General features: G+C 66.5%; 49 protein-coding genes and 1 pseudogene (1 of these 50 cut by a window edge). 20 read left to right on the top strand and 30 right to left on the bottom strand.

Annotated elements, in window-relative coordinates; genetic code table 11:
* Window positions 1-155: pseudogene (locus H3H55_RS17125) on the bottom strand (DNA-binding protein); the annotation flags it as partial.
* Between the two features lie 1,775 nt (window positions 156-1,930).
* On the opposite strand from H3H55_RS17125, the gene H3H55_RS17130 reads away from it, so the two are divergent.
* Window positions 1,931-3,298, top strand: coding sequence for a replication initiation protein (locus tag H3H55_RS17130; RefSeq protein WP_048250666.1), 1,368 nt, complete (start codon window positions 1,931-1,933; stop codon window positions 3,296-3,298).
* Between the two features lie 90 nt (window positions 3,299-3,388).
* Here the strand turns inward: H3H55_RS17130 and H3H55_RS17135 are convergent, their stop codons facing one another.
* Window positions 3,389-4,450, bottom strand: coding sequence for a ParB/RepB/Spo0J family partition protein (locus tag H3H55_RS17135; RefSeq protein ID WP_193102038.1), 1,062 nt, complete (start codon window positions 4,448-4,450; stop codon window positions 3,389-3,391).
* Between the two features lie 23 nt (window positions 4,451-4,473).
* Window positions 4,474-5,136: a ParA family partition ATPase gene (gene parA, locus H3H55_RS17140; RefSeq protein ID WP_193099510.1), complete on the bottom strand. Its 663-nt coding sequence runs from the start codon at window positions 5,134-5,136 to the stop codon at window positions 4,474-4,476.
* Window positions 5,137-6,104: 968 nt separating this feature from the next.
* Between parA and arsC the strand changes: the two genes are divergently transcribed.
* Window positions 6,105-6,464 carry an arsenate reductase (glutaredoxin) gene (arsC, locus tag H3H55_RS17145; RefSeq protein ID WP_193099511.1) on the top strand — a complete coding sequence of 120 codons (360 nt, stop codon included), beginning with the start codon at window positions 6,105-6,107 and terminating at the stop codon, window positions 6,462-6,464.
* A gap of 118 nt (window positions 6,465-6,582) precedes the next feature.
* Here the strand turns inward: arsC and H3H55_RS17150 are convergent, their stop codons facing one another.
* Both H3H55_RS17150 and H3H55_RS17155 read right to left on the bottom strand, forming a co-directional pair.
* A complete protein-coding gene (locus H3H55_RS17150; protein ID WP_193099512.1) occupies window positions 6,583-6,798 on the bottom strand; it encodes a zf-HC2 domain-containing protein in 216 nt (71 codons plus the stop codon).
* A complete protein-coding gene (locus H3H55_RS17155; protein WP_048250671.1) occupies window positions 6,776-7,375 on the bottom strand; it encodes an RNA polymerase factor sigma-70 in 600 nt (199 codons plus the stop codon). Before H3H55_RS17155 ends, H3H55_RS17150 begins: the two co-directional genes overlap by 23 nt.
* A 367-nt stretch (window positions 7,376-7,742) precedes the next feature.
* Between H3H55_RS17155 and H3H55_RS17160 the strand changes: the two genes are divergently transcribed.
* The gene (locus tag H3H55_RS17160; protein ID WP_048250672.1) at window positions 7,743-8,297 is read left to right on the top strand and encodes an NADPH-dependent FMN reductase; all 555 of its coding nucleotides are present in this window, start codon (window positions 7,743-7,745) and stop codon (window positions 8,295-8,297) included.
* A gap of 60 nt (window positions 8,298-8,357) precedes the next feature.
* Here the strand turns inward: H3H55_RS17160 and H3H55_RS17165 are convergent, their stop codons facing one another.
* Window positions 8,358-10,604, bottom strand: coding sequence for a hybrid sensor histidine kinase/response regulator (locus H3H55_RS17165; RefSeq protein ID WP_193099513.1), 2,247 nt, complete (start codon window positions 10,602-10,604; stop codon window positions 8,358-8,360).
* A 469-nt stretch (window positions 10,605-11,073) separates the two neighbouring features.
* On the opposite strand from H3H55_RS17165, the gene H3H55_RS17170 reads away from it, so the two are divergent.
* Genes H3H55_RS17170 through H3H55_RS17180 form a run of 3 tightly spaced genes read left to right on the top strand, consistent with a single transcriptional unit; the run spans window position 11,074 to window position 12,996 of the window.
* Window positions 11,074-11,442 (top strand): response regulator, encoded by a 369-nt coding sequence (locus H3H55_RS17170; protein ID WP_048250675.1) that lies wholly within the window; start codon window positions 11,074-11,076, stop codon window positions 11,440-11,442.
* Window positions 11,435-12,061: a chemotaxis protein CheC gene (locus H3H55_RS17175; RefSeq protein ID WP_048250676.1), complete on the top strand. Its 627-nt coding sequence runs from the start codon at window positions 11,435-11,437 to the stop codon at window positions 12,059-12,061. The genes H3H55_RS17170 and H3H55_RS17175 overlap by 8 nt, the downstream gene beginning before the upstream one ends.
* Window positions 12,058-12,996, top strand: a complete 939-nt coding sequence (locus H3H55_RS17180; RefSeq protein ID WP_048250677.1) for a GGDEF domain-containing protein — start codon at window positions 12,058-12,060, stop codon at window positions 12,994-12,996. Before H3H55_RS17175 ends, H3H55_RS17180 begins: the two co-directional genes overlap by 4 nt.
* Window positions 12,997-13,046: 50 nt before the next feature.
* Here H3H55_RS17180 and H3H55_RS17185 read toward each other — a convergent pair whose 3' ends face one another.
* The gene (locus H3H55_RS17185; RefSeq protein WP_193099514.1) at window positions 13,047-13,931 is read right to left on the bottom strand and encodes an alpha/beta fold hydrolase; all 885 of its coding nucleotides are present in this window, start codon (window positions 13,929-13,931) and stop codon (window positions 13,047-13,049) included.
* Between the two features lie 190 nt (window positions 13,932-14,121).
* Between H3H55_RS17185 and H3H55_RS17190 the strand changes: the two genes are divergently transcribed.
* From H3H55_RS17190 to H3H55_RS17210, 5 genes are all read left to right on the top strand, one after another.
* A complete protein-coding gene (locus tag H3H55_RS17190) occupies window positions 14,122-14,454 on the top strand; it encodes a hypothetical protein (protein ID WP_048250680.1) in 333 nt (110 codons plus the stop codon).
* Between the two features lie 269 nt (window positions 14,455-14,723).
* On the top strand, window positions 14,724-15,572 hold the full coding sequence (hpnD, locus tag H3H55_RS17195; RefSeq protein WP_048250681.1) for a presqualene diphosphate synthase HpnD: 849 nt from the start codon (window positions 14,724-14,726) through the stop codon (window positions 15,570-15,572).
* A 13-nt stretch (window positions 15,573-15,585) separates the two neighbouring features.
* The gene (hpnE, locus tag H3H55_RS17200) at window positions 15,586-16,839 is read left to right on the top strand and encodes a hydroxysqualene dehydroxylase HpnE (protein ID WP_193099515.1); all 1,254 of its coding nucleotides are present in this window, start codon (window positions 15,586-15,588) and stop codon (window positions 16,837-16,839) included.
* 11 nt (window positions 16,840-16,850) lie between these two features.
* Window positions 16,851-18,824, top strand: coding sequence for a squalene--hopene cyclase (gene shc, locus H3H55_RS17205; protein ID WP_193099516.1), 1,974 nt, complete (start codon window positions 16,851-16,853; stop codon window positions 18,822-18,824).
* Window positions 18,825-18,878: 54 nt separating this feature from the next.
* Entirely contained in the window at window positions 18,879-19,535 is a 657-nt protein-coding gene (locus H3H55_RS17210) for a phosphorylase (protein ID WP_264299681.1), read from the top strand.
* 158 nt (window positions 19,536-19,693) lie between these two features.
* Here H3H55_RS17210 and H3H55_RS17215 read toward each other — a convergent pair whose 3' ends face one another.
* The 3 genes from H3H55_RS17215 to H3H55_RS17225 all read right to left on the bottom strand — a co-directional run bounded on the left by H3H55_RS17215 (window position 19,694) and on the right by H3H55_RS17225 (window position 23,796).
* Window positions 19,694-19,933: a hypothetical protein gene (locus tag H3H55_RS17215; RefSeq protein ID WP_193099518.1), complete on the bottom strand. Its 240-nt coding sequence runs from the start codon at window positions 19,931-19,933 to the stop codon at window positions 19,694-19,696.
* Between the two features lie 247 nt (window positions 19,934-20,180).
* Complete coding sequence (locus H3H55_RS17220; RefSeq protein WP_193099519.1) at window positions 20,181-21,170, bottom strand: VacJ family lipoprotein; 990 nt, start codon at window positions 21,168-21,170, stop codon at window positions 20,181-20,183.
* Window positions 21,163-23,796: an MMPL family transporter gene (locus H3H55_RS17225; protein ID WP_193099520.1), complete on the bottom strand. Its 2,634-nt coding sequence runs from the start codon at window positions 23,794-23,796 to the stop codon at window positions 21,163-21,165. Before H3H55_RS17225 ends, H3H55_RS17220 begins: the two co-directional genes overlap by 8 nt.
* A 327-nt stretch (window positions 23,797-24,123) precedes the next feature.
* Between H3H55_RS17225 and H3H55_RS17230 the strand changes: the two genes are divergently transcribed.
* Entirely contained in the window at window positions 24,124-24,720 is a 597-nt protein-coding gene (locus H3H55_RS17230) for a phospholipid-binding protein MlaC (RefSeq protein ID WP_193099521.1), read from the top strand.
* 170 nt (window positions 24,721-24,890) lie between these two features.
* Here H3H55_RS17230 and H3H55_RS17235 read toward each other — a convergent pair whose 3' ends face one another.
* From H3H55_RS17235 to glcD, 12 genes are all read right to left on the bottom strand, one after another.
* Window positions 24,891-26,075 carry a fimbrial protein gene (locus tag H3H55_RS17235; RefSeq protein WP_193099522.1) on the bottom strand — a complete coding sequence of 395 codons (1,185 nt, stop codon included), beginning with the start codon at window positions 26,073-26,075 and terminating at the stop codon, window positions 24,891-24,893.
* Window positions 26,063-28,609 (bottom strand): fimbria/pilus outer membrane usher protein, encoded by a 2,547-nt coding sequence (locus H3H55_RS17240; RefSeq protein ID WP_193102040.1) that lies wholly within the window; start codon window positions 28,607-28,609, stop codon window positions 26,063-26,065. The genes H3H55_RS17235 and H3H55_RS17240 overlap by 13 nt, the downstream gene beginning before the upstream one ends.
* Before the next feature lie 153 nt (window positions 28,610-28,762).
* A complete protein-coding gene (locus tag H3H55_RS17245) occupies window positions 28,763-29,536 on the bottom strand; it encodes a fimbria/pilus periplasmic chaperone (RefSeq protein WP_193099523.1) in 774 nt (257 codons plus the stop codon).
* Window positions 29,537-29,624: 88 nt separating this feature from the next.
* Window positions 29,625-30,167, bottom strand: coding sequence for a fimbrial protein (locus H3H55_RS17250; protein ID WP_048246205.1), 543 nt, complete (start codon window positions 30,165-30,167; stop codon window positions 29,625-29,627).
* A 443-nt stretch (window positions 30,168-30,610) separates the two neighbouring features.
* The gene (locus tag H3H55_RS17255) at window positions 30,611-31,255 is read right to left on the bottom strand and encodes a response regulator (protein ID WP_129516094.1); all 645 of its coding nucleotides are present in this window, start codon (window positions 31,253-31,255) and stop codon (window positions 30,611-30,613) included.
* Between the two features lie 32 nt (window positions 31,256-31,287).
* The gene (locus tag H3H55_RS17260) at window positions 31,288-32,670 is read right to left on the bottom strand and encodes a cache domain-containing protein (RefSeq protein ID WP_193099524.1); all 1,383 of its coding nucleotides are present in this window, start codon (window positions 32,668-32,670) and stop codon (window positions 31,288-31,290) included.
* Window positions 32,671-32,808: 138 nt separating this feature from the next.
* Window positions 32,809-34,371, bottom strand: coding sequence for a sensor domain-containing diguanylate cyclase (locus H3H55_RS17265; RefSeq protein ID WP_193099525.1), 1,563 nt, complete (start codon window positions 34,369-34,371; stop codon window positions 32,809-32,811).
* Between the two features lie 550 nt (window positions 34,372-34,921).
* The gene (locus H3H55_RS17270; protein ID WP_193099526.1) at window positions 34,922-37,096 is read right to left on the bottom strand and encodes a malate synthase G; all 2,175 of its coding nucleotides are present in this window, start codon (window positions 37,094-37,096) and stop codon (window positions 34,922-34,924) included.
* A 44-nt stretch (window positions 37,097-37,140) separates the two neighbouring features.
* A complete protein-coding gene (locus tag H3H55_RS17275) occupies window positions 37,141-37,545 on the bottom strand; it encodes a GlcG/HbpS family heme-binding protein (RefSeq protein ID WP_048246199.1) in 405 nt (134 codons plus the stop codon).
* A 20-nt stretch (window positions 37,546-37,565) separates the two neighbouring features.
* The gene (glcF, locus tag H3H55_RS17280) at window positions 37,566-38,786 is read right to left on the bottom strand and encodes a glycolate oxidase subunit GlcF (protein WP_193099527.1); all 1,221 of its coding nucleotides are present in this window, start codon (window positions 38,784-38,786) and stop codon (window positions 37,566-37,568) included.
* Window positions 38,787-38,805: 19 nt separating this feature from the next.
* Entirely contained in the window at window positions 38,806-39,882 is a 1,077-nt protein-coding gene (gene glcE, locus H3H55_RS17285; protein ID WP_193099528.1) for a glycolate oxidase subunit GlcE, read from the bottom strand.
* Entirely contained in the window at window positions 39,882-41,381 is a 1,500-nt protein-coding gene (glcD, locus tag H3H55_RS17290) for a glycolate oxidase subunit GlcD (protein ID WP_193099529.1), read from the bottom strand. Before glcD ends, glcE begins: the two co-directional genes overlap by 1 nt.
* Before the next feature lie 218 nt (window positions 41,382-41,599).
* Here glcD and glcC point away from each other — a divergent pair, with 218 nt between their 5' ends.
* The gene (gene glcC, locus H3H55_RS17295; protein ID WP_193099530.1) at window positions 41,600-42,370 is read left to right on the top strand and encodes a transcriptional regulator GlcC; all 771 of its coding nucleotides are present in this window, start codon (window positions 41,600-41,602) and stop codon (window positions 42,368-42,370) included.
* Between the two features lie 483 nt (window positions 42,371-42,853).
* The gene (locus H3H55_RS17300; RefSeq protein WP_193099531.1) at window positions 42,854-44,257 is read left to right on the top strand and encodes a GGDEF domain-containing protein; all 1,404 of its coding nucleotides are present in this window, start codon (window positions 42,854-42,856) and stop codon (window positions 44,255-44,257) included.
* An 11-nt stretch (window positions 44,258-44,268) separates the two neighbouring features.
* On the opposite strand, the gene H3H55_RS17305 is transcribed toward H3H55_RS17300, so the two are convergent.
* The gene (locus tag H3H55_RS17305) at window positions 44,269-45,399 is read right to left on the bottom strand and encodes an MFS transporter (protein WP_264299674.1); all 1,131 of its coding nucleotides are present in this window, start codon (window positions 45,397-45,399) and stop codon (window positions 44,269-44,271) included.
* Between H3H55_RS17305 and H3H55_RS17310 the strand changes: the two genes are divergently transcribed.
* The 3 genes from H3H55_RS17310 (at window position 45,398) to H3H55_RS17320 (ending at window position 47,014) form a co-directional block, all read left to right on the top strand.
* Window positions 45,398-45,949, top strand: a complete 552-nt coding sequence (locus H3H55_RS17310) for an ArsR/SmtB family transcription factor (RefSeq protein ID WP_226800270.1) — start codon at window positions 45,398-45,400, stop codon at window positions 45,947-45,949. The genes H3H55_RS17305 and H3H55_RS17310 overlap by 2 nt on opposite strands.
* Before the next feature lie 236 nt (window positions 45,950-46,185).
* The gene (locus tag H3H55_RS17315; protein ID WP_193099533.1) at window positions 46,186-46,752 is read left to right on the top strand and encodes a DUF7021 domain-containing protein; all 567 of its coding nucleotides are present in this window, start codon (window positions 46,186-46,188) and stop codon (window positions 46,750-46,752) included.
* Entirely contained in the window at window positions 46,664-47,014 is a 351-nt protein-coding gene (locus H3H55_RS17320; protein WP_226800271.1) for a DUF2262 domain-containing protein, read from the top strand. Before H3H55_RS17315 ends, H3H55_RS17320 begins: the two co-directional genes overlap by 89 nt.
* Window positions 47,015-47,231: 217 nt before the next feature.
* Here the strand turns inward: H3H55_RS17320 and H3H55_RS17325 are convergent, their stop codons facing one another.
* The 5 genes from H3H55_RS17325 to H3H55_RS17345 form a co-directional block, all read right to left on the bottom strand.
* Complete coding sequence (locus H3H55_RS17325) at window positions 47,232-48,083, bottom strand: carbohydrate ABC transporter permease (RefSeq protein WP_193099535.1); 852 nt, start codon at window positions 48,081-48,083, stop codon at window positions 47,232-47,234.
* 17 nt (window positions 48,084-48,100) lie between these two features.
* Window positions 48,101-49,045, bottom strand: a complete 945-nt coding sequence (locus H3H55_RS17330; protein WP_129516084.1) for a carbohydrate ABC transporter permease — start codon at window positions 49,043-49,045, stop codon at window positions 48,101-48,103.
* 54 nt (window positions 49,046-49,099) lie between these two features.
* A complete protein-coding gene (locus H3H55_RS17335; protein ID WP_048246188.1) occupies window positions 49,100-50,359 on the bottom strand; it encodes an ABC transporter substrate-binding protein in 1,260 nt (419 codons plus the stop codon).
* A 67-nt stretch (window positions 50,360-50,426) separates the two neighbouring features.
* Window positions 50,427-52,412 carry a beta-galactosidase gene (locus tag H3H55_RS17340; protein ID WP_193099536.1) on the bottom strand — a complete coding sequence of 662 codons (1,986 nt, stop codon included), beginning with the start codon at window positions 52,410-52,412 and terminating at the stop codon, window positions 50,427-50,429.
* A gap of 9 nt (window positions 52,413-52,421) precedes the next feature.
* On the bottom strand, window positions 52,422-53,570 hold the full coding sequence (locus tag H3H55_RS17345) for an ABC transporter ATP-binding protein (protein WP_048246186.1): 1,149 nt from the start codon (window positions 53,568-53,570) through the stop codon (window positions 52,422-52,424).
* 189 nt (window positions 53,571-53,759) lie between these two features.
* Between H3H55_RS17345 and H3H55_RS17350 the strand changes: the two genes are divergently transcribed.
* Window positions 53,760-54,800, top strand: a complete 1,041-nt coding sequence (locus H3H55_RS17350) for a LacI family DNA-binding transcriptional regulator (protein WP_193099537.1) — start codon at window positions 53,760-53,762, stop codon at window positions 54,798-54,800.
* A 99-nt stretch (window positions 54,801-54,899) separates the two neighbouring features.
* Here the strand turns inward: H3H55_RS17350 and H3H55_RS17355 are convergent, their stop codons facing one another.
* Window positions 54,900-55,541, bottom strand: coding sequence for a GntR family transcriptional regulator (locus H3H55_RS17355; RefSeq protein ID WP_193099538.1), 642 nt, complete (start codon window positions 55,539-55,541; stop codon window positions 54,900-54,902).
* Between the two features lie 130 nt (window positions 55,542-55,671).
* On the opposite strand from H3H55_RS17355, the gene H3H55_RS17360 reads away from it, so the two are divergent.
* The gene (locus H3H55_RS17360) at window positions 55,672-56,148 is read left to right on the top strand and encodes an OsmC family protein (RefSeq protein WP_129516080.1); all 477 of its coding nucleotides are present in this window, start codon (window positions 55,672-55,674) and stop codon (window positions 56,146-56,148) included.
* Window positions 56,149-56,169: 21 nt separating this feature from the next.
* Window positions 56,170-56,814: a glutathione S-transferase family protein gene (locus H3H55_RS17365; protein WP_193099539.1), complete on the top strand. Its 645-nt coding sequence runs from the start codon at window positions 56,170-56,172 to the stop codon at window positions 56,812-56,814.
* A gap of 79 nt (window positions 56,815-56,893) precedes the next feature.
* Here the strand turns inward: H3H55_RS17365 and H3H55_RS17370 are convergent, their stop codons facing one another.
* A protein-coding gene (locus H3H55_RS17370; protein WP_048246179.1) for a LysR substrate-binding domain-containing protein crosses the window boundary here: on the bottom strand, window positions 56,894-57,004 show its final stretch. The gene runs 840 nt beyond the window's last position; 111 of the gene's 951 nt are visible here — the last part of the coding sequence; its start codon lies off the right edge, out of view — the gene reads right to left on this strand; its stop codon occupies window positions 56,894-56,896.

Genomic DNA, 57,004 nt, shown 5'->3' on the forward strand with positions numbered 1-57,004 from the left:
GTGAGATCGCGAACGTTGGCGGCCGACGGCCGGATGCCGAGATCGAAGAACAGACGCTTGCATGCGTGCAGCGACAATTCCTGGCGCCGCGCACCGCTTGCACGCAGCGATTCCAGTTCGTCCCGAATGACTTGGCGCATTTCGTCCAGGGTCATGGCAGAGCTCACAGACATTGAAGTGTGGCAATCATAACGAAATACGTATTCTTTGATACCTGTTTCGGGTCAACGTTGTGAATTTACGTCGCTGTGCACAGAAATCGGAGCTGTGAGCCAATCCGGATGAACGTGGTCCGGAATTCCGTGAAACAAAGCGAAGAAAGTCAGCCAAGTCCTTGTAGCACAAGCATTTTCCAGCAGACCCCGAAATCCGGCATTTGTTTCACATGACAGCGGAACCGATTGCCTGTGGGTGTTCAGGGTTTGGGGTATCTGTGGAAAACTCGTCGGCCCATGTCTTGAGAGTATTAGAAGTAAACACCCTTGAACCCTTAGTTAAAAACGTTAACGCCACGGCACAGCCTTACGTAGCAAGGGTTTCCGGCCGGCAAGGTGAAGTTTTACGGGAGCCAAGGTGATCTTCTGCGGGAGCTGAAGTGATTGGGTTCGGGGAGCTGCGTGAGCCGTTGCAGGAAAGGTCGTGAGCGGATTCGGGATCACAGTGAAACACGAGATTTCCCAAAGGTGAGGGTTTTCGGGGCCGCACAGCCACAGAACCCGCGCTGTGCCGGGCTGCACAGTTTTCTGCCTGTGCAGACATAGGTGAGAATTTGCGGGACCCTCTTTGTGCCCCGATTCTGCCCATCTTTTGGGCAGTTTTTACGAAAGGTGAGATTTCACGGGACTCCACGGGAATTTGGTGTGAGGATTTCCGGGAACCGAGCGCCATTTTGCACAGCAAAAGTGCTCTCAGGGGCCTGTGATGCACTAAAGGTGAGACTTTTCGGGAGGAAAATCCGGGTTTTCCTGCCCCCATCCCGTTGAGGTGAGCTTTTTCGGGAACGGTATTTGCTCAGAAAATGGTCAAAGGTGAGGCTTTTCGGGACCTGTGAACGGCCGGATTCGCCGAAAAGCCCGCCAGGACTGGAAGAATCCTCGTTTTTGCTGTGCCACTTTTTGGCACAGGTGAGATTTTTCGGGGGGCGACACACGGTTGTCGTATGAAGGATTTCCGTCGAAAGGTGAGGCTTTTCGGGGGACCTCTGCGATGCACAGCCAAATGCCTTCTGTGCATAAGTATCGGAAGGCATTGGGGTTTTTGATACCGCGACGGTTACGGTGAGGTTTTTCGGGAGCCGTTCTCGTGGCCGTTGCTGTGCCGCATTTTTTCAATAAGGTGAGGCTTTTCGGGAGGCTTTGGTAGCGAATCCCACGCGTGTCGGGCGTTTGTTGCCATCCGAACGAAACAACAAGCTGTGCTCAAGGTGAGCATTTTCGGGATCCGATACGATTGGCGCGCTGTACAATGCGCGCCCGGGCCGGCAAAGCATGCTTGGGAGACCGGCACAGGCCCGTTTCGAAGGCATCTTTCCGGATGCCGGAGCGGATGACAATCTCCCGGCAAGCCGTGCCTGTACATGCATACAGCCCGATGCGGGGCGATCGGGGACGTGCGGTGAGGTGCAATCGCAACCCTGTGCCGAACTCACGGCTGGGCAGTCGCAAAATTACGACAAATAGAAAGGTGAGCCGATACGGGAGCGTATTCCGCACGTGTCGCGCACAGGTGAAATTCTGTGAATCGGCGCATCCCGCAGCACGTCTGGACGAGTCCGGAACGCTGCAATTCCGGACCGGTGAGCGTTTTCGGGAGCGCTTGGGGTGAGTGCCGTTTTGCACGCGCGCTTCACCGGCTATGGTGAGCATGTCGTTCTGGACGCACATCACCACAGGCGCTATCCTTCCGGAAAACTTCCTCTCCGACCCGACGCATGGCCACGACGAAGCGCGCCAAGAAAACTGATGTGGATGTGGTGAGTGCCAGCTCAGCCGAATTGCGCAAGGCCGTCGAGGCGATCGCAATTCAGCCGAAGAGCGGCAAGATCACGCTCCTGACCCGCAAGCTGTTCAACGTCCTGCTGGCTGTCGCGCAGCAGGCCGACGACTCGGGCGATACGTATCGCGCGCTGCTGTCGGATATCGTCGCCAACTCCGCCTTCGATTCGAATGACACCGCGTTGGTGAAGGAACACCTGCGCCGCATGGTGTCGGTGCAGGTCGAATGGAGCACGGGCACGTCGAGCCAGAAGCCGGGCCGCAAGTGGGGGATCTCGACGCTGATCGCCGACGCGGAAATCCTCGAGGATCCGACGACCCGCCGCGTGTGGGTCGAATTCTCGTTCGCGCCGAAGATCAAGAAGAAGCTGCTCGACCCGGTCCAGTACGCGCGCCTGAGCCTGCAGTTCCAGAGCCAGCTGCGCAGCAGCGCCGGCCTCGCGCTGTACGAAATCTGCGTGCGTTATCTGACGAACCCGAGCCACCTGACGATGCGCGAGCAGTGGGAATGGTGGCGGCCGATCCTGTCGGGCACGCCCGATACGGAAGCCGGCGACGAGGCGAAGCGCGAGTACAAGTACTTCAAGCGCGACTATCTGCGTCCCGCGATCGCGGAAGTCAACGCAGTCACCAATATCTTCGTCGAGCTGATCGAGCACCGTGAAGGGCGCCGGGTCGCGGAGATCCAGTTCCGCGTGACCGAGCGCAAGCAGCCGATGCTCGCGCTCGACGAACACCCGAACGTGTTCGACAGCACGCTGGTCGACCGGATGGTGAAGCTCGGGATCCCGCTGAAGGAAGCGCAGACGCTTTATGCGGACAGCGAGGAAAACCGCATTCGTGCCGCGCTGCAGATGACCGAGCAGCGGATGCGCAGCACGACGCTGCCGCCGGTGCGCAGCGCGCCGGCGTTGTTCAAGGATGCGTTGAAGAAGGGTTATGCGCCGCCGGTCGAGTCCGTCGACGCGCTGCCTGCCGGCACACCGTCCGCGAAGGTCGCGGCGGCCCAGCCGGACGATCTGAAGGCACGCCTGCTGAGCGAATTCGCGGCGTTCCGCCGCAAGGAAGCGAAGGTGCTGTACGAGGAGCAGGGCGATGCTGAGCGCGATGTGGCGCGCGAGTCGTTCGAATCGGAGGCGCTGCCGACGATGGGCACGCATCTGCGCGACGACTGGCGCAAGCGCGGCCTCGATTCCAAGCTGGCCGAGACGGCCTTTTTCGACTGGCTGGCCCAGAAGACCTGGGGCGAGCCGACGGACGGCGACCTGCTGTCGTTCACGCTGAACCAGTCGCGGGCCGCCTGACGCCCGCTCAGGCCCGCTGACGGGCCGCCGCCGGCCGCCCGTTTGATCGGGCGGGCCCGGCGTCTCACCAGGCCCTGCCGGCCGCCTCCATCACTCCGACAACAGCATCCGCTCGAGCTGCTCGAGGATCGCGTCGCGCTTGTCCTTCGGGAGGCCGCGCAGGCGCAATTCGATGCGATCTTCCCCATACGACTTCAGGTCGCCGACCGACTTGCCGCCAAGCTTGATCTCGAGACGCTGCGCGTAGCGCTGACGGCCCGCAACCTTCGGCGTTTCCTGCGCCGCGACGCGTCCCTTGACGATGTCCGACACCTGGCGCGTGCTGAGATCGTCCGATACGATCTTGTTGATCAGCCGCAGCGTGGCCTCGGTGCCGCGCGCATTGTGATAGCGGCCGACCTGATACGCCATGTTCGAGCCGAAGCGATCGGGACGCGAAACCATTTCCTGCATGATCGCTTCCGGCAACTTGCCGATCGACAGCGCGACCGCCACCGTCGACTCGTCGAGGCCGAGATGCTCGGAGAGCTCCTTCTGGCTCTGGAAATGCTTGTCGTCGAGGAAGCGGCGCCACACGACGGCATTGTCGAACACCGTCTGCGAATCGCGCTGGACGTTGAGGTCGTAGCCGAGCTTGTAGCTCTGAATACCGATCGGCACGTCGATCACGATAGCCTTGACCGATTCCTTGTTCGCCTCTTTCAGCGCCCGCACACGGCGGCCGCCATCGCTGACGAAATACGTGCCCGGGTTGTCGTAATCCGGGATCACGTGGATCGCCTGCTGTTGCCCTTGCTTCGCGAGGTTGACCGCGAGTTCGGCAATCGACGACTTCAGATAGAAGTGCCGCGGGTTGAACGGGCTATGTTTGATCGCCTTCAGCGCCAGCTCGATGACCTGCCCCGGCGCATAGCGGTTCTCGAGGCGCCACGCGCGATATTGCGGCGATTCGTCGATCGACGGATCGAACGTGAGTTCCGGAGCGGGCGGCGGCGCGATGTCTTTCTTTGTGGACTTGGTCGGAGCCGGAGTGGGCGTCTCGGATTTGACGATGCCGTCAATCGCATTGAGCCGATCGAGCGCCGTGCGCTTCTCGCTCGTCGTGATATCCGGGCGCGCTTGGAATCCTTTTGCAAATTGGGAAGGTTTCATGTGACTCCTTTGTGCGCATAAAGTCAGGGCAGCATGGCGACGATTTCGTCGGCACATGCGCGAATTTCGATGGCGGCCAGCTTGCCGCCGCGATCGTTCATCTGCAGGACGGTCTGACCGAGCGCCATCGCCTGCTTGTACGCTTCCCGGGTCGGGATCTGCGTTTTCAGCAGCGGGAAGCCGAGCTCCTCGAGCGCGCGCTTGAGCTCGCGGGTCAGCATGCGCTTCTCTTCGGTCTTGTTCAGCAGGAAGACGGCTCGGAGGTCTTCGTTCATGACCTGCGCTTGCTGGATCAGCTTGACCAGCCCGACGCTCGACCAGTAATCGGCCGGCGACGACGAAGTCGGGATCACGGCAATCGATGCGGCGAGCAGGACGACGCCGGATACCTTCTCGGTGATCGACGGCGGGCAGTCCACGACGATGATGTCGTAGTCGTTGATGAACTTCTTGATCTCGCGATGGATCTGGCCGTCGGCTTCGGCAAGGTTGACGACCGGAAACGGGATGCCGTTTTCGCTGTCACCGGATGCGCTCGACCAGTGAACCAGCGTGTTTTGACGGTCTGCGTCGATGACGAGGACGCGCTTCCCTTTTTCATGGAACGCGGCACCGAGGTGCATGGCAATCGTGCTTTTGCCGACGCCACCTTTTTGTTGAGTGACTGCAATGATTTCCGCGGCCAATTTTCACTCCTATTTTGGTCGTTGGAATTCTACAGGACGATATTTATATTTCAATGAAATTGTCGTTCGGCAACTACGCGTTAGCCATTCGGGCTATCGGTTTATGCGCATAAACGAACCGGCGGTGGTCGGTGGCGCGATCGAATCGCGTTGCTGATGCCGGGAGAGGTCGACGCGCGACTCGATCGTTGGGTCATCACGAGGTGCATCGTCGGCACGCGCGGCGGGTTGCTGCGATCTCGATGTGCTCTGCCCTATCGGTGGGAGGTGGGCTGTTTGGGCTCGGAGCCGGTGAGTTTGTGCGCATAAACTCGGCGGAGATCGAGGCGGTCAATCGTGTGCAGGGACGGTCTGGCGTTCCCGAGCGTGGGCTATGAACTGCACACCATGGCCTTGTACGCAGCTTCGATGCGTGCCATCGAACCCGTATGCCGAGGCACAACGGGCTGTCGGGACGCTACGTTTATGCGCATAAACCGGGGGCGATGGATCGCGAGGGGCGACGAATCACGTGCCGGCCTACTCGAATCCGCCGCGAAGCGATGCACGGACGAGGCAGCCTATCTGCGCAGTGATCGCGTCGATGCCGAGGTCTCGGTGCGCTGGCGAACGATGAATCCGCGACTACCTCACGTGACCACCACACGCTTTATGCGCATAAACCCACCGACGTATCCACTTGCCGTCTGCTTCCCTCGCGGCCCGACACGACGCTCGCAAAGCGTTGGCTCACCGATCCCTATCCGTCATCCCGGATAACGACCCGCCCGACTTTATGCGCATAAACACATCAATGCATTGACGCACCCCCCGATGGCTCTCCCCTTTCATGCCTCGCCACAACACCGCAAGCGTTACCACTCCGCTCCCGCGAAGCATCGAATCCGCACCCGATCTCGCCGCAACCGCCTCACCGAAACACCCGATACAGACTGGCTACAATACAGGGCTCTTCCATCCAGGCCTGAATGATGATCACGATCTACCACAACCCCCGATGCTCGAAGTCGCGCGAGACGCTTGCGTTGGTCGAGTCGCTGAATACCGCCGGCGCACCGTTGAACGTCGTCGAGTACCTGAAGACGCCGCCGACGATCGAGGAACTGGAAACGCTGCATCGGCAGCTTGGCCGCCCGGTTCGCGACATGCTCCGCGACGGCGAGGAGCCGTACAAGGCGCTGAATCTGGCCCGCGCGGATCTGACCGACGCACAAGCCTACGCGGCGATCGTCGCTCACCCGATCCTGCTGCAGCGGCCCATCGTCGTCTATCGAGGGAAGGCGGCCATCGGTCGGCCGCCCGAATCGGTGCAAGCGCTGTTCGAATAATTCTTGGCCGGCGTATTTTTCTTATTGCATCGGCCCGGCGCATGCATCGGCAATCGAAGCCGATGCGATCGCCGGGCAGCAAGCCACCCGCCGTCCGGACGATAGCCGCAACGCGCGTCTAGCCCTCTCCGGACGACGAGCCGTCATCGTCAGGCCCCCGCCCCGCCGCCGCTTTCGCGGCCGTCCGCAGCAGCGCAATCTGCCCGCGATAGGCTCTGCATCCGCTGCAGGTCGGCAGGTGCACGCGCACCCGCAGGCGCTCATGCAGGGTCAGATGGCGGTCGAGCGCATCCGACAGCAGGCGCGTCACGTCAGTACATTTCCCCGGCAGCATCTTCGGTCGTCAGTCCTTTTTCGCTCAGGCAGGTTCGCAGGCGCGTGCGCGCTCGATACAGCAGCACGCTGCAATGATTCGTCGTCAGCGTCAATTCGTTGCAGATGTCCGTGATCTCGACATCGAGAAATTCTCGCATCATGAACACGCGCCCGATCTGCTCCGGAAGGTGGTCGAGGCAGACCTGGAACAGCGTCCAGAATTGCTGCTGCTGCAGCAGCGTTTCGGGTCGCGGCCACGGGTGCGGTTTCGTATGCGGGGCCCAGTGCCCGTTTTCCTTGAACAGCTCGCGATCGAGCACGGATTCGCCGTCGAGCTCGGCGTCGAGCGCGGACAGGCTCACCGTCCGCTGCCGCGCGCGCAGCACGTCGATCAGCTTGTTGCGCAGGATGCCGAACACCCAGGTCTTGTGGGCCGACAGTCCCGCGAAATCGCCCGCGTGCGACCACGCGGCGGTCAGTGCTTCCTGCACGGCGTCTTCGGCCGCGTCGGTATCGCGGAGCTGGAGTCGCGCGAAGCGCAGCAGGTCGCGCCGCAGTTGCGCGAGATAGTCGGGGTCGTCGTACGCGGACGGCATGTCTGGGTGGCAGTGTCTCGAAGCGATCGCGCTTGCGCCAAAGAGCGGGCGCGTCGTGGTGCGAGCAGCTTACTGGTCACGGTGCCGGCCTGCAACGGATGTTCCGTCACGAATTCACGAAACCGGCCGACGCGCTGCGTTATGCTTGCCGAAACCCGTATCGCGCGTCGACGGCGCCGCGCGGCGGGCAATCTGTAACATCAGAACATAACGGTCGAGTTATCCACAATTTCTGTGGAAAACCTTGTGGAAAGTCGGCCTGACGGCCCCGTCGGGCGGTTCGCGGGCTGGCTTGCCTATAAACAGACCTTTGTCGCCTGTTCGGAAGCAATCGATTCGATTCCTCACTCACCGGAAGGAGAATGCCATGTCCTATCGTATTGCGGTCGTCGTCGGCAGCCTGCGCCGCGCTTCCTGGAACCGCGCGCTCGCGCACGCCGTGATTTCGCTTGCCCCCGCCGATTTTTCGTTCGAGTTCGTCGAGATCGGCGAACTGCCGCTGTACAGCCAGGACTACGACGCGGATTTCCCGGAAGTCGCGAAGCGCTTCAAGCAGTCGATCGAAGCCGCCGACGCGCTGCTGTTCGTCACGCCCGAGTACAACCGGTCGATTCCTGGTGTGCTGAAGAACGCACTCGACTGGGGCTCGCGCCCGTGGGGTTCCAACTCGTGGTCGGGCAAGCCGGGCGCGGTGCTCGGTACGTCGCCGGGCGCGACGGGCACCGCGCTGGCGCAACAGCACCTGCGCAACGTGCTCGCGTATCTCGACGTGAAGACGCTCGGCCAGCCCGAGATGTTCATCAAGCACGATGCGGCGCGCATCGACGAGCAGGGCCAGATCGTCAGCGAGGACACCCGCAAGTTCCTGCAGGGTTTCGTCGATCGTTACGCGGGCTGGGTGCGCCTGCTGAAGTCGGCCTGACGGCTTCAGCCCGATCGTCGCACCCGTTCACGCAGCCGGCGCCGGCCCGCAACCCTGGGGTCACGCGCCGGCGTGTCGCGCGTCGCGCGCTTCGCGGATGCCCAGCAGGATCTCGTCGAGCAGCGCGATGTCGAACGGCTTCGACAGCACGCGAACGTTGACGGTGCGCGTGCGGTCGAGTTCCTCCGCATAACCGGTGACGAGAATCACGGGCAGCTTCCCCGGCCGCTTGTCGATCGCCTCGGCGAGGTCGATGCCGTTCAAGCTGCCCGGCATGTGGATATCCGAAATCACGAGGTCGAACGCGTCGTTCGCGGCCGCGCCCTCGATCAGGCGCAATGCGTCGTCGGCGGTGGGCGCATAGGTCACGCGGTGCCCGAGCAGCGAAAGCAGCGCTTCCGTGCCGGCCGCGACTTCGCTGTTGTCCTCGACGAGCAGCACGTGCAGGCCGGCGAGCGCGCTGGTGTCGTGGACGACGGCGGCCTGCGGTCGCGCAACGATGTCCTCGGCATGCGCGCGCGGCAGGTAGAGGCGCACCGACGTGCCGGCGCCGACCGCGCTGTCGATCGTCGCGAGGCCGCCCGAGCGTTCGCAGAACGCGAACACCTGCGGCAGGCCGAGCCCCGTCCCCATCCCCTGCGCCTTCGTCGTGAACAGCGGTTCGAACGCGCGTGCGAGCACGTCGGGCGCCATGCCCGAGCCCGTATCGTCGAGCGAGATCTGCACGAAATCGCCGGTCAGCGGAAAACCGTCCTCGCGGCGCAGCGTCACGTTGCGTGCGCCGACCGTGAAGCGCCCGCCGGTCGTCATCGCGTCGCGCGCGTTGACCGCGAGGTTGATCACCGCGAGTTCGAGTTCCGCGACGTCGACGCGGATCGGCCAGACGCCGGGCTCGATCGCGACGACCAGCGACGATTTCGAACCGAGCGACGTCTTCAGCAGTTCGCGGCACGTGCCGACCCATTGCCCGATGTCGATCGTTTCGTTGTGCAGCGGCTGCTTGCGCGCGACGCCGAGGAGCTGGCGCGTGAGCGACTGCCCGTTCTTCAGCGCGCGCTCGATCGCGCCGAGTTCCTTGTCGAGATGCTGGACGCCGCGCCGCCGCGCGATCTGCACGTTGCTCGAGATGATCATCAGCAGGTTGTTGAAGTCGTGCGCGACACTGCCGACGAGGTTGCCGAGCGCCTGCATCTTGCGCGACTGCCGGTATGCCGATTCGATCGAGCGCCGCATCGACGCTTCCGCCTGCCAGCGGTCCCACGCTTCCTCTTCCGCCTTCAGCCGCTTGAGCGACAGCCAGATCACGGACCACAGCGCGACCGACGGCGCGAACATCGAGATGAACAGCACGCTCAGGTGTTCGTACCATTCATGCCAGATCGCCGACGTGCGGTAAGCGCACGTCACGTAGACGGGATAGCTGCCGACCTGGCGGTACGCGACGATCTCGCTGCTCGCGCCGTCGTGACGCACGTGCACGACGCCGGCGCGCGGATCGTTGCGCGTGTCGCCGAACGTGACGGTGCGATCGGTGTGCGCGAGCGACGGCGGCGGCGGATACGACGCGATCACCGCGCCGTCCGAGCGCGCGAGCGCCATCGTCATCGGCGTGCTCGCGCCGCCGAGCAGGTCGCGGTAGAACGCGTTGAAATACGACGACTTCAGCGCGATCGACACCATCCCGGCGAACGAACCGTCGCTATGGCGCCGCGCGACACCCGTGTTGAACACCGGAATGTTCTCGAGCTTGAGCGGCCCCATCATCAGCCGCGAGATGTGTTCGATGACCTTGCCGTCGCGGATGCCGGCGAAGTCGTCGCGGTTCGCGATCGACGCATACGGCGCCGGATAGTAGAGGCTGTTGGCAAGCAGCATCCCGCTCGCGCCGAAGATCGACACGGCGGCCACCTGCGGATAACCGCCGCCGATCGTGTTCAGCGCTTCGTGGATGTCGGATTCCTTGCTGCGCACGGTGGCGTCGTCCATGTCCTGCACGAGGTCGACGATGCGCGCATCGAGCGTTTCGCTCAGGTCGAACACCTTGAGTGCGTGCTCTTCGGCGACGCGCACGGTGCGCATCGTCACGTCGCTCGCGGCGGCCTCGCGCGCGTTGAGGTCGTTGTACGCCATCACCATCACGTAGATGCAGGGCAGCACGATCGCCGCGACGAGCAGCACGATCAGCGTCACGCGGCGGACCGCGAAATCGTGCTCGGGCGCGCCGGCCGCGTAGCTTCCGTCGTCCTGCCAGTCGTCGGCGGGAGTGGAGGCGGGGGGGCGGGAGTCGGCAGGCCGTTCGGACGTCATCGAGGAAGCGGGTGAGGCGGAGGTGTCTGCCATCATAAACGAGTTGCGATGGCCCGCTGCGCGGCCCCGTACGCGCGCGATCCTGTCGATTTCGACAGGGGCCAACTGTCAGATTGAAAACGCGACGAATCCGGCAGCGCAAACGTACACAAGGAAAAATTTTGCGTACATATCTCAAAAATGGTCGCGGCTGTTTTCGGAATGACGCGCGATCGGATCGATTCTGTTCGAAATGGTGAATATGGCGAGTTGCATCGCCTTCGGTTTACTCCGAGAATCGCGCCTTGCTTTCCCAATGACAGATATATGTGCCCGCCGGCGTTCGCCGCGCGGTGCGTCGCGCGCACCCGCTCGCGGCGCCCGCGCGCGGCCGCAAGGCGGTTGCCTGCGCCCGAACGCATGACGCCTCAAGAAGTGCGCCGCGCGGTCGTTAACGCGAGAGAGACCATTCCGTATACCGCTTCGCTCCATGCCTTTGCCGATTGTAATTGCCGACGATTCCCTGCTCGCTCGCAAACTTCTGACAAAGGCGCTGCCGGGAGGCTGGGACGTCGACGTCGCGTATGCAACGAATGGTCGCGAGGCCTTGGCGCTCTATCGTGACGGCAAAGCTTCCGTGATGTTTCTGGATCTGACGATGCCCGACATGAGCGGCTATCAGGTTCTGGAGACACTGCGCCACGAAGATCTGAACACGTTCGTGATCGTGGTATCCGCCGATATCCAGCCGCAGGCGCAAGCACGCGTGCGCGAATTGGGCGCGATCGCATTCGTTGCCAAGCCCGTGACGTCGGAGGCATTGCTGCCCATTCTCAAGGAGTATGGGTTGTATGCCTGAATCGGTGTTCACGGCGGAGCAACGCGACGCGTTGCAGGAGATCGCCAACCTTGCGATGGGCCGCGCCGCCGCGCGGCTTGCATTGTTGCTCGGGCGCTTCATCGAGCTGTCGGTGCCGCGCGTGCGCGTCGTGAAAGCGGCCGATGCGGGCGACGCGCTGCGCGAGATGACGGGCATTCACGACAACGTGACCGCCGTGCGCCAGGGCTTTCGCTCCGACATCAAGGGCGAGGCGATCGTGCTGTGCCGTACTGCAAGCGTCGCGCGACTCACGACGGTCGTCGATCGCACGTTCGGCGACGGCGTGTACGGCGGGATGGCGACGCCCGACGAAGTCGTGCTCGACGTCGCGAACGTGCTGATGGGCGCATGCGTCGCGTCGATCCTCGACGAGCTCGGCCGCAAGCCCGTGTTCTTTCCGCCGGGGCTGCTCGGGTCGAACGTGTCGTTCGACGACGTCTTCCAGCCGACCGTGCTCGCGTGGAGCGTCGCGCTGCTGCTCGAGGTGAACTTCGGACTCGAGGATCATGCGTTCCGTGCCCACTTCGTGATGCTGATGGCCGAGGATTCGATGCGCCTGATGGGCGACGCGCTCGACGCGTTGCTGTCCGCGCTATGACGGCCGCCGCCCCGTCGCTGAGCGACCTCGTGATCGAGCGGGTGGGCTTCGGCCTGTTCGTGCTCGACCGCTCGATGACCGTGCTGATGTGGAATCGCTTCATGCAGGACCACAGCGGCATCCCGGCCGCCGACGTGATCGGCCGCAACCTGTTCGACTGCTTTCCGGAGCTGCCGCTCGCGTGGCTGTCGCGCAAGCTCGAGAGCGTGTTCCAGCTCGGCAGCTTCGCGTTCAGTTCGTGGGAGCAGCGGCCCTACCTGTTCCGCTTCGAGCACGACCGGCCGATCACGGGCGGCGTCGACTACATGCAGCAGGACTGCACGTTCATGCCGCTCACGCGCGGCCGCGACGTCGAGGCTGTGTGCGTGACGATCTCGGACGTCACGCACGTGAGCGTGATGCAGCGCGAGCGTGAGGAAGCGGTCGCGAAGCTGCGCGAACACGCGAATCGCGACGGGCTGACCGGCATCGCGAACCGGCGCTTCTTCGAGGCGCGGCTCGGCGACGAATTCGCGCGCTGGCAGCGCTACGGCGGCGACATGTCGGTGCTGCTGTTCGACCTCGACCATTTCAAGACGATCAACGACCGCTTCGGGCATGCGGCCGGCGATGCCGTGCTGCGCGAGACGGCGCGCCGCGTCGCGTCGATCGTGCGCGCGCAGGATACGTTCGGCCGTTTCGGCGGCGAGGAATTCGCGCTGCTGCTGCCGTGCACGAGTCTCGACGAGGCGATGCGGGTGGCCGACAAGGTGCGAGACGCGATCGGCAGCGAGCCGGTCGATGCGGAGGGCGTCAGCGTGCCGGTGACGGCGAGCGTCGGTGGCGCGTGCGCGAAGACGGGTGCGCCGACCAGCGACGTGCTCGTCAACGAGGCCGACGCCGCGCTCTATCGGGCGAAGCGGCTCGGGCGCGACCGCTCGGTCGCCTACGCGTAGGCGCGCCCGCCCCGCATTGCGCGGAGCGGCTGCGACGCGTCACGCCGCGTTCAGCTTTTTGCGATATCGGCGAGCACGCCGGCCAGCACGGCCGGCTGCGACACGAACGGCGAATGGCTGCTGTCGAGCTGGTGGACGTGGGTCGGATTGCCGGGCGCGAATGCGTCGGCTTCGTCGATGAAGCGCTGCTGCAGCGCAGGCAGGATCACGCGGTCCTGCAGACACTTGATGTAGTGGCGATCGATCGCGCCCCACCGTGAGGTGGTCGTCGGAATCGCGGTCGCGAACGGCGCGGCCGGCACATCGCAGGTCATCAGGTTCGCGACGGCCTCGAAGTCGGCTTGCGACACGTCGTCATACAGCGCGCGCTTCGCCAGGTCGCGATACGCGGCGTCGCCGCTGCGCGGATCGATGCGCAGCGCGCCGGCGACGCGCGGGCTTGCGAGCATCAGCGGGCCGAGCAGCTCGCCCTTGTTTTCCGGCGCACGCACGTAGTCGAGGCCCGGCACGCCCGATGCGGGCATGAATGCCGCGAGATAGACGATCTTCGCGATCTTGTCCGGCGCGCGTTCGGCGGCCGCCGTGATCGCGAGGCCACCCATGCTGTGCCCGACGAGCACGACCTTGCCGTGGCCGAGCGCATACGCGTCGTCGACGGCCTGCATCACCTGCGTCGCGTAATCGTCGAGCGTCGTGTTCGCGACCGGCGACGGCTCGGCGCCGAACGCGTCCTTGTCGAGCGGGCGTTCGAGGTAGGACGCGGGAAAGCGGGCATTGATGCCGTGCGCGGGCAGGTCGCGCGCGATCGACAGGTAGCCGCGCGCGGCGAGTGCTGCCGCGACGTGCGCGTAGCACCACGCGCCGTGCCAGGCGCCGTGCACGAGCACGAAAACGGGATGGTCGGACTGCGGGGTGGCGCTTACGTTCGTCTCCATGGTGTCCGTGTGCTTTGAGAAAGGTCCCATCTTAGACGAACCCGCACGTATCCTGACGTGAACGCACGGTGCGATCGCGCGGCCGGCCACGATCCGTCCCTCTTGTCTCGTGCAGGCCACATTTCGTCCGGATCCGATATGAATTTGTGCCGAAGCGCGCTAATTTGATGCTTTGCCCCGATTGCTCCCCATGAACGTCGACTATCTCTTCTATCGGAAGCCGAACAAACCCGGCCCCTATTCGCTCGACGACCTGGGCGAGATCGCGCCGCCGATCGGCCCCGGCGACCTGGTGCGCGCGGGGATCGCGCGCATATTCGAGCAGATCGACTGGCAGGAATCGCCCGACGTACCGGGCGCGTGGTTCGGCACGGGCGGCGCGGTATTCCAGTTCACCGCGGAGCCCGACGGCGGCGTGACGAGTTTCATGGGCTCGCGCCTCGAACGCCGTTCGATGCTGCAGCTGACGCGCGAAATGGGGCTCATCGCGCTCGATCTGCAGCGCGACATCGTTTACGGCTGACCGGCCACCGGCGCCGCGCGACGTCTATTTCCGCCGAAGCCGGCCGCGCCGGCCTGCCGGCGGCTCCCGGCGTCCCGCCGGGCGTGGCGCGTGTCCGCCATCGAACTTCAAAGATTGCTATACTTTCGCCCAATTCCGGCTTCCGGCCGGTATTTTGTGCCTGTCTGCGTCGAACGTTCGCATATCTCGCACGCATTTGACACCCTGACCATCCCAGCCGGGCATGGCTTCTTCAATCGCCCCGCGTGGGTGTCTCCGTGGAGCTTGTCTTGGCCGTTTCCAATTCCGTCGTGGACGAACAAGAAACCGACGCCGCTGCCGTCACATCGGGCAGTTCTTTCTATCTTGCGATGCGCATCCTGCCGGCGGTGCAGCGCGATGCGATGTTCCAGGTCTACGCGTTCTGCCGCGCGGTCGACGACATCGCCGACAGCGACCTGCCGCGCGCCGAGCGCACCGCGGGCCTCGATCGCTGGCGCGCGGACATCGACGCGTGTTTCGCGGGCCGGCCGCCGCGCCATCTGGCCGCGCTCGACCGCGAGATCCGCGCGTTCAACCTGCAGCGCGACGATTTCCACGCGATGATCGACGGGATGGCGATGGACGCGGTCGAGGATATCTGCGCGCCCGACGAGCCGACGCTCGACCTGTTCTGCGATCGCGTGGCGAGCGCGGCCGGCCGGTTGTCGGTGAGGATCTTCGGGATACCGGAAGCCGAAGGGATCAAGCTGTCGCACCACCTCGGCCGCGCGCTGCAACTGACCAACATCCTGCGCGACATCGACGACGACGCGGCGATCAACCGTTGTTACCTGCCGCGCGAGCTGCTCGCGCGCGAAGGCATCGCGATCACCGATCCGGCGACGATCGTGCGCGATCCGGCGCTGCCGCGCGTATGCGCAACGCTCGTCGAGCGCGCATTCGAGCACTTCCGCCAGGCCGACGCGGTGATGGATACCTGCACGCGTGCGCAGGTGAAGGCGCCGCGCATCATGTCGGGCGCGTATCGCTGCATTCTCGAAGCCGCGATCGCACGCGGTTTTGCCGCCCCGCGCGCGCCACTGCGCAAGCCGAAAGCGCGCATGCTGATGATCGCCGCGCGCTACGCGCTGTTCTGAGCCGACCGAGTCGATGCCCAGAACCGTCCACGTGATCGGCGCAGGACTCGCGGGCCTGTCGGCCGCGGTCGAGCTGCAACGTCGCGGGCGGCGCATCGTGCTGCACGACGCGCACGCGCATGCGGGCGGCCGCTGCCGCTCGTGGTTCGACGGGACGCTGAACACGACGCTCGACAGCGGGCTGCACGTGGTATTCGCGGGACAGCCCGCGACGCAGCGCTACCTGCGCGCGATCGGCGCGGCGGATCAGCTCGTGGGGCCCGCGCTGCCCGAATTTCCGGCCGTCGACGTCGCGTCGCAGCAGCGCTGGACGCTGCGCTTCGGCAACGGGCGCTGGCCGTCGTGGCTGTTCGACGCCGCGTCGCGCGCGCCGGGCACGACGCCGCTCGACTACCTCGCGCTCGCCCCGCTTGCGTTGGCGCGCACGGGCCGCTCACTCGCACAGACGATGCGATGCGACGGCGTGCTGTGGGATCGTTGGCTGCGGCCGTATTTTCTCGGTGTGCTGAATGTCGAGCCGCGTCACGCAAGCGCCGAACTCGCGCGCGCGGCGCTGTGCGGCACGTTTGCCGCGGGCGGCCCGGGTTGCCGTCCGCTCGTCGCGCGCCACGGGCTCGGCAGCGCATTCGTCGAACCGGCGCTGCGGATGCTGCAGCACGGCGGCGCGCAGATCCGGCTGAACTCGCGGCTCGACGCGCTTGAATTCGGCGCGCACGGCAATGCGGTCGATGCGGTCGCGATCGGCGGCGAGCGCATCGATCTCGCGCCGGGCGACGCGGTCGTGCTGGCCGTGCCGCCCGAAGTCGCGCAGCCGCTCGTCCCCGAACTCACCGCGCCCGACACGTTCAGCGCGGTCGTGACCGCGTATTTCGCGGTCGAATCGCCGGCCGGCAGCCCACTGCAGACGACGGTCGTCAACGGCGTCGTCGATGCGGTACGCGTCGGCGGCGGCCAGCTTGCGGCAACGATCCGCGACGCGGGCCGCTGGCTCGACACGCCGCGCGACACGCTCGCGCGGCGCATCTGGGAAGACGTCGCGCGCGTGACGGGCGCGAACCCGGAAACCATCCCCGCGTGGCAGCTCGTCGTCGAGCCGCGCGCGGGCTTTGCGGCGGTGCCGTCGCAGGAAATGAAACGTCCGGCCGTGCGTACGCGCTGGACCAATCTTGTGCTGGCGGGTGACTGGATTGCCACCGGTTTGCCCGCCACGATCGAGGGCGCGATCCGTTCCGGCCAGCTGGCCGCGGACGTGCTCCAGACACAATAAGAGAGGGACCGATGAACGATCTCACCGAAATGGCTACCCTGTCCGCCGGCACCGCGCCGGCCGACGTCGACGCCGCCGTTGCGCGTGCGACCGACGCACTGCTGGCCGCGCAGCAAGCGGACGGACACTGGGTCTACGAACTCGAAGCCGATTCGACGATTCCCGCCGAATACGTGCTGCTCGTCCACTATCTCGGCGAGACGCCGAACCTCGAGCTCGAACAGAAGATCGGCCGGTATCTGCGTCGCATCCAGCAGGCGGACGGCGGCTGGCCGCTGTTCACCGACGGCGCGCCGAACATCAGCGCGAGCGTGAAGGCGTATTTCGCGCTGAAGGTGATCGGCGACGACGAGAACGCGGAGCACATGCAGCGCGCGCGCAAGGCGATCCATGCGATGGGCGGCGCCGAGATGTCGAACGTGTTCACGCGCATCCAGCTCGCGCTGTTCGGTGCGATTCCGTGGCGCGCGGTGCCGATGATGCCGGTCGAGATCATGATGCTGCCGCAGTGGTTCCCGTTCCACCTGTCGAAGGTGTCGTACTGGGCGCGCACCGTGATCGTGCCGCTGCTCGTGCTGAACGCGAAGCGCCCGCTCGCGAAGAACCCGCGCGGCGTGCGCATCGACGAACTGTTCATCGATCCGCCCGTCAACGCCGGGCTGCTGCCGCGCCAGGGTCACCAGAGCCCCGGCTGGTTCGCGTTCTTCCGCGTGGTCGACCATGCGCTGCGCGCGGTCGACGGCCTGTTCCCGAGCTACACGCGCGAACGCGCGATCCGTCAGGCCGTGTCGTTCGTCGACGAGCGCCTGAACGGCGAGGACGGCCTCGGCGCGATCTATCCGGCGATGGCCAACTCGGTGATGATGTACGACGTGCTCGGCTACGCGGAAGATCATCCGAACCGCGCGATCGCGCGCAAGTCGGTCGAGAAGCTGCTCGTCGTGCAGGATGACGAAGCATATTGCCAGCCGTGCCTGTCGCCGGTGTGGGACACGTCGCTGGCGGCGCACGCGCTGCTGGAAACGGGCGATGCGCGCGCGGAAGAAGCCGTGCTGCGCGGCCTCGACTGGTTGCGTCCGCTGCAGATCCTCGACGTGCGCGGCGACTGGATCTCGCGCCGCCCGAACGTGCGGCCCGGCGGCTGGGCGTTCCAGTACGCGAACGCGCACTACCCTGACGTCGACGATACGGCCGTGGTCGTGATGGCGATGGACCGTGCGCAGAAGCTCCGGCAGTCGGACACCTATCGCGAATCGATGGCGCGCGCGCGCGAATGGGTCGTCGGCATGCAGAGCAGCGACGGCGGCTGGGGCGCGTTCGAACCGGAAAACACGCAGTACTACCTGAACAACATCCCGTTCTCCGATCACGGCGCGCTGCTCGATCCACCGACGTCCGACGTGTCGGGACGCTGCCTGTCGATGCTGTCGCAGCTCGGCGAGACGGCCGCGAACAGCGAGCCGGCACGCCGCGCGCTCGACTACATGCTGAAGGAGCAGGAACCGGACGGCAGCTGGTACGGCCGCTGGGGGATGAACTACGTGTACGGCACGTGGACCGCGCTGTGCTCGCTGAACGCGGCCGGCCTCGGGCCGGAAGACCCGCGCATCAAGCGCGGCGCGCAGTGGCTGCTGTCGATCCAGAACAAGGACGGCGGCTGGGGCGAGGATGGCGACAGCTACAAGCTGAACTACCGCGGTTTCGAGCAGGCACCGAGCACGGCGTCGCAGACGGCCTGGGCGCTGCTCGGCCTGATGGCGGCCGGCGAGGTGAACAACCCGGCCGTTGCGCGCGGTGTCGACTACCTGGTCGCCCAGCAGAACGAAGAAGGCCTGTGGGACGAGACGCGCTTCACCGCGACGGGCTTCCCGCGCGTGTTCTACCTGCGCTACCACGGCTATCGCAAGTTCTTCCCGCTGTGGGCGCTCGCGCGCTACCGCAACCTGAAGCGCGACAACGCCACGCGCGTCACGGTCGGGATGTAACGCGTGGGCGCGTCTCAACACAACGGCGCATTGCCCGTCATCGCGGTGACAGGGATGGCATTCGAGGCGCGCATCGCGCGCGGTGACGGCGTCGAGGCCGTGTTTGCCGCGCGGGCCGACCGGCTCGAGCGCGCGCTGGCCGACGCGACCGCACGCGGTTGCGCGGGCATCGTGAGCTTCGGTACGGCGGGCGGGCTCGCGCCCGATCTGGCGCCCGGCGCGCTCGTGATCGCGAACGCGATCGACGGGCCGTTCGGCCGCGTCGAGACCGATACGGGCTGGAGCGCCCGGCTCGTCGCCGCGCTGCAGGACACACCGGTCTGGGCGCGCGTCACGCGCGGCACGATCGCGGCGGTCGGCGCGCCGGTGATCAGCGAACAGGAAAAAGCGTCGCTGCACCACGCGAAGGGCGCGCTCGCCGTCGATATGGAGTCGCATATCGCGGCGGCCTTCGCGGCCGCGCGCGGCGTGCCGTTCGCGGTGTGCCGCGCGATCGTCGATCCGGCGTGGCGCACGCTGCCGAGCGCGGCGACGGCCGGCTTGCGCGACGACGGCAGCACGGCGATCCTGCCGATCCTGCGCGAGTTGCTGAAGCAGCCGTCGCAGCTCGGCCCGCTGCTGCAGGTCGCGAGCGACGCGCGTGCGGCGCGTACGACCCTGATCCAGGCGCGGCACGCGTTCGAGTGTGCGGGCGCGATGCGGATCGTCTGAACGGCACGCGCCGCGTTTCCCCCTACTCTTCCCGGTTCGTTGCGCACGCATCCATCGCGTGTGCGACGCGACCACGCATCCGGCCGCTTCGGGTTTGCTTCGACGCTCGCGCTCGCTGCAATGACGGCGCGCGGCGCGGCTGGCGTTCGCGATGCCCGCTACGATCGCCAGTGCGGCGGTTCGCCCGTTATCCACGTCACCAGAACGAGTAACGCACTGAGCAACATGACAGCGGAAAAGAACGCCCAGGGGCGACGGTCAGGGCGAAATACGTTGCCGACAACGACAAGCGACGCGATGTAGACGAGCAGTACCACCCAGCCTTGCCACAGAACCGGAAATCCCCAACCCCAGCCATGCTCCTTGGCCAGGAACCAGTATTGGTGCGTGTCGTTCATGTTCGATAGAAAGGCTTGAAGTGATGGGCATCCCATTGCGCAAACGCGACGCAGGCCCGCGAGGCGCCGGGTGAACGGTGCCGGGCTCGGGCCATCGACCGGCGTTTCGCTTCGGCGCAGTGCTACATGTTAAATCGGGCTGCGCAAGTCTTCAGCGTGCATCGCATCCGGATCGCGCGGACAAAAAAAGAGCGCTGCATGACGTGATGCAGCGCTCTTTGTTTTTACGGCGGTCGCCGTTGCGGCGTTACTGCGCGGCCGGCGTGCTCGCAGGCATCGCGGGAGCGGCCGGCGCTGTCGCCGAACCAGACGATGCCGGTACTGCTGCCGATGCCGGAGCAGCGGCAGGCGCGCTCGCGGGCATCGCATTGTCCGCACCCGGATCGTCGTACTGCGGCAACCCCGGCGCGGCCGGCGCGTTGTTCGGCATGGTGCCCGATGCGCCGCCCGACTCGCCGGGATCCTCGTAGTTCGGCAGCCCCGGCACGGCCGGCGTCGCGGCCGGTGCCGCGCCCGATTCGCCCGGCTCGCTGTAGTTCGGCAGCGTGGCCGACGACGACTGGCTGTGGTACGTCAGCGACTTGCGCTGCTGCAGGTACGCGTCGCGCACGAACGAATACGGATCGAGCGCGGCCTGCTTCAGCAGGTCGGTTGCGCCGAGCAGGTCCGAACGCGCGCTGATGAACTGCGCGATGTACATCGGGTTGCGCGCGGCCGGCTCGATGTAGTTGAGCAGGTTGAAGCGCACGTCCACCGCGCGGCCGACGCCGTCGCGGATCGTGCTCGGCCCGAACACGGGCAGCACGAGGTACGGGCCGGACGGCACGCCCCAGCGCGCGAGCGTCAGGCCGAAATCCTGGTGATGCTTCGGCAGGCCGGCCGGCGTCGCGATGTCGATCAGGCCGGCGACGCCGAACAGCGAGTTCATCGCCACGCGCATCAGATCCTGCGTCGCATCGGTGATGCGCAACTGCAGCAGGTTGTTCGCCATGTTGCCGAGATCGCCGAGGTTCGAGAAGAAGTTGCTGATCGCGGTGCGCACGGGCGTCGGCGTGATCTTCTGGTAACCCTTCGCGATCGGCACGGCGATGTTCGAATCGACCGCGTCGTTGATCTTGTACATCGTCCGGTTCATCGGCTCGAGCGGGTCGTTGGGATTGCGGTTCGGTCCCGTCGCGCAGCCGGTCAGCATCGCGCTGGCGGCAACGGTCGCCGCAATGATTCGCACCTTATTCATTGATTCCTTGCGATTGGTTCTTGGCGCGTTTGACGCGCGGTTTGCCCATCAGGACGGGCTGGAACACCACGGCGCCGATCAGCGTGCAGGTCAGTGCCAGCGCGAGCAGCTTGCCCATGCTCGACGTGCCCGGGTGGTGCGACAGCCACAGGCTGCCGAATGCGGTTGCCGTCGTCGCGGCGCTGAACAGCACCGCATGCGTGAGGCTCGAATGCAGCAACCCCGTCTGTCCCGCGCGCCACGCCATCACGAAATACACCTTGAACGCGACGCCGACGCCGAGCATCAGCGGCAGCGCGATGATGTTCGCGAAGTTGAGCGGCATGCCGAGCACGACGCACATCTCGAGCGTCACGACGCCCGACACGAGCAGCGGCACCAGCGTGCGCAGCACGTCGCCGAAGCGGCGCAGCGTGACCCACAGCAGGATCGTGATCGAAATGATCGACCACAGCGCCGCGTGCAGGAACGCGTTGATGATCGTGTCGGCCGAATGCAGGATCGAGATCGGCCCGCCGGTCGTGCCCGGTTCCGCGGCCTTCACGGTTTTCGCGAAGCGGCGCAGCATCGTGTCGTCGTTCGGGTCGACGCCCTTCGGCACCTTCGGCGAGATCTGCACGAGCGCGTGGCCGTCCGGCGCGATCCAGTCGCGGACGATCTGCGGCGGCAGCGATTCGCGCGTGACGTCCTGCGGCTGCAGCAGCATCGCGAGCTGGTTGAGCGCGATATGCAGCGTGTCGGAGAACGCGCGCTCGGCGCGGTCGCGCGTCGCGCTGTCGGCGGCGGCGAGCTTCGCGAGCGATGCGGACAAATGCTGCGCGGCTGCCGCGCCCGGGCCCGGGTGATCCTCGGCCGCGTAGCCCAGCAGGTCCGACACGCGCTTGAGCGCGGCGACGCGCTGCGCGTCGGTCGCGGGCGGCGCGGCCGGCTGCGTCAGCGCGGGCAGCAGGTCGCTCGCGGCCGCCGCGATCGCCGCGCGCTTGGCCGGCTGGTCGGTGGGGATGAAGGTCGACAGGGTGGTCGTGCGGCCGACTTCGGGCAGCGCGTCGAGACGCTTCGCGGCCGCGTCGGCGTCCGCGAGCGATGGCGCGAGCAGCGTGACGTCGTTGACGGCCGCTTCGGGCGAATCCTTCAGCGCGAGCAGCGTCGCCATCGATTCGCTGTGCGGATCCTTCAGGTGCAGCGGGTTGAAGTCGAAGCGCAGGAACGCGAGCAGCGGCAGCGCGCCGATCACGACCACGAGCGTGCCGATCAGGATCGGCTTGCGATGGCGATCGAGGAAATCGTCGACCGGCGCGAGCCACGGAAAGCCCGGTGTCTTCGATTCGCCCGGCGGCGCGAACAGGCGCAGCAGCGCGGGCAGCAGCGTGAGCGTGGTCAGCAGGGCGACGAACATCCCGACGCCCGCGATCAGGCCAAGCTCGGACACGCCGCGATAGGCCGTGGGGATGAACGAGAAGAAGCTCGCGGCGACAGCCGCGGTGGCCAGCGCGAGCGGCATGCCCATCGAGTGCGCTGCGCCGATCAGCGCGTGATCGATGCGCGGATCGCGGAAGCGTTCCTCGCGGTACTTCACGCCGTACTGGATCGAGAAGTCGACGCCGAGGCCGACGAACAGCACCATGAACGCGACCGAGATCATGTTCAGCGAGCCGACCATCGCGAGGCCGAGCGCGGCGGTCACGACGAGGCCGACGAACAGCGTGACGAGCACCGAGCCGATCATTCGCTTCGAGCGCAGCGCAAGCCACAGGATCACGAGCACGGCCAGCAGCGTGAGGGCGCCGTTGAGCGCGGCGCCGTCCTCGACCGACGCGAATTCGTCGTCGGCGAGCGGCTGTTCGCCGGTCAGGCGCACGGCCGCGCCGTAGCGCTTCTCGAGGTCGAGCGAACGGGCCGCGTCGCGGATCACCTGGCTGGTTTCCGCACCGGCCTTCAGCGCGCCGTAGTTGACCACGGGCTGCACGGTGACGAACGCGCGCGCGGGCTGCCGCGCGGCATCGCTGTCGACCAGCGCGCGCCACGAGAACGCGGCCGGCTTGCCGGCCAGCACGTCGTCCACCGTCGCGGCGCTGCGCGCGAGCAGCTTCGCCATCGCGGGCAGCTTCACCTGGCCGGTCAGCAGCGGTTGGCCGAGCGTGGTGGCCAGCGTCGTCGCGAGCCCGGTCAGGCTCGGGTTCTTCGCGAGTTCGTTGACGAGCGGGCGCGCGCTCGCGAGCTGCGACGTCGTATCGGAGACTTCCTGCGGCGACAGGAACAGCAGCCCGTTGTGCTCGAAGAACGGCCCGCCGCCGGGCTCGGCGACCTGGCCGATGCGACCGGCATCGGCCTGCTTCTGCAGCGCCTCGGTCAGCGCATGCGCGGCGGCATTCGCGAATTCGGGCGCGGGCGCCTCGACGACCGCGAGGATCGTGCCGTTGCGTTGCGGGAACGCATTGTCGATCGCCTGGCCGAGCGCGGCCCATTGTGGTTCCGCATCGACGAGCTTGCTGATGTCGGTGTTGATCTTGAAATGCTGCGCGACGTAGACGCCGCTGAAGGCGGCGATGACGAGCGACAGGACGACGACCCAGACGGGGCGGCGTACCGACCATGCAACGAGTCGGACGATGAGAGATGTCACCATGTGGCGGTGGGGAGCGGCTGGCAAGGGCAAAGTAGCCAAGTATACCGGCGCGGCGTGGCGGCGGACGTGACGTTGCGGGTTTCGGGGCGGGAAGGAGATTTGTTCGCGACGGCGGAATCGGTGCGGGCGGCCGGCCGATTTGTAAGGGGATATTTACATAATCGGCGTGGGGCTGCATCGCCGCGCCCCGGCCCGCGCCTGTGACAAACGCAGCTGAAAGGTAACAGTCGGTCACGGTGCGGCAACCGGGCGTCAGGCCCGGTATACTTTGCTGCACCGGCCGATGCAAGGAGCCGGCCGTTTTTTCCCATTGAGCGCGATATTCGTATGAAACGTCATCTGTTTGCTTTCCTCGCGGCCGCCGCCGTGTCGGTTTCCGCTTTCGCGCAGAGCGCGCCGGTCGACATCGTCCGCAATGCGGTCGAGGGCACCGTCACCGCGATGAAGGCCGATCCGTCGGCACGCGGCGGCGACATGGCGAAGGTCACGCAGGTCGTCGAGCAGCGCTTCCTGCCCGCGACGAATTTCGAGCGCACGACCCGCATCGCGGTCGGCGACGCGTGGAAGCAGGCGACGCCGCAACAGCAGCAGGAACTGTACAAGCAGTTCAAGCTGCTGATGACGCGCACCTACGCCGCGTCGCTCGCGCAGCTCGGCAGCCAGGACGCGAAGTTCTCGTTCAAGGCCGGCGGCGCGTCGGGCGCCGACGCGCTCGTGCAGTCGACGGTGACGACGCCGGGCGACAGTCAGTCGGTCGGCTATCGTCTCGGCAAGGTCGGCAACGACTGGAAGATCTACGACATCGACATGGCGGGCGCGTGGCTGATCCAGGTGTACCAGGGCCAGTTCAAGAGCCAGCTCGCGTCGGGCGGGATCGACGGGCTGATCTCGTATCTGCAGAAGCACAATTCGCGGACGAACTGACGGCCGCTGCGCGGTCCGGAGTTCAGTTGCATGAAGGGCGCCCGAGGGCGCCCTTGCTTTTTTACCCAGGGGCCCGGTGAGCAGTCGAACGACCGATGCGACCGCGCGTCCGGGCGTGCCCGCGCAAGTCCGGGCCGCCTCCGCACACATCGAGGTTCGCTGTGCGCGGCCTACTGATACGTCATGGTGAAGGTCAGCACCGCGTTCGCGCTGCCGGCCTTCACGCTGGCGGCCGTCTGGTAGTACCTGGCCGTGAGCGGGATCGTGTAGGAGCCACCTGTCGATTTGCTGTAGCTCGTCAGTGTGTACTGCGTGTTGTATTTCAGCGCGTTGCCGTTGTTGTCCTTCAACTGCAGGCCGATGCCGCTGGCCGTCGAATCGCTCGACAGCGCCAGCACGCCGTTCGTGCTGTCGAGCACGGCATTCACCGGGATGAACTGATACTGAATCGTGTTCAGGCCCGACGGGCAGGCATTGACAGCCACGGTGACCGGAATGGCCGGCGAGGTGGTCGAGCCGATGCCCTTGAATGCCGACTGCATGGTCGAGCCCATGTTGACCGTCACGTTCGGCGTGATGCACGCCGCGACGTTGACGATGGTCGGGGTTAGCGAGAACGATACGAGGGGCGACGCGGCGACCGTATAGGGGGCACTACCACCGGTGCCCGTTGCCGACGCTCCCACGACCAGCACGCCGCCCGTCACCGTGCCTGCCGTGATGGGGCCGGTCTTGACCAGCGCCGCCTGGATCTGGCCACCGTTGGTGATCGAAGTAACCGTACCGCTCGTGTTGCAGACCCAGCCTGCCCATGGGAGAGGGATCTGCGAAGCAGTCGACTTGGAAAGATCGATCCAGGGCTGGGTTCCGCATTGGTTCGCGTAAGTCGTCACACCGATCGCGACACCGACGCCAGGCACATTGGTATTCCAGACTGTATAGGTTGCACCACTTGGCCCGGCCACGGTCATGCCGGCCTTGGTCAGCGACTGCGGTTCAAAGACCATGCCAGCGACGACCACACCCGATACCGTGCATGTGTAGTAGTTGGGAACGTTCGAGGTACTGAACCAGCCGGTCAGCAGGGTGCCGACCGCTGCATCGCGCGGGATCGTCACCGAGGACGGCATCGACAGCGTCACCGTCTGCGCCGTTCCCGAGCAACTGATGGTTCCCGCGGCGAACGCGGGACGTGTGCCCAAGCCGAGCATCAGTGCCGCCAGCGTCAGTAGCCAGAATGCCAGACGGCGCATGCCATGCCCCGCTTTGGTTTGCCTGCGCATCGCGGCCGGCTTTTCGTTCTTGTTCATCTTCTCTCCCTGCTCCATCGCGCCCGCTTCGCTCATTTCGTGCATACCGCTTCCGCATCGGTCCAGCGTTGTTTGCTCGTCTTGCTTGCCGTCGCCAGCGTGTACGACATCGAACAGCCCTCGGCGACCGTATCGCCCCACTTCACATTCAGCGTGCCGGTGTCGGTCTTCACGCCGCGCAGTACGATGCGGCCATCCTGCGCCACGGTGCCGACGTTCCGCCCCGCCGCATCGCTCACCTCGGCGCCGAACGGAACCGGCTCGCCATCGGCCATGCGCGCGCGCATGATCACCGCGCGCCCGCCGCCCTCGGTCTCGAACTTCAGTCGCACCACCGCGCCTGCGGTCGGCGCGATGTGCTGCGCGCTCGATTTCAGCTCGACACTCATCGGCACCCCCTTGGGATCGATCTCCACCTCGTTGGTCGAAAACGGCGTCAGGCTCGACACCAGCGCATGACCGAACGGATCGACGCGCAGCCCACTGCCGGCCGTCACGCGTGCCCCGTGCGCGTCCTTGGCCTCGACGATCGCGACGGTCTCGCCCATGGTCGGCGTAAAGGCCACGCCGCCCGCATAGGCCACCATGCCGCCCGAGATGCCGCCGCCGTACTGCTTGAAGCCGGTGCCCGTCGACGCATTGCCCGTGACGGTCGCATACGGCGACATGTAGGACACGTTGCCGCCCACGTTGGTCGCCGCTCGCGCGCCGCCGCCGCTGGTCTGGCCGACGTTCACGCCGTAGCTGAGCGCGTTGTCGACGCCGAGCGCGCCCGTCATCGACTGCTGGACCACGGTCGAACCACGGGAATCGTGCTGCAGGCTGGTCGACGAGTACACCGTGCGCGAGCCGAGGTTCAGCGGGATCGACACGTTCAGCATGAAACGGTTGTCCCAGCGGTTTTGCGTCACGTCGAATTGGCGCGCGGCCGACACGCCGTAGTTGATGCGCCGGAAATTATTGTTGTAGCCGGCCTGATACTGCGTGTCGTTGCCGCCGCGATTCCAGTAGTTGACGGTCGAGCCCGACAGGTAGAAAGCGCCCCAACCCTCCGGCAGGCTCTGGTTCAGCGTGACCTGGAACTGGCCGCGACGCACGCCGCCCGACAGCAGACCGCTCACGCCGCCCGTCTGCTGGCCGCGCAACTGCATCGCGTCCTGCAGGCCCAGGTAGCCGCTGCTCGAATAACGATAGGCAGCCACCGCGATATTGGTATGGGTCGGGCTGATCAGCTTGCTGTACGAGATCCGCACGCTCTGGCCGTGGCGCGTGCCGATGCCCGGCAAATCGGTATTGGCCTGCGTGATGTCGAGCGCGAACGCGCCCAGCTGCGTATTGAGCGCGGCGCCGACCACGCCGGCCACATAGCCGGGCGCGGCCGTCACGCCGCCGTAGCCGGTGATCAGGTTGGTGAAACCATGCTGGACGGTCGCCTGGAACAGCGCCGGCTTGCTCGACAGCAGCGGACTGCGGTACTGGCCGGCCGTCACGCTGAAGTGCGTGACGCCCGGCCGCAGCGAACTGACGGCCGACGCATACGGCACCTTGAAGGTGTGGATGCTGCCGTCGGCCTCGGTCACGATGACGTCGAGGTCGCCGCCATAACCGGTCGTATAGAGATCGTCGATCACGAACGGGCCGGTCGCGACGTTGGCGCTGTAGATGACGTTGCCGTTCTGGCGCACCTGTACCAGCGCATTGCTGTTGGCGATGCCGTGAATGGTCGGCGCGTAACCGCGTTGCGATTCCGGATACATGCGCTCGTCGCTGGCGAGCTGCACGCCGCGAAAGCCCACGCTGTCGAACATCGTGCCGTCGGTGAACGCGTCGCCGATCACGAACTGCGCCTTCAGGCGCGCGATCGAGCGCTGCAGGCTGGTCTGCACGCTCTGGTAGTGCGGGCCGCCGCGCGAGTCGTAGGTAGTGTTGCCGTTGTGGCGGAAGCGCCAGGGCCCGACGTTCAGGCCGGCGGTGAGGCCCAGGAACGCCTGGGTCGACGATGCGCCCCGGTTCTCGGCACGATAGATATTGCCGTTGTACGACAGCAGCGCGGCCGGCACACCCTCGTCCCAGTAGCGCGGGTCCACGTAGCCGCGCGCCGCGCGGCTCAGCGAGGCCTGCGGGATGCTGACGTCGAGCCGCTGCTCGCCATTGTCGAAGGTGGCAACCGCGTCGGGCACCAGCATGCCGATCGTCGCGCAAGCCTGGTTCGGGTCCGTCAGCATGTGCGTCGCCTCGGGCGACAGCTTCGCGAGATCCACGCCGACTTGCTGCAGCAGGTCGCGATTGAAGCACGGCTGGACGTTGTTCGGGTTGTCGCCCACCTGGCGCAGCGTGATCTCGGCGCGACCGATCCAGTTCGTGTTGACGAACAGATCGGCGCGATACGAACCCGGCAACGCGACATTGCCCTTCTCGAAGCGGCTCACGTCCACCCGCGCGCCGCCCGGGCGCTGCAGGAACAGATCGTTGAACTGGACTTCCGCCACTTGCGTGGCATCCGTGGTCGCCGCCATCACACCAGTCGATGCGAACATCGCCAGTGCGAGCAGGCAGCACGGGCGCGGACGCCAGTGCATGGACAGCGGCAAGCTAGATATACGTTGGATCACGATAGACAGCCGAGCGTGAGCAAGCCTGCGCCCTGCCCGGGGCGAGCATGCTTGGTCTTGCGATGAGAAGGACGTGGCGCGCTAGCCGCGCCGCGCGCAATCGAAGAGGTCAGCCGCGCATCACGGCGACGGTGCCGCGGTGCGGAGCCGCAATGGCGTCTCGCTGCTGACTGCGCCGCCGTAGTCGTTCAGCGCCGTGAAATGCACGGTGGCGCCAGCCGCGTCGGGCGCATCACCCTTCAGCGGGAACGCACGCGTCTCGCCCGGCCCGACCATGCCGCCATCGTCGAAGATCGCGCGGCGGCCGCCCGACTGCACGCTGATCATGGTCAGCGAAACATGGAACGGCGTCGGGTTATGCACCTCGATGGCCGGCTTGCCGTCGACCTGTGTGAGGTGCCACGTGAGCTGCGCCGGCGCATCGGCCGACGAACCCTTGAGCTTGTCCGGGCGATAGAACACCTTGATGCGCGAGCGGAACGCGAGCTGGATCCGGTTCATGTCCGCGTCCGCCGCGCTCGCCTTGGGCGGCACTTCGAGCACGTTGAGCCAGAACACCGACTCGCGATCCTCCGGCAGCGGCTCGCCGGTATAGACGATGCGCAGCGTCTGCGACTTGGACGGATCGATCCGCGCAATCGGCGGCGTGACGGTGAACGGCACCTTGATAGTGGACGGCGCGCTGCGCACGTCACCTGCATCGACCCATGACTGCACGAGCGCCGGCGCCTGGCCTGCGTTCGACAGTTTGAGCGTGACCTCGGATTCGCCCGCGCCGTAGATCACGCGCGTGCCGCCGATCACCACCGACGCGTCGGCGGGTGTCGCCAGGTAACCGAGCCATGCGATACATGCGGCGGCGGTCGAGAATCTGAGTGCTTTTCGTAGCTTCATGGCTGGATCGATTCAGGCAACGTAACGGAGGCAGGGGGCGAATGCTTGCCGCCCCACCCGGTTTTAATGTGGATAACTAATCAATAAGTTACTGATAAACGAGCGAGTACATGACGCTCGACGTCGCCGCACCGGCCGTTGCGGCGCCGGTGGCGTAGTATTCCGCGAGGTAGTTCAGCGTGGCGGTGCCGGTAGCGGTGATTGCAACCGACTGTGAGTTCTGCGAAGCGTCTGCCGCACCAAGCTTGATGGGCGTATAGTCGCCGTTCAACAGGCGAATCTCGACGTTGGTCGCGCCGCCTGCGGTCAGGAACAGGTTGCCGGTGGCGGTGTCGACCGTCGGGCCCGGTTCGAAGTAGGCGTGGACGTTGCCCGACGCCGGCGTGCAGGCCGTCAGCGCGATACTGAACGCCTTGGCGCTGGCAGTTTGGCCTGCGGCGGCCAGCGCGCTGGTCGACACGTTCAGCAGCGGAACATTGAAGTTGTTCGAGTTGCTGCCGTTGCCGTTGATCGTGCAAGTTTGCGCGGTTACGCTGCCGGTGAACGTGATCGTGCCGTCGGCTGCAGATGCGACTTGCGAAGCCGTGGCGGCACCCACGAGCAACAGAGCGGAAATGAGTTTGGTTTGCATGGTTTTTAGTTTCTTGAACGATTTAAATTGACTTACGACGCCGAGGCGCTATTCACTCAATAGCGCCCGCGACATCCAACGGCAACCCGGTTAGGCGTCATGCCGCCGAAATTTTTGTTTCCGTCCCGGTTACATTTGGACGAAACGAATCCTACTGGCCCCAACCAATCTAAAGATGAACTTTTGTCACGTCGCGATGACATCGGCGATGCCGTGCGGCGTGGGACTGAACGGCATCGGTTCTTGGGCGCCCTCGCTCGTCGCCGGGCAGCCGCCTGAATACCGTGTATCGCTTGATGACGTCACGCACTCGATCGCGCGGCTCGTGGGGATGTCGCCCGCCCGCGGCATGCGAAAGGATTCCATCGACTCGGGGAGAGGACGATTGGGCGAATATGAAACGGGACGGCGAATCGTGACAGGGGCGCGGTTGTCGCGCCGCCCTACCGCCGCCGATGCTCGACCGCGAACTTGATCAGCTCGGCCTGCCCTTCGATCTCGAGCTTGCGCTTCAGGTTGAGCCGGTGCGTCTCCACCGTGCGCACCGACAGCGCCGTCTGCTGCGCGATCTGCTTGCTCGACAGCCCCTCGGCGAGCGCATCGAGGATGTCGCGTTCGCGCGGCGTCAGGCGATCGAGCGGCGACGCGGTCGCGCTCGCGTGAATCATCCGCGCGGCGAGCCCTTCGCTGAAGAACGTCTGGCCGGCCAGCACCGCGCCGATCGCGCGGACGATCTCGCTCGCGGGCGAATCCTTCAGCAGGTAGCCGCTCGCGCCGGCACGCACGGCCTGCGTCACGTATTCGACGTTGTCGTGCATCGACAGCATCAGCACGCGGATGCCGGGAAAGCGCTCGTGGAACACGCCCGCGAGCGTGATGCCGTTCATCCCGTTCATGCCGACGTCCATCAGCGCGAGATCGGGTTCGAGCGACGCGGCGAGCGCGAGCGCCTCGTCGGCGTTGCCGGCTTCGCCGACCACGGACAGGTCGGCCGCTTCGAGCCGCATCCGCAAGCCGTCGCGCACGAGCGGGTGATCGTCGACGAGCAGCAGTCGGGCGGCAGGCCGGGCGGTGTCGGGGGCGCTCATGCGTGAAAGGTCTCCTGTTATGGGGCGCGTCGTCAGGCGGCGCCGTGCAGCGGCACGCGCGCGGCCACGATCGTGTGGCCGACCTGCGACGCGATCGTCAGCATGCCGCCGAGCGCGTCGAGGCGCTCGCGCATGTTGCGCAGGCCGATGCCCTGGCGCGCGTCGGCCTGCGAGCGTTCGGCGTCGAAGCCGCAGCCGTTGTCGGCGATGGTCAGCGTGACGGCGTGCGCGCCGACGTCGAGCGTGACGGCCGCGCGCGACGCCTGCGCATGATGCACGATGTTGCTGAGCGCTTCCTGCGCGATCCGGAACAGCGCGGTGTTGACGGCGGCGGGCAGCGGCCGCGTGCCGCTGTGCGCGACCTGCGTATAGCCGATATCGATGCCGCTTTCGGCGCCGAGTTCGCGCACGAGCTGTTCGAGCGCGGCCGCGAGGCCGAGATCGTCGAGCATCGCGGGGCGCAGCGCATGCGAGATGCGCCGCACTTCGCGCAGCGTGTCGCCGAGCCGCCCGACGCCTGTCACGAGCGCCTGCTCGGCCTCGGGCATGCGCGCCGCGCCGCGTTCGAAGCGCGCGAGCGCGGATTCGAGCATCAGCTTCGCGGACACCATCATCTGGCTGATCCCGTCATGCAGTTCGCGCGACAGCCGCGCGCGCTCCTGCTCCTGCGATTCGACGACGCGTTGCGCGAGCAGCTTGAGCTTCGCGTCGGCGCTGCGCGACTCGCTGACGTTCAGCACCAGCGCACACACGGCGATCGCGGCCGCCCCCGTGAGCGCGATCGCGGTGAGCCAGCTCATCGTGCGCTCGATGTTCGCGGACGCGCGCGCGTCGATGCGCTGCAGCGCGGTGTCGACGTCGTCGAGATAGATGCCGGTGCCGACCATCCAGCCCCAGCGCTCCAGTGCGACGACGTAGCCGAGCTTCGGCGCGACGCGGCCCGTCGACGGCCGCTGCCATGCGTAGCGCACGTAGCCGCCGCCGCTCGACGCCGCGCCGATCAGCTTCTGGATCGTCAGCGCGCCCTGCGGGTCGCGCATCGACCAGAAGTTGTGGCCGACGCGCTCCGGCTCGCGCGGATGCATCAGCGAATTGCCGTGCAGGTCGTACACGAAGAAATAGCCGTCGGGGCCGAAATCCATTTTCTGCAGCATCGCGAGCGCCTGCGTGCGCAGCAGCGCGTCGTCCCGGGCATTGCGGCCGCTCGCGTCGTAGAGCGGCATGATCGCGCTCGTCGCGAGCTCGACGTAATGCTTCAGCTCGACTTCCTTGCTCGACAGGTACGCGGCCTGGATCGTCGCGTGCTGCGTGCGCGCGAGCGACGTCGCCTGCTGGCGCACGCCGAAGCCGATGCCGGCGATCGCGAGCAGGAACGGCACGATGGCCAGAAGGAAGATCTTTGCCTTGAGTCTCATGGTGGTGCGAAGCGGCCGCGAGCCGGAGCGGGCCGGCCGGGCGCATCAGCCGCGCGGCGGCGCGGTGGCGTGTCGAGCCGACATTGTCGGCGATTTTGCACGCGGACGGCGGCGGCCCGGCGGCCGCCCCGCCTTCGCTCAGGCCCGCCGCGACGCGAGATCGTCGGACACGGCCGTCTGCACGACGATGCGGTTACGCCCGGCTTCCTTCGCGCGATACAGCGCATCGTCGGCAAGCTTTAGCGCGGCCTGCATGTTGTCGTCGTGTTCGGGATAACTCGTCGTCACGCCGATGCTCACCGTCAGGCGGCCGGTCGCGCCGGCGTCGTGCCGGATACCGAGGTCGAGGATGCCCGTGCGGATCGTCTCGGCGATCGTCACCGCGCCGTCCGTGTCGACGTCGGGCAGCACCACGACGAACTCCTCGCCGCCGTAGCGCGCCGCATAGTCGGCCGGGCGGCGCAGGCAGCCGGCGATGCAGTGGCCGACCGCGGCGAGCGCGTCGTCGCCGGCCTGGTGGCCCTGCGTGTCGTTGTAGCGCTTGAAGTAATCGACGTCGATGAACAGCAGCGACAGCGCGAGCTGCGAGCGCGCGGCGCGGCGCCATTCGCGCGCGAGCGTGACGTCGAGCATCCGGCGGTTGTCGAGGCCCGTGAGACCGTCGGTGCGCGCGAGCGCCTGCAGCTCGGTTTCCGCGCGGTGGCGCTTGCGCAGCTGCACGTCGAGCAGCAGCGACAGGCCGACGAAGCCGATCGCGAGCGCGGCCATCGCGGAGCCGATCGGAATCGCACGGTCGTACCACGCGGCATAGATGTTCGCTTCCGATTGCGCGACCATGATGATGAGCGGCAGGTGGTCGAGGTGCCGGAATACGTACAGGCGCCGCACGCCGTCGATCGACGCGGTATCGGCGAAGCTGCCTTCGCTGGCGGTCATGAATTGCCGGAACGTGCTGGCGCGGCTGATGTCGCGGCCGACGATCGCCGGGTCGTACGGCTCGCGCGCGAGCATCCGGCCGTCCGTGTTGATCAGCGCGATCGAGCCGCGGTCGCCGAGCGACAGGCGCGAGAACAGGTTCTGGAAATATTCGAGCCGGATCGACATCACGGCGACGCCGCCGAACGACCCGTCGGGCTTCGAGATCCGCCGGCTGAGCGCGATGCTCGGCGAGCCGCCGCGCAGCCGCGAATGGTACGGGTCGCTGACGTACAGGCCGACGTCGGGGTGGTCGCGGTGCACGGTGAAGTACGGCTCGTTGCCGAAGTTGGCCTTGCGCGGCACGTCGCTCTTGCCGTCGACCGCGATGTCGCCCTTGGCGTCGAGCACGTAGATGCCGCCGAGATACTTGGCCGTCGTCGCGCGGTCGAACAGCACCTGGCGGCGCAGCGGCATCGGCAGCCTGACGACCTCGGGGTCGTTCTCGCCTTCGACGACGGCCTGCAGCGACAGCGAATAGATCTCGATGTTGCGCTCGATGTCCCACGACGCCATCAGCGCGAGGTTCTGCTGCGTGATGCGTGCGCGGTCGCGTGCGTCCATGCGGCCCTCGTACAGCACGATTGCGCACAGGAGCAGCAGGAGCAGCGCGATCAGCAGGCCGGAATAGAAGATCAGGTGCGGCAGCAGGAATCTGCGCAGATGAGCGGCGACACGGCTCGTCAGGCCGGATTCGCTGGGCATTGCGTAGTCGGTTTCTGCCATGGTCCGTGGATCGATGGGCATCGCCGCCGCGACGCGGGGCGATGCGATTGTTCGTATGACGTGTCGGCGGCGATCCGTTACGCGGCCATTCCGACGCCTCCCTGCCGGTTGGCGGAGAAAATGGACACCGATTATCGGCAATCGCGGCTAGATATACCGGTAAATCATGCATTCATTGGCGACATCTGCAGCGATTCGATGATCCGACGAATCGGGCAGTGCGGATTCAACGGAGTATAACGCGCACGTCGGGATGCGCGGAAAATGTTGCGACCCGTTGATCCGGATCAAATTACAGTGAAATCCCGGGCTTGCGGATATCGGGCAAAGCGTTGCAGCGCAAGGCTTTGCGGCATGACGGACGACGCCGTGCGGCGCGCGGCCGCCGATTTCGGCGGTTTAACGGGGGACGTACGCGAAAAGCGAAAGCGGGCGATATGTGCCGATTATTCGTTTCAAAGGTCGCACGAATGCGAATATGAAAACGGGCGGCCATGAAGGCCGCCCGTTCGTATAGCCGGCATGCGGGGCGAGCCCCGCATGCGCATGCTTAACCGCCGTGCTGTTGCGCCTTGTACGCGAGCCGGAACCGGTGCAGCAGCGGCTCGGTATAACCGCTCGGCTGCGACGTGCCCTGCAGCGCGAGCGCACACGCGGCCTTGAACGCGGTCGACTGGTCGTAGCCGGGCGCCATCGGGCGATAGTTCGGGTCGCCCGCGTTCTGCTGGTCGACGACGCGCGCCATCCGCTTGAACACGTCGAGCACGAACGCCTCGGTGATCACGCCGTGGCGCAGCCAGTTCGCGATGTGCTGGCTCGAAATGCGCAGCGTCGCGCGGTCTTCCATCAGGCCGACGTCATGGATGTCCGGCACCTTCGAGCAGCCGACGCCCTGTTCGACCCAGCGCACGACGTAGCCGAGGATGCCCTGCGCGTTGTTCTCGACCTCGCGCAGGATCTCCTCCTCGCTCCAGTCGGCGCGCTCGACGACCGGCACGGTCAGCAGGCCTTCGAGCAGCGCGTCGCGCTCGCTCGCGTACGGCGTCTTTTCGAGTGCCTGCTGGACGGCCTGCACGTCGACGAGATGGTAGTGCAGCGCGTGCAGCGTCGCGGCGGTCGGCGACGGCACCCAGGCGGTGTTCGCGCCGGCGCGCGGATGCGCGATCTTCTGCTCGAGCATCGCGTGCATCAGGTCCGGCATCGCCCACATGCCCTTGCCGATCTGCGCGCGGCCGCGCAGGCCGGCGGACAGGCCCGCGAGCACGTTGTTGCGTTCGTACGACGTGATCCATGCCGACGACTTCATGTCGCCCTTGCGGATCATCGGGCCCGCTTCCATCGCGGTGTGCATCTCGTCGCCGGTGCGGTCGAGGAAGCCGGTGTTGATGAACGCGACACGCGCGGCGGCGGCCGCGATGCACGCGGCGAGGTTCACGCTGGTGCGGCGCTCCTCGTCCATGATGCCCATCTTCAGCGTGTTGCGCGGCAGGCCGTACAGATCCTCGATGCGCGCGAACAGCGTATCGGCGAACGCGACTTCGACCGGGCCGTGCATCTTCGGCTTCACGATATAGATCGAGCCCGTGCGCGAGTTGCGCTTCGCCTTCAGGTCGTGCAGCGCGCACAGCGTCGTGACGACGCCGTCGAGGATCCCTTCCGGAATCTCGTTGCCGTCGCGATCGAGCACCGCACCGTTGGTCATCAGGTGGCCGACGTTGCGCACGAACAGCAGCGAGCGGCCATGCAGCGACAGCGTGCCGCCGTCGGGCGTCGTGTAGTCGCGGTCGGCGTTCAGGCGGCGCGTGAAGCTTTTGCCGCCCTTCGCGACTTCCTCGACCAGCGTGCCCTGCATCAGCCCGAGCCAGTTGCGGTAGAGCTGGACCTTGTCGTCGGCGTCGACCGCCGCGACCGAATCCTCACAGTCGATGATCGTGCTGACCGCGGCCTCGAGCACGACGTCCTTCACGTTCGCGAGATCGGCGCGGCCGATCGGCGTCGATGCGTCGATCTGGATCTCGAGGTGCAGCCCGTTGTGCTTCAGCAGGATCGCCGACGGTGCATCGGCCGCGCCCTGGTAGCCGACGAACTGCGCCGGCTGCGCGAGCGGCACGCTGCCCTTGGCGGTTTCGACGGCGAGCTGGCCGTCCTGCACGCGGTAGCGCAGCGCGTCGCTGTGCGAGCCGCTCGCGAGCGGCGCCGCGTTGTCGAGCACGTTGCGCGCGTAGTCGATCACGCGCTGGCCGCGCGTCGGGTTGTAGGTGGCGGTGCGTTCGGCGCCGCCGTCTTCGGGCAGCGCGTCGGTGCCATACAGCGCGTCGTACAGGCTGCCCCAGCGGGCGTTCGCTGCGTTCAGCGCATAACGCGCGTTCGACAGCGGCACGACGAGCTGCGGGCCGGCCTGCGTGGCGATCTCGCTGTCGACGTTCGCGGTGGCTGCCGCGACGTTCGACGGGACCGGCACGAGGTAGCCGATCTGTTCGAGGAACGCGCGATACGCGGCGTGGTCGCGCACGGGGCCGGGGTGCGCGCGGTGCCAGGTGTCGAGTTCCTGCTGCAGGCGGTCGCGTTCCGCGAGCAGTTCGCGGTTGCGCGGCGCCAGGTCGTGCACCAGGGCCGAGAAACCGCTCCAGAACGCGGCCTTGTCGATGCCGGTGCCCGGCAGCGCTTCGTTTTCAATGAACTGGCTCAGCGCTGGCGCGACTTGCAGTCCTGCTTGGTCGATCATCGTTAATCCTCCCGGGGAAAAATGCGCGCGCGCGGCTTGGCTGGTTATGTCGCGACGCTTTGTGTGCCGGCGCGGGCGATCTGCGCGTCCTGTTCGGACTTTACGCCAGACACGCCGATCGCACCCGCAATCCGGCCGCCGACCGTGACCGGCACGCCGCCTTCGAGCAACCCCGTCAGCGGCACGCTGAGAAACGCGGTGCGGCCACCGTTGATCATATCCTCATACGCCTTCGTCTCGCGACGGCCGAGCGCCGCCGCGCGCGCCTTGTCCTGCGCGATGTAAGAACTGGCCGGCGATGCACCGTTCAGGCGCGCGAACGCGAGCAGATGGCCGCCGTCGTCGACGACGGCGATCGACACGGCCCAGCCGTGGCGCTCCGCTTCCGCGCGGGCGGCGGCGAGCATGCGGTCGGCATCGGCGAGTTCGAGTTCGGGTTTCGTTTGCATGGCGTTCCTCCGAAATCAGGTCAGTTGACGAGTCGGTTGTCGACGAGTTCGATCCAGTGGCGCACCGGCGTGCGGCCCGCGCCGTTCAGGTGAGTCTGGCAGCCGACGTTGGCCGTGACAATCAGGTCTGGCCGCGCGGCTTCGAGCGCATCGAGCCGGTTGTCGCGCAGTTTCGTCGCGAGTTCGGGCTGCGTCAGCGAATACGTGCCGGCCGAGCCGCAGCACAGGTGGCCGTCGGCGACATTCGTCAGATCGAAGCCGAGCCGCGTCAGGATGCTTTCGACCGCACCGCCGAGGCGCTGTGCGTGCTGCAGCGTGCACGGGCAGTGGACCGCGACGCGGCGTTGGGTCGAATCGGCCAGCGCGTCGAGCGGCTCGGCCGCGATCACCTCGGCGAGATCGCGCGCGAGCGCGCTGACGCGCCGTGCCTTGTCCGCATAGGCGGGGTCGGAGCGCAGCAGGTCGCCGTATTCCTTGACGAACGCGCCGCAGCCGCTCGCCGTCAGCACGATCGCTTCCGCACCGGCCTCGATCGCGGGCCACCACGCATCGATGTTGCGGCGTGCGCGGGCGAGGCCCGCGTCCTGCGCGTTCAGGTGATATTCGGTCGCGCCGCAGCAGCCAGCTTCGCGCGCCGCGCTCACGCTGATGCCGAGCCGATCGAGCACGCGCGCGGCGGCCGCATTGGTGTTCGGCGACAGCGATGGTTGCACGCAGCCTTCGAGCATCAGCACGCGCCGCGCGTGGCGCACCGGCGGGCGCGGCGCGGCCACGGGCGCAGCGGCCGGGATCTTGTCCTGCAGCGTGCCGGGCAGCAGCGGGCGCAGTGCACGGCCGGCCTTCAGCAATGCGGCGAACGTCGCCGGGCGCGGCACGACATGGCGCAGCCCCGCGCGCAGCAGGCGCTCGCGCGCGGGCCGCGGCGCGCGCTTCTCGGCTTCCGCGCGGCCGATGTCGAGCAGCGTGTGATAACGCACGCCGGACGGGCAGGTCGTCTCGCAGTTGCGGCACGTCAGGCAGCGGTCGAGATGCTGCTGCGTGCGCTCGCCGCACGGCTCGCCTTCGAGCAGCTGCTTGATCAGGTAGATGCGGCCGCGCGGCCCGTCGAGCTCGTTGCCGAGCACCTGGTAGGTCGGGCAGGTCGCGTTGCAGAAGCCGCAGTGCACGCACGCGCGCAGGATCGCTTCCGCTTCGTCGGCCCGGGCGAGGGCCTTGCTTGCTTCGCTGAGATTGGTTTGCATCGGCGGGTCGCTTCGAATGTCAGAAGTCGGCGGTCAGGCGGCCGGGGTTGAAGATCGCGTGCGGGTCGAGCTGCGCCTTGAGCTGTCGATGCACGCGCAACAAGGCGGGCGGCAGCGGCTGGAACGGCTCGTGCGTCGTACCCGGCGTGAAGCAGGTCGCGTGGCCGCCCCATTGCGCGGCGAGCCGCTGCACGTCGTCCGGCGCGGCGTCGCTCTTCAGCCAGCGCTGCGCGCCGCCCCAGTCGGCAAGCAGCGCGCCGGGCAACGCATCGAGCGGCGCGGCGGCCGGCACCGACACGCGCCACAGCGGGCGCGGATCGTCGAAGAACGGCAGCGCGTGATCGCGCAGCCGCGCCCAGAACGCGTCGCCGGTGTCGTCCATCCGGTCGCCGCCGATCGTGGCGCGCGCGGCTTTCACCGAGCCGTCGCCGCCTTCGATCCGCACGCGCAGCACGCCGTCCGCGTGGCATGCGCCTGCGAGCGGCAGCCCCGCGCGCCGCCACGCGGCGACGCGCCGCACGGCTTCGCCCGCGGCCAGCGGCAACGCGAGATCGCCGGTCGCGCGCGGCTTCGGCAGCACCTTCAGCGACACCTCGGTCACGACGCCGAGGCAGCCGAAGCTGCCGGCGAGCAGCCGCGATACGTCGTAGCCCGCGACGTTCTTCATCACTTCGCCGCCGAAGCGCAGGTGCTTCGCGTGGCCGGTGATCACGCGGCAGCCGAGCACGAAATCGCGCACTGCGCCGGCCCACGGGCGGCGCGGCCCCGACAGCGCCGCCGCGAACATCCCGCCGACCGTTGCCGCGCCGCCGAACGACGGCGGCTCGCACGGCAGCATCTGGCCGGCCGCGTCGAGCATCGCTTCGAGCGCGGCGAGCGGCGTGCCCGCGCGCGCGGTGACGACGAGTTCGGTCGGGTCGTACGCGACGATGCCGCGATGCGTGCGCACGTCGAGCGTGCGGCCTTCGACGGGGCGGCCGAGGAAGGCTTTCGTGCCGGCGCCGCGAATGTGCAGCGGCTGGCGGTCGTGGAGTGCGGCGTCGACCTGGGCGACGAGCGTCGCGCTGTCGTCGATCGATTCGATTTCGCGTCGCATCAGAAGCGCTCCAGTTCGGGAAACGGCAGCTTGCCGTGATGGACGTGCATCGCGCCGAATTCGGCGCAGCGGTGCAGCGTCGGGATGTTCTTGCCGGGATTGAGCAGGCCCTGCGGATCGAATGCGGCCTTCACTGCGTGGAAGAACGTGATTTCGTCGGCGTTGAACTGCACGCACATCTGGTTGATCTTCTCGCGGCCGACGCCGTGCTCGCCGGTGATGCTGCCGCCGACCGCGACGCACAGCTCGAGGATTCGGCCGCCGAGCGCTTCGGCGCGATCGAGTTCGCCGGGCCGGTTCGCATCGAACAGGATCAGCGGGTGCATGTTGCCGTCGCCCGCATGGAACACGTTCGCGACGGGCAGCCCGTATTCGGCGGACAGCGCGGCGATGCCTTCGAGCACGCGCGGCAGCTCGCGGCGCGGGATCGTGCCGTCCATGCAGTAGTAGTCGGGCGACATGCGGCCGACCGCGGGGAACGCGTTCTTGCGGCCGGCCCAGAAGCGCTGGCGTTCGGCTTCGTCGCGCGCGACGCGGATCTCCGTCGCGCCCGCTTCGCGCAGCAGCGCGGCGACGCGTTCGGCGTCCTCGTCGACGTCGCTCGCCGCGCCGTCGAGTTCGCACAGCAGGATCGCCTGCGCATCGACCGGATAACCCGCGTGGATGAAATCCTCGGCTGCGCGGATCGCGAGGTTGTCCATCATTTCGAGGCCGCCCGGAATCACGCCCGCGCCGATGATCCGTGCGACCGCGGCGCCGGCCTCGGCGACGTCGTCGAAGCTCGCCATCAGCACCTTCACGCTCGGCGGCTTCGGCAGCAGCTTCACGGTGACTTCCGTGACGATGCCGAGCATCCCTTCGGAGCCGGTGAACAGCGCGAGCAGATCGAAGCCGGGTGCGTCGAGCGCATCCGCGCCGAGCGTGAGCGTGTCGCCGTCGATCGTCAGGATCTCGACCTTCAGGATGTTGTGCACCGTGAGCCCGTATTTCAGGCAATGCACGCCGCCCGCGTTTTCGGCGACGTTGCCGCCGATCGAGCAGGCGATCTGCGACGACGGATCGGGCGCGTAGTAGAGGCCGTGCGGCGCGGCCGCCTGCGAGATCGCGAGGTTGCGCACGCCGGGCTGCACGCGCGCGATGCCGGCATCGGGGTCGATGTCGAGAATCCGGTTGAACTTCGCCATCACGAGCAGGATGCCTTTTTCGAGCGGCATCGCGCCGCCCGACAGCCCCGTGCCCGCGCCGCGCGCGACCACCGGCACGCGGTGCGTGGCCGCGACGCGCAGCACCGCGCGCACCTGCTCGACCGTGTCGGGCAGCACGACCGCGAGCGGCACCGTGCGGTAAGCGGCGAGGCCGTCGCATTCGAACGGCTTGAGCGCCTCGCGTTCGTGCAACACGTCGAGGCCGGGCGCCGCCGCGTGCAGCGCGGCGACGAGCGTGTTGCGGTCGACGGTGGCCAGCGGGCCGTCGATCCGTTCGTCGTAGATGAAACTCATCGGTCTGTCTCCACCATGCAGGCGGCCGCGCGATGCGCGACACGCCGGATGGACGCGATTCTTGGCGGGCCGGGCTTGCGTGTCCAGACGTGTTCCATGTGGTCATACCAGTTTTTGCATGAGCACCTTGATGTGGCTGAGAAGTGAACCTCAAAACCGAATGTGGACAAGGGTTTGTGCGAAAATCGTCGATATCCGTCCCAAGTGGTCATACCAGTATGGAAATGCAGGATCGAGAGCGGCCGACGCGACGCGTGGCCGACGTCGTCGCCGAGCGGATCGAGAAGCTGATCGTCGATGGCGTGCTGAAAGCCGGGCAGGCGCTGCCGTCGGAACGGCGGCTGACCGAGAAGCTCGGCGTGTCGCGCACGGCCGTGCGCGAAGGGATGAAGCTGCTGCACGCGCGCGGGATCATCGACACGGCGCACGGCAAGGGTTCGTTCGTCGCGAGCCTGACCCCGCAGCGCGAAATCACGCCGATGATGCATCTGCTCGGCTCGCAGCCGCGCACGCTGTACGACCTGTTCGAGGTGCGCGGGATGCTCGAGGCCGAGGCCGCGCGACTCGCCGCGCTGCGCGGCACGCCGGCGGACTTCATCCTGATCAAGCGCCGCTACGACGAAATGACGGCGGCCGATGCGCAGGATCTCGATCCCGCCGCGCGTGCGAAGCTCGACCATGCATTCCATCTCGCGATCTGCGAGGCGTCGCACAACCCCGTGCTCGTCAACACGCTGCAGTCGCTGACCGACCTGCTGCTCAGTTCGGTGTTCGCGTCGGTGAACAACCTCTATCACCGCGAACCGCTGAAGAAGCAGATCGACCGCCAGCATGCGCGGCTCTACAACGCGGTCACGGGGCGGCTGCCCGACCAGGCGCGCAAGGCCGCGAGCGAACATATCCGCCAGTGCGTCGACTATCTGCGCGAGATCGAGCAGGAGGAGCAGCGGCTCGTGCGTTCGACGTTGCGGCTCGAAGGGTGGACGTGAGGTTGTTCGGCATGACTTGACGCGCATCACGCGCGGCGAGTCGCACGGCGGCGCGAGTCACTTGACGTGTCAAACTGGGATTCATTCCTCGCGCGGTCCGCTGCCTTCCGCATGATGCGTGGATCGGTTGTGCACGCAGTGCATGACGGGTCCGCGTCGAACGTAGCGGTGCGCCGCCCATCCCGAAACGGAGGACATTCGATGTCGAACCTGACCGGCGACGGCGCGTCACTCGCCATTCACGCCGCCTAGTTACCCCGACATCCGGTCCGCCCCGTAAACCTACGTTCGATCGGCGAAGACGAACGTGGCGTCACTGACCATTCCCGTCATCCGCAACACCCGGATTACGTTCGTAAGAACCGGTTTCGATTCAATTCGACGATCTATTTACTGCACGCGACTCTATGGTGTCCGGCCAGTATCAAATGCAAATCGCTATGCATATACTGGATTCATCCGATGAAATCCGGAGGGGAGACGATGAGCATCGCTGCATCCGCAAACGAGCCGGCCGCCGCCATCCAGTTCATCACCAAGGCCTACGCCAGGCTGCTGCTCGCCGGCTTCGCTTTGGTGCCGGCCTTTCTGATCGCGTACCTCTATTTCTTTCAGAACCCCGCGCTGAAATTCGAGAATCACGCGTTCCACGAACTGGCGATCGCAGCCGCGACGCTCGAAGGCGTGTTCGTCACCTACGTGTGCTGGCGTTGTTATCGCCTGTCGGGAGAGCCGCTGCTGCGTTGGCTGACGCTCGGCTTTCTGGGCTTTTCGCTGATCTACGCATTGCACGGTGCGTTCACCGGTATGGCGCACCACAATATCTGGCTCTTCCTGTTGTATGGGCCGGCCTCGCGCCTCGCCATGTCCATCTTGATCTTCGTCGGACAGCTCTCGTACAGTCGGTCGGCGGACAGCGAGGCGGTCCGTGTCAATCGGCGGGCGTGGGCGACATGGATCGTCGTGTTCCTGGTGATCGATGTGCTGGTGGCCTGGGTCGCATACTCGCCATTTGCCGGCAGTCCGTGGGTTCGTCTGTCGATGGAAGGCGGCGCACTCGCGTTTTCGACCGTCAACGTCATCGCGCTGGTGGCGCGGCGCATCCGCACCCCGCTCATGCTGATCTACGGCATCTCGGTGTCGTCGTTCGCGCTCTCGTCGCTTGCGTTCATCCTCGGCCGCCCGTGGAACCACATGTGGTGGCTCGCGCATGTGATCTTCGCCGGGGGCTTTTTCCTGCTGAGTTACGGTGTCGTGCAGGCATTTCACACGACGCGCTCGTTCTCGACCATCTATAGCCAGGAAGAGCTGTTTGCACGCTTGCGCGAAGCGATGGCGCGCACGGAACGCGCGTTGCAGGAACTGCAGCGAACCAACGAGAAACTCGAATACATGGCCGCGACCGATCCGCTGACTGGCGCGGCCAACCGGCGGCGGTTCATTGAAAGCGTCGAGGCGGAAATTGCCCGTGCGAAACGCAACGGCGCACCGTTCTCGCTGCTGGCACTCGACCTCGACCACTTCAAGGTCATCAACGATAGTTACGGGCATCAGACGGGCGACCAGGTCCTGCAACGTTTCGTCAAGAAATGCCTCGACGCGATCCGCCCGTACGACGGTGTGGCGCGGGTGGGCGGCGAGGAATTCATGGTGTTGTTGCCGCAGGCCGCGCTGGATACTGCCCGCCTGGTCGGCGAGCGCATTCGCGCGGCGATTGCCGGCACGCCGTTCGAGAATGGCGATGGCAAACCGATCGAGCTCACGGTGAGCGTCGGCATCTCGGAGTTTGGCCGTGACGGGGAGACGATCGACGCGATTCTGCGCAAGGCAGACGAGCGCTTGTATGAGGCCAAGCATCAGGGGCGAAACCGCGTGATCGCTGCGTAGCCGACGCGTGCCTACGGCCGGTCGCCGCCGAGTTTCAGCGATCGGAACACCATGCCGCCGGCGCCGAGCGCAATCAGCGCCAGTGCGATGGCAAAGGCAGTGGCACCGGCCGCCAGGCCAAGGAAGTCGATCGCGTAGCCGGTCATGACGGGCAGCAGCCCCGCCGGCAGATAGCCGCCGATGTTCATGACGGCAATGGCTTCGGCCCTGCGCGTGTCCGGCACATGCAGGCCGATGAGCGTCAGGCCACCCAATTGCCCGAGACCCTGCGCGATCCCCGCGAACAGCGCGGCGGCCACCAGAACGGGTGCCGACAGCATGTGCACCGCGACACACAGTGCACCCATCGACAGTACGGTCGCGGTCGTGCCCGCCGCGAACAACGCGCGTACCGACCACTGCCGCACGGCGAACTGAACGCCCGTTGCAGCGAGAAACATCGCGCACGCCATGCCGCCGGCGAGCAACGGGCTGCGAACGTCGAGCAGGCGGGCGAGTAACGAAGGCCCCAACGCAAGCACGAACGAGGTTGCGGTAATGCCGGGCCCGAACACGCCGATACCGGCCGCGACGTGGCGTCGATTCATCGCCGGGACCGACGGCAAATGCAGACGCGCGCCTTGGCCGCTTGCCCGTGCCGGCCGGCCAAGGGGCAAGCGCCACGCGATGATGAGCGCACTCAGCAACACGAGAAATTCGATGCCGAAAACCGGCGCGATCGGATGCGCGACCGTTTGCGCCGCGCCGCCGGCCAGTAACGGCCCGAGGCCCGCGCCGAGAACCATCGCGACCGATGCGAGCAGGGCGGCCTGACGTCGACGCTCGCCGCCGCCGAGGTCCGCCACGGACGCCATGCCTGCCGACACGATGACGCCGACCGAGATACCCGTCAGCAGCCGGGCCACGGCAAGCGTTGCAATGGACGTTGCGCTGGCGAACAACGCACACGCGACCAGCGCCACGAGGATCCCCGGCAGAAGAACCGGCTTGCGGCCGTAACGATCCGATAACTGTCCGGCGACCGACAGCGTGGCCAGGAGTCCGAGGATGTAAAGGGCAAAGATGACCGTCAGCGTACCGGATGAAAAACCGAGGGTGCGCTGCCAGACCACATACAGCGGCGTCGGGGAATTGGACAGCATGAACACCGACGTGACCGTCCATGCGGCGCGCCACATGTCGGGGGAAATGCGCGCGGACGCGCGGCTGGATTGCACTGCGGCAGTGTCGGACACGGCAACCTTCCTTGTACGAGTTTTTTCGTACTATAGCTTAGTTCGAAAAAACTCGTACAGTGATATAGTCGTGAACATGAAACGCACTCCCCACCACGACCCGGCCGCCGCAGTCCCGGCCAACCTTCCCGATCCGCTGCCGGAACCGGCCGTATCCGAATTGCGCCTGGACGCGATCTTCGGTGCTCTGGCCGACCCGTTGCGCCTGACGATCGTCCGCCGGTTGTTGCTGGAATCCGAGGCGTACGACCATCCGTGCAGCTGGTTCGGTTTCAATCGTGCGAAATCGTCATTGACCCATCACTTCAAGGCGCTGCGTGAAGCGGGCGTGATCCGCCAGCGTCAATACGGGCTCGAGCGACGCAGCCGCGTGCGAACCGAGGATCTCGATGCGCGATTTCCGGGGCTCCTGCAACTGGTGATCGCATGGGAGCCGTCCGGCGACGAACCGGGCTGAGTCCGCGCGTGTCGCCCGCGGGCGGATATGAAGGTCCGCACCGAACGAAAAAAAGCCCGCCGAAGCGGGCAACCTCACGACCAGTATGGAAATGCAGGATCGAGTGAGGTCGGCGCGGCGCGTGGCCGACGTCGCTACGGAAAATCGCTTCCGGCAGTGATGGGCCACGAAGCGACGTTTGGCAAAACGACCGGGTCGCCGATAATCACTCATCGAAGCTCACGAGGCGAACAGATATGGAAGACCAGTGGGAAGCGTTGCTGGCTCGCCGGGCACAGATTGCTGCGCGCTTGGCGGCGGCGCCCATCGCGATTATCGAAGGGATCGTTGATGCAAACGGTGTGGCCGCGGTGAAGATCGGGGACGAGCAACAATGGACGCTCCAATCGACGCTCGAGGTGTGGCGTGTCGTTGGCGGCTCGTGGCAAGACTCTCGATTGCAACTGAGGAGGCAGGTCTCCGATGACGAGGTCGAACGCTATCGGCAAGTGATGAGGCCGCTCGGCCAGCTCCGTGCGGATGTCCGTCTACAGGTGGACGCCAACCCGGCGGAGCCGGAAGCTCTGCTCGAAACCTTGCCGTTGGCCATAGACGATCCGGATTTGGCGGAGCGCGGCCGTCAGCTCCAATTGCCCGTCACGTACGAAGACAAACTGTTCGGTACATGTCGATTCAACAAGCGGGTCAATTGGTTCGAAACCAACGCGCATTGGAATGGCACCAGAGGTTCTGGTGTATCTGGAAGCGGCAACGTTGGATACCCTGCCATCGGTACTGAAACATGCGCACGACCTATGGGCTGACGCTGTGGCTTGGGGCTCGCGCATATATGACCGGGCAGTTGCCGATTTGCTGGAGCTGAAGAACGCCACATGGCTGGATGAAGACGAGGATGCCGTATCGGTCGATGGCTTTAAACAGAAACTCTCCCTGCAGTCACTGGGCATTGACGAGCACGGAGCGTTCGACTTCTGCTTCGCGGATGGCGATATGTTCTTCGGGCACAGCATCATGGTCGAGGGTAGCTTGCATCAAGGAGCGACAAAAGCCTATATCGCGGGCTGACCCGGACGATTCTTTCCGGGGCGACGCCGCCACCCGGTTACGGAAGCGGGCGACCGTTGCTGTGACGAGTGGGGCTGGTTTGAAGATTCACAGAGGCGGGATCGTTCGTGGTGAGCCGTTAGGCACCCCCCCCAAAACCGCGCATGAAAAAAAGCCCGCCGAAGCGGGCAACCTCACGATGCGGAGGGGGAGATGCGAATACGCACGCAGCGCGCGTTCAGCCTTTCGTCGCGCCGAACGTGAGCCCCGCGACGAAATGTTTCTGCATCGCGAAGAACATCGCGACGGACGGCAGCGCGGCGAGGATCGAGCCGGCTGATACGAGATTCCACGACGTCGTCCATTGCCCCTTCAGCGCCGCGACCCCCGCCGTGATCGGCGCGGCTTCGTCGCCTTGCGTGAGGCAGAGCGCCCAGAAGTAGTCGTTCCACACGAACGTGAACACGAGGATCGCGAGCGCCGCGAGCGCGGGCCGGATCAACGGCAGCACGATCCGCCAGAACACCGTCCATTCGCCCGCGCCCTCGATGCGCGCGGCCTCGATCAGCTCGAACGGCAACTGCTTGATGAAGTTGCGCAGGAACAGCGTGCAGAAGCCGGTCTGGAACGCGACGTGGAACAGGATCAGCGCTTCGACGGTATTGAACACACCGAGCCTGAGCGACAGGTCGCGCACCGGGATCATCAGCACCTGCACCGGCACGAAGTTGCCGGCGACGAACGTCGCGAACAGCGTGGTATTGCCGCGAAACCGGTAGGTCGCGAGCGCGAAGCCGGCCATCGCCGCGAACGCGATCGAGCCGAGCACGGACGGCACGGTGATCTGCACGCTGTTCCAGAAGTAATGCAGCATCGGCGACGTCGTCAGCGCGTCGCGATAGTTCTCGACCATCGCGAAGTGTCGCGGCCAGCCCCAGTAGTGCCCTTCGACCAGTTCCTCGGTCGAGCGCACCGACGTGACGAACACCGCGATCATCGGCAGCAGCCAGATCACGAGCGCGACGGGCAGCGACAGCTTGTACAGCCGGCGCGAGACGGGCTTCCATTGGGCAACGGGAGTCGGAAACATGATGGCCACCGGTCAGGTTATTGCTCGTTGCGCAGCATGCGGCGCAACTGGAACACGATGTAGACGAGCATGATCGCGAACAGCACGACCGCGATCGACGCGGAATAGCCGAGCCGGTAGTACTTGATCGCCTGGTCGTACATGTAATACGCGAGCACGGTCGAACTCTCGAACGGGCCGCCGCTCGTCATCACCGAGATCAGGTCGAAGCTGCGCAGCGCGCCGATCACCGTGACGACGATCGCCATGAAGGTGGTCGGCCGCAGTTGCGGCAGCACGACGTGCCACAGCAGCGCGAAGCCGCGCGCGCCTTCCATCCGCGCCGCTTCGATCTGTTCCGGGTTGACCGACGTGAGGCCGGTCAGGTACAGGATCATGCAGTACGCCGTTTGCGGCCACAGCGCGGCGAATACCACGCCGAGCGTCGCATAACGCGCGTCGCCGAGCACCGGGATGCCGTGCCCGGCGAGCAGCGCGAGCAGCCCGAAGGTCGGATCGTAGAACCACGAGAAAATCAGGCCGACGACCACGCCGGACAGCACGAACGGCGCGAAGAACAGCGATTTCACGAGGCGGATGCCGGCGACCGCCTGGTTCAGGTACAGCGCGAGCGCGAGGCCGAGCGGCGGCGCGAGCATGAAGAGCGCGAGCCAGATCACGTTGTTGCGCAGCGCCGTGTAGAACGTCGGCGCGTGCAGCAGTTCGACGTAGTTCGCGAGCCCGACGAAACTGCGCTCGGTCATCCCGTCCCAGTTGTACAGGCTCAGCCACAGCGTCGACAGGATCGGCCAGATCACATAAACGGCAACCATCGCGCAGGCGGGCGCGAGAAAGAGCCACGCGGCGCGCCGTTGCCGCCGCACGGCGGGCGACGGCCGGCGCGCGGGCAACGCGGCAGCGGATGTTCCGCGCGGCGGCGGCGCGGTGCCGGCGGGCGGGGTGGACGTGAGCGGACTGGACACGGCAAGCCTCCTGAACGGACGCGGCGGCGCGGGGCCGCCGCTTGGGTCACGCGGTTACTTCTTGTAGATCCGCTTGCGGGTCTGTTCGAGCTGCGCGAGCACCGTATCGAGCTGCGCGGGATCGGCCAGGAACTGCTGCATGCCCTTCATCCCTTCGTCGGCCATTTCCTTCGTCATGTCGCGGTCGTAGAACTGCGCGACGCCGCCCTTCGTATCGGCGAGGATCCGGAAGCCGATGCGCGAGATCGGATCGGCAGGCTCGGGCGACTTGCTGTTGGCCGACAGCGAACCGAGGCCTTCCGCGAGCTTCGCGCCCATCTCGGGGGTCTCCACGAACGCGAGGAACGTGTGCGCGTCGGCCTTGTTCTTCGCCTTCGTCGGGATATGCAGCGATTCGACCGGGCCATCCTCGGCGGTCGGCACCTTCGGGTCGATGATCGGGAAACGGTAGTAGCCCATTTCCTGCTTCACGTTCGCCGGGAAACCGGCGGCGATGAAGGTGCCCATCAGCATCATCGCGGCCTTGCCCTGGAACAGGAACGGCTGCGCGCCGTCGAGATCGTAGGACAGCGCGTTGTCGATGAAGTAGCCGGCATCGATCAGCGATTTCCAGGTCGTGTAGACCTTCTTCACGCGCGGGTCGGTGTACGGCACGTCGCCGGCCATCAGCTGCTGGTGGAACGCGTTGCCGTTCAGGCGCAGGTCGAGATAGTCGAACCAGCCGGCGAGCGTCCACGCGTCGCGGCCGCCGATCGCGACCGGCGTGATGCCGGCCGCCTTCAGCTTCTTGCACGCATCGAGAAACTGGTCCCACGTCTTCGGCTCGTCGGCGATGCCGACCTTGCGGAACAGGTCCTTGCGGTAGAACAGCCCCCACGAGTAGTAGACGGTCGGCGCCGCGTACTGCTTGCCGTTGTACGACGATGCGTCGCGCGTCGACGCGTACATCGCGCCCCAGCCGTTCTTCGTCCAGTCGCCGCTCAGGTCCTCGAACAGCCCGCGTTTCGCGTAGTACGCCATCCGCTCGCCCGCGTGCCAGTTCACGACGTCGGGCGCGATGGTCGTGAGCCACGCGGGGAGCTGCACCTTGTACGCTTCCTCGTCGACGAAGGTGGCCTTCACGTCGATGTCGGGATGCGCCTTGTGGAACGCGTCGAGCGTCGATTGCCAGACCGCGCGCTGGCTGGCGCCCTTGAACGCGATGTTGATGGTCAGCGTGCCGGCGTCGGCGGGCGCGGTCATGCCGAGCGACGCGAGCGCGACGGCGGTGGCTGCAGCGAGCCGCGTGGCGGCACGAAGGGGGCGAAGTGTCATGGTGTCTCCAGTCCTGTGCTGTATGTCGTTGTGCGTGACCGGCGCGTCGGGGCGCCGGTGGCGGTTGCTACGAACGGCTTCGATACACGGCCACGTCCTGCGGCTCGACCTGCGCGGCGCCGAGCACGAACGCCGACGGCGGTACCGCGTCGATCGTGTGCGGCGTGTCGCCATAGTTGAAGACGTAGGTCAGGCCGCCGCGCCGGCTCACGCGCACGCCGTCGCCGAGCGGCGTCGGCGCGAGGCCCGCTTCGGTCGCGACGTCGGCGAACAGTTGCGCGGTGGTCGCGTCGTCGAACAGCGCGGCCCAGTAGTGCAGCGCGCCATGCGACACGCAGGCCGGATGACCGTCGGCGAAACGCGCGTGCACGACGCTGCGCGTGTCGTCGTGCAGTTCGACGAAGTCGCGCCAGTGGCGCGCATCGCCTGCGAGCGGCGAGCCGTCGCGCAGCGTGCCGTCGATCCGTTCGGTCACGTTCGGCCGCATCGATTCGACGCGCCACACCCGGATCGGCAGGATCGATGCGAGCGGGCCGGGCGGCAGCGCCGGCGGAATCTGCAGGTCGACGGTCTTCGAGCCGGTGCGCGGCCCGAACACGGCATGCGCACCCGATGCGGCGAGTCGTGCCGCGAAATCGTCCGGCACGATCGGCAGCGGCGGGACGACCACGAGCCGATAACCGTCGAGCGGCGCATGCACGGAGACCACGTCGATGTCGAGGCCGAGCGAACGCAGTGCCGAGTAGTACTCGAACGCGAAACGCGGGTAATGGAAATCGGCGCCTTGCGGCTGGACTTCGAACAGCCACTTCGCCTCGTAGTCGTAGATCAGCGCGACGGGCGCGCGCACCGGATCGTCCGCATCCGCGCCGGCGTCGTGCACGGCCGCGATCTCGCGTGCGACGCGCTGCGCTTCGCGGCCGCCTTCGTCGAGCTGGTTGTCCGGCGTGTTCAGGCCCGCATGCATCTGCTCCTGCGCGAACGGCGCCTGCCGCCAGCGGAAGTACGACACGCAGCCGGCGCCATGCGCGAACGCTTCCCAGCTCCAGAGGCGCACCATGCCCGGCAGCGGCGCGGGGTTCCACTGCGCCCAGTTCACTGGCCCCGGCTGTTGCTCCATCACCCAGAACGGCAGCTTCGACATGCCGCGATACACGTCGTGATTGAACGACGCGAAATCGGGATGGCCGGTGCGCAGCCAGCGCGCCTTCACGTCGGGCGCGAACCATTGCTCCTCGAGCGCGCCGAGTGGATAGCTGTCCCATGTCGCGATGTCGAGGTCGCGCGCGACCTCGTAGTGATCGAACTCGGTGAACAGCTGCATGAAGTTGTGCGCGACGGGCCGGCCCGGCGAGTGGGCACGGATCACGTCGACCTGCATCCGGTGATAACGCGCGACCTCGTCGGACGCGAAGCGCCGGTAGTCGAGCCGGTGCGACGGATGGGCTTCGGTCACCGTGCCGACGGGTGCATCGACCTCGTCGAAATGGCGATACTCCATGCTCCAGAACACGGTGCCCCATGCACGGTTCAGCGCGTCGATCGTGCCGTAGCGTGCCTTCAGCCATGCACGAAAGCGCACGAGCGCGGCCGGCGAGTAGCTGACGACGGTCTGGTGACAACCTAGCTCGTTGTCGGTCTGCCAGTAGCGCACGGCCGGATGGCGGCCGTAGCGTTCGGCGACCGCCGTGCAGATCTGCCGCGATGCTTCGAGATAGGTCGGCGACGAGAAGTCGTAGTGGCGGCGCGAACCGAACGCGCGCGGCCGGCCGTCCGCGCCGATCGCGAGGATGTCGGGATGGCGGTCGACCAGCCATTTCGGCGGCGTCGCGGTCGGCGTACACATCACGATCTCGAGGCCGGCCGCGCCGAGCACGTCGACCGCGCGGTCGAGCCAGCCCCAGTCGTATTCGCCCGGTGACGGCTCGATGCGGCTCCATGCAAATTCAGCGATCCGAACCTGCTCGATGCCGAGCGCTTTCATCCGGCGGGCGTCATCGGCCCACATCGATTCAGGCCAGTGTTCCGGGTAATAGCAGACTCCGAGGCGCATACGCGATCCTTAAGCGTAGTGATGGACGTGGAGGTCGGCGCACGCGGGTACCGCGCGGCCGTCTTCGGTGAAGAGATGGCAGGCCGCGGCCGGCGCATGCACGTGCACGCGTTCGCCGCTGTGCACCTGCGCGTCGCCGGGCACCTTCGCGATCAGCGGCGCGCCGCCGGGCTGGTCGAGGTGTACGTAGGTCTGCTCGCCCAGGCGTTCGACGAGCGCGACGTCGCGCACGAGCGTCGTCGCTTCATGCGCGGTGTCGAACGTCAGGTGTTCGGGGCGAATGCCGAGCGTCACGGTCGCGCCGGCAGCGAGTGCGGATCCGTCGCGCGCCAGCGTGAAGGTTTCGCCGGAAGGGGCGACGGTGACGGTCGTGCGACGGGCATCGGCCGCGGTGACGACGGCCGGCAGGAAATTCATGCGCGGCGAGCCGATGAAGCCGGCGACGAAGCGGCTGGCCGGATGGTGGTAGAGGTCGAGCGGTGCGCCGACCTGCGCGATGCTGCCGTGCTGCGCGGTATCCGCGCCGGCGTGCAGCAGCACGATCTTGTCGGCGAGCGTCATCGCCTCGGTCTGGTCGTGCGTCACATAGACGACGCTCGCGCGCTCGAACTGCCGGTGCAGCCGCGCGATCTCGATGCGGGTCTGGCCGCGCAGCGCCGCGTCGAGATTCGACAGCGGTTCGTCGAACAGGAACACGCCAGGTTCGCGCACGATCGCGCGGCCGATCGCGACGCGCTGCCGCTGGCCGCCCGACAGCGCCTTCGGCTTGCGCTCGAGCAGCGTGTCGAGTTGCAGGATGCGCGCGGCATCGCGCACCTTCCGGTCGATCTCGGCCTTCGGCACGCGCGCGAGCTTCAGCCCGAACGCCATGTTCTCGTAGACCGTCATGTGCGGAAACAGCGCGTAGCTCTGGAACACCATCGCGACGCCGCGCTCGGCGGCCGGCACGTCGTCGACGCGGCGGCCGTCGATCGACAGCTCGCCCGCGCTCAAGTCCTCGAGCCCGGCGATCATGCGCAGCAGCGTCGACTTGCCGCATCCGGACGGCCCGAGGAACACGCAGAACTCGTGCGCGCCGATCTCCAGATCGACGTCGCGAATGACCGGCGCGTGATCGCCATAGGCTTTCTGCACGCGTCGCATCGAGATGCTCGCCATTGTCTCCGCTCCATGTTTTAATGCGCCATCATGTGTGATTAAGCGCTTAATCATCGCGATCAAAAAAAGAGGCGATTCGATCGCGGCCGAGTCGCGCCCGTCGGTCGGGCGGCAAGGTGTGCGGCGATAGTGCGCCGCTTCGGTGAGCGAAGCAAATACTGGATCGACGTCTCATATAGTGAGCAAACCATGGCGACACTGGATGAAGTTGCGCGCCGCGCCGGCGTGACGGCCGCAACGGTATCGAACGTGCTGCGCGACCGCGGCCGGGTCGGCGAAGCCACGCGCGCACGGGTGCTGGAGGCCGTGCAGGCGCTCGGGTATCGGCCGCATCTCGCCGCGCGGGCGCTGGCGGAAGGGCGCGCGCCGACGGTCGCGCTGATGGTATCGAGCATCGCGAACCCGTTCTACCCGGAGTTCGCGCTGGCGGTCGAACGCGCGGTGCGCCGCAACGGGCAGTTCCTGATCGTCTGCAATACGAACGAGGATCCGTTGCAGGGGCGTGCGTACCTCGACCAGATCGCCGGCACGATCTCCGAGGGCATTCTCGTGACCAATGCGAACCTGCACCTGCCGGATCTGCTCGACGTCGCGCGGCGCGGCGTGCCGGTCGTGCTGTGCCTGTGGGAGCGGCCCGACGCGCCGCCCGACGGACTGCCGTGCGTGGCCATCGATTTCCGCGAGGCGGGGCGGATCGCGACGCGGCATCTGCTCGAACTCGGGCATGAGCGCATCGGCGTGATCGTCGGCGGGTCGGCGAGCGGCGTGCAGGCGGCGCGTTATGACGGCTTCGTCGACGTGATGCGCGAAGCGGGGCTCGACGCGTCGATCGTCGCGGCCGAGCCCGATTCGATCGAAGGCGGTGTGCGCGCGGCGGGCCGGCTGCTCGATGCGCATCCGCGGCTGACCGCGCTGGTCGCCACCAACGACCTGCCCGCGATCGGCGCACTGCACGCGGCGGCCGATCGCGGCAGGCGCGTGCCCGACGACCTGTCGATCGTCGGCATGACCGACATCCATCTGGCAAGCGACACGCGCCCCACGCTGACGACCGTCGCGATTCCGACCGCCGAAGCCGCGGGCCTCGCGGTCGAACTGCTCAACGCGTTGCGGGAGGCGGGCGGCCGCAGCGACGACGCGTCGCGCGTGCGTATCGCGTCGCTGCCGCGGCTGGTGGTGCGCGGCACGACCGGTCGCGTGCGGCGCGGGAGCGCGACGCGGTCGACTTGATGCGTGGCTGCGCCGGCTACGTCGAGTTTGCCGACGCAATCGGCGCGACCCGGTACGAAGCCGTGCGTGGTGTAGCGACGTGCGTGCGCCGTATGCGCGTCACTCGCCTTCGACGAGCCGCATGACGATGCCTCTGGCCGATTCGAGATGCGCGACGGTCATCGAGCGGGCCGCGCGCGCATTGCGTTCGCGGCACGCCTGCAGGATCTCGTCGTGTTCGACCTGGAACGACGGGGTATCCGCGAGCAGCGTGGCCTGCAGGCGCTCGTAGCGCTCGACCTGGCTGCGCAGCTCGCCGATCGCCTTCAACTGCCGCGCGTTGCCGCAGCACGAATACAGCAACGCATGGAATTCGCGGTTCAGCTCGCCCTGCCGGCGCGGCACGGTCGCGTCGCCCAGCAGGCGATGCACGAGTTCGGCGCGCGCCAGCGTCTCGTCGTCGAGCCGTTTCACGCTCCGGTAGATCGCGTCGCCTTCGAGCAGCGCGCGCAGGTCGTAGATTTCCTGCACGTCCGCTGCGGTCAGCATGCGCACGACGGCGCCGCGATTCCGGAAGATATCGAGCAGCCCTTCGCGCTCCAGGCGCTGGATGGCTTCGCGCATCGGAATCCGGCTGATCCCGAACCGGTCGGCCAGGTCGCGCTCGACGAGCCGCTCGCCGGCCTCCAGTTCGCCGTTGATGATCATGTCCCGCAGCGACGCGGCTACCGCATCCGCCGTGGAGTCGAGTTTGGCTTCCATGCGTGCGTGCTCCTCAATTTGGAATAATGGTATACCAAATGGAGATCCGGTGCCACAATGGCGACCATGGGCGGGCGCCTTGAAACGACATCCGGCCCGGCAGAAGCAACCGATATCAATGGAGAGCGAGATGGCATCTGGTGAACACAAGTATCGCGTCGCAGTGCAGTGGATCGGCAACCGCGGCACCGGCACGTCGGGATATCGCGAGTACGGCCGCGAGCACGTGATCCGGTCCGGTTCCAAGCCGGACATTCCCGGTTCGTCGGATGCGGCGTTCCGTGGCGACGCGTCGCGCTGGAACCCCGAAGACCTGCTGCTGGCATCGGCCTCGGCGTGCCACAAGCTCTGGTACCTGCATCTGTGCGCCGATGCCGGTATCCGCGTGCTCGCCTATGTCGACGATGCGGAAGGGACGATGGTCGACAATCCCGAGCCGGGACGCTTTACCGAAATCGTGCTGCACCCGCACGTGACCATCCAGGCCGGCGACGATCGCGAGCTGGCCGAGCGTCTGCACCATGCGGCGCATGCGAAGTGCTATGTTGCGAACTCGGTCAATTTCCCGATCCGCTGCGAACCGGTTATCGAGTTCGCCGCGGCGTGACGCGCGAGCGATGGAACCACGATGAAGCTCTTCTACTACCCGAGCAACGCAAGCATGGCGCCGCACTGCGTGCTCGAAGAAATCGGCAAGCCGTTCGAGCTTGAATACGTCGACCGCGCGTGCGACCGGCACAAGTCGCCGGACTACCTCGCGCTCAATCCGAACGGACTCATTCCGGTGCTGGTCGACGGCGACCTCGTGCTGTACGAAACCGCCGCCATTTGCCTGCATCTCGCCGATACGCATCCGGAGCAACAGCTTGCACCGCCGATCGGCACGCCGGCGCGCGCGCAGTTCTACAAATGGCTGATGTGGCTCACGAACACGCTGCAGGCGACGCTGATCGCGTATTTCTATCCGGAGCGCTGGGTCGATGCGGGCAATGCGGCGGGCGCCGCGCAGGTGAAGGCGCATGCGGAGGCGAAAGTCGGCACGCTGCTGGATCAGCTCGAAGCCCAGCTCGATGCGGGCGGCGGCCCCTGGCTGCTCGGCGCGCACTACACGGTGCTCGATCCGTATGCGCTGATGCTGTGCCGCTGGACCCGCGGCTTTGCGGAGCCGGCGCGGCAACGGCCGATCCTCGGCGGCTATCTGCAGCGGGTTCTCGAGCGCCCGGCGATCCAGCGTGCGCTGCAGACCGAAGGGCTCACGCAGCCCTGGGTGTAACGGGCGATAGACGCCGCATGCCCGTCATTCGACGGGCATGCGTGCCGGGCGATCCGCCAATGCCCCGACCGCTGTCACGTCACAGCGCGACGCCGTACACCTCGCGCGCGGCCGCGCGGATCGCGTCGGCCATCACCGTGACGGCCGGCGAATGCAGCCGGTCGGTGCGCGTGATGATCCCGAAATCGTC

The organism is Burkholderia sp. Z1 (assembly GCF_014893795.1).
In the GTDB taxonomy this organism is placed as follows: domain Bacteria; phylum Pseudomonadota; class Gammaproteobacteria; order Burkholderiales; family Burkholderiaceae; genus Burkholderia; species Burkholderia theae.

Coding starts and splice junctions, on each gene's coding strand:
- H3H55_RS17135 (WP_193102038.1), bottom strand. CDS start 4,450: ATGAAACCTTCCCAATTTGCAAAAGGATTCCAAGCGCGCCCGGATATC.
- glcC (WP_193099530.1), top strand. CDS start 41,600: ATGGAAATGCAGGATCGAGAGCGGCCGACGCGACGCGTGGCCGACGTC.
- H3H55_RS17240 (WP_193102040.1), bottom strand. CDS start 28,609: ATGCACTGGCGTCCGCGCCCGTGCTGCCTGCTCGCACTGGCGATGTTC.
- H3H55_RS17310 (WP_226800270.1), top strand. CDS start 45,398: ATGAACACCGACGTGACCGTCCATGCGGCGCGCCACATGTCGGGGGAA.
- shc (WP_193099516.1), top strand. CDS start 16,851: ATGAACGATCTCACCGAAATGGCTACCCTGTCCGCCGGCACCGCGCCG.
- H3H55_RS17220 (WP_193099519.1), bottom strand. CDS start 21,170: ATGAATAAGGTGCGAATCATTGCGGCGACCGTTGCCGCCAGCGCGATG.
- glcF (WP_193099527.1), bottom strand. CDS start 38,786: ATGCAAACCAATCTCAGCGAAGCAAGCAAGGCCCTCGCCCGGGCCGAC.
- H3H55_RS17300 (WP_193099531.1), top strand. CDS start 42,854: ATGAGCATCGCTGCATCCGCAAACGAGCCGGCCGCCGCCATCCAGTTC.
- H3H55_RS17315 (WP_193099533.1), top strand. CDS start 46,186: ATGGAAGACCAGTGGGAAGCGTTGCTGGCTCGCCGGGCACAGATTGCT.
- H3H55_RS17230 (WP_193099521.1), top strand. CDS start 24,124: ATGAAACGTCATCTGTTTGCTTTCCTCGCGGCCGCCGCCGTGTCGGTT.
- H3H55_RS17260 (WP_193099524.1), bottom strand. CDS start 32,670: ATGAGACTCAAGGCAAAGATCTTCCTTCTGGCCATCGTGCCGTTCCTG.
- H3H55_RS17190 (WP_048250680.1), top strand. CDS start 14,122: ATGAACGTCGACTATCTCTTCTATCGGAAGCCGAACAAACCCGGCCCC.
- H3H55_RS17170 (WP_048250675.1), top strand. CDS start 11,074: ATGCCTTTGCCGATTGTAATTGCCGACGATTCCCTGCTCGCTCGCAAA.
- glcE (WP_193099528.1), bottom strand. CDS start 39,882: ATGCGACGCGAAATCGAATCGATCGACGACAGCGCGACGCTCGTCGCC.
- H3H55_RS17350 (WP_193099537.1), top strand. CDS start 53,760: ATGGCGACACTGGATGAAGTTGCGCGCCGCGCCGGCGTGACGGCCGCA.
- H3H55_RS17355 (WP_193099538.1), bottom strand. CDS start 55,541: ATGGAAGCCAAACTCGACTCCACGGCGGATGCGGTAGCCGCGTCGCTG.
- H3H55_RS17130 (WP_048250666.1), top strand. CDS start 1,931: ATGGCCACGACGAAGCGCGCCAAGAAAACTGATGTGGATGTGGTGAGT.
- arsC (WP_193099511.1), top strand. CDS start 6,105: ATGATGATCACGATCTACCACAACCCCCGATGCTCGAAGTCGCGCGAG.
- H3H55_RS17340 (WP_193099536.1), bottom strand. CDS start 52,412: ATGCGCCTCGGAGTCTGCTATTACCCGGAACACTGGCCTGAATCGATG.
- H3H55_RS17320 (WP_226800271.1), top strand. CDS start 46,664: ATGGCACCAGAGGTTCTGGTGTATCTGGAAGCGGCAACGTTGGATACC.
- H3H55_RS17360 (WP_129516080.1), top strand. CDS start 55,672: ATGGCATCTGGTGAACACAAGTATCGCGTCGCAGTGCAGTGGATCGGC.
- H3H55_RS17255 (WP_129516094.1), bottom strand. CDS start 31,255: ATGAGCGCCCCCGACACCGCCCGGCCTGCCGCCCGACTGCTGCTCGTC.
- H3H55_RS17150 (WP_193099512.1), bottom strand. CDS start 6,798: ATGCTGCCGGGGAAATGTACTGACGTGACGCGCCTGCTGTCGGATGCG.
- H3H55_RS17180 (WP_048250677.1), top strand. CDS start 12,058: ATGACGGCCGCCGCCCCGTCGCTGAGCGACCTCGTGATCGAGCGGGTG.
- H3H55_RS17210 (WP_264299681.1), top strand. CDS start 18,879: ATGGCATTCGAGGCGCGCATCGCGCGCGGTGACGGCGTCGAGGCCGTG.
- H3H55_RS17335 (WP_048246188.1), bottom strand. CDS start 50,359: ATGACACTTCGCCCCCTTCGTGCCGCCACGCGGCTCGCTGCAGCCACC.
- H3H55_RS17185 (WP_193099514.1), bottom strand. CDS start 13,931: ATGGAGACGAACGTAAGCGCCACCCCGCAGTCCGACCATCCCGTTTTC.
- H3H55_RS17165 (WP_193099513.1), bottom strand. CDS start 10,604: ATGACGTCCGAACGGCCTGCCGACTCCCGCCCCCCCGCCTCCACTCCC.
- H3H55_RS17250 (WP_048246205.1), bottom strand. CDS start 30,167: ATGCAAACCAAACTCATTTCCGCTCTGTTGCTCGTGGGTGCCGCCACG.
- H3H55_RS17155 (WP_048250671.1), bottom strand. CDS start 7,375: ATGCCGTCCGCGTACGACGACCCCGACTATCTCGCGCAACTGCGGCGC.
- H3H55_RS17325 (WP_193099535.1), bottom strand. CDS start 48,083: ATGTTTCCGACTCCCGTTGCCCAATGGAAGCCCGTCTCGCGCCGGCTG.
- H3H55_RS17305 (WP_264299674.1), bottom strand. CDS start 45,399: ATGCTGTCCAATTCCCCGACGCCGCTGTATGTGGTCTGGCAGCGCACC.
- H3H55_RS17275 (WP_048246199.1), bottom strand. CDS start 37,545: ATGCAAACGAAACCCGAACTCGAACTCGCCGATGCCGACCGCATGCTC.
- H3H55_RS17215 (WP_193099518.1), bottom strand. CDS start 19,933: ATGAACGACACGCACCAATACTGGTTCCTGGCCAAGGAGCATGGCTGG.
- H3H55_RS17365 (WP_193099539.1), top strand. CDS start 56,170: ATGAAGCTCTTCTACTACCCGAGCAACGCAAGCATGGCGCCGCACTGC.
- H3H55_RS17175 (WP_048250676.1), top strand. CDS start 11,435: ATGCCTGAATCGGTGTTCACGGCGGAGCAACGCGACGCGTTGCAGGAG.
- H3H55_RS17270 (WP_193099526.1), bottom strand. CDS start 37,096: ATGATCGACCAAGCAGGACTGCAAGTCGCGCCAGCGCTGAGCCAGTTC.
- H3H55_RS17225 (WP_193099520.1), bottom strand. CDS start 23,796: ATGGTGACATCTCTCATCGTCCGACTCGTTGCATGGTCGGTACGCCGC.
- H3H55_RS17160 (WP_048250672.1), top strand. CDS start 7,743: ATGTCCTATCGTATTGCGGTCGTCGTCGGCAGCCTGCGCCGCGCTTCC.
- H3H55_RS17265 (WP_193099525.1), bottom strand. CDS start 34,371: ATGGCAGAAACCGACTACGCAATGCCCAGCGAATCCGGCCTGACGAGC.
- glcD (WP_193099529.1), bottom strand. CDS start 41,381: ATGAGTTTCATCTACGACGAACGGATCGACGGCCCGCTGGCCACCGTC.
- H3H55_RS17345 (WP_048246186.1), bottom strand. CDS start 53,570: ATGGCGAGCATCTCGATGCGACGCGTGCAGAAAGCCTATGGCGATCAC.
- H3H55_RS17245 (WP_193099523.1), bottom strand. CDS start 29,536: ATGAAGCTACGAAAAGCACTCAGATTCTCGACCGCCGCCGCATGTATC.
- H3H55_RS17235 (WP_193099522.1), bottom strand. CDS start 26,075: ATGCACGAAATGAGCGAAGCGGGCGCGATGGAGCAGGGAGAGAAGATG.
- hpnE (WP_193099515.1), top strand. CDS start 15,586: ATGCCCAGAACCGTCCACGTGATCGGCGCAGGACTCGCGGGCCTGTCG.